Raw genomic sequence first — 57,671 nt, forward strand, 5'->3', positions numbered from 1 at the left:
CGCGATCACGAAGCCGAGGCTGAAGAACAAGGCGTTTTCTCCGAGTGGCAGTTCGGCACCGTGCGCGTAACCGTGGAAGATCGCGAAGATCCCGACCAGGATCGCCGCCGCGAACAGCGGCGGCCGGGTTTCGGTCAGGACGGCCGCCCCAAGCAGGACGCCCGAAAGGGCGATGCCAATTTCGACGCCCGGCATAGACACGCCCAGAAGGCCCAGGAAGCCGCCGAATGCCATGACGAGGGGAAACGTGATCGGCAGCATCCAGATGGCGGGCTTTCCCAGTTGTGCGCCCCATAACCCCACCGCGATCATCGCCACCACGTGATCAAGTCCGGTTATCGGATGGATGAACCCGGTCGCGAAACCCGACGCGCCGCCCGTCCCGACATGGGCTTCGGCGACGCCCGCAGAGAGCAGGAATGCAGTAGCGAACAGGCCCATGCCGCGAAGTGCTGAGCGTCTCATGCGGCTCCCCCCAACATTGCTGCGATGCGATCAATCGTCCAATACGCGCCCAATATCCCGACCACGTAGGCGGGCATCAGTTCCAGGCCGCGCGGCAACCTGATCTCGATCGATTTCAAGGCTGCGATGAGCAGGACAATGAGCCCGACGAAGACCAATTGACCCGCCTCGACGCCCAGATTGAACATCAGCAGCGCAAACGGAATGTCTCCCTGCGGCAGGCCGAGGGCCGTCAGTCCGCTTGCGAATCCGAAGCCGTGCAGCAGCCCGAAGGCGAAGGACACGATCCATGGGTGGCGAATCGTAAAGCTTGTCTGCCCGCGCCATACCCGGACGATCTCCGGACCTAGAAACAGGGTGGACAGGGCGATCATCGCATTGAGCGGCAACGCCGGAATTTCGACCTTGCCCAGCGTTGCGGCGGCGAGTGTGATCGAATGGGCGACCGTGAAGGCGGTGATCGTCTTCACCAGCATCCACCGCGAGCGGACGATGAAGAGCAGGCCGAAGACGAACAGCAGATGATCGATACCGAGAAGGATGTGCTGGAAGCCGCTCACGAAGTAGACTCTTGCCGCGGCCAGTGGACTGCGCGTGGCGGCGAAGTCGATCCATGGCTGGGAGGGGTGGATCATCGTCATCTCGACGGTGCCGTCCAGCAAGTGAACGCGGACCAGCACATCGGTGATCGTCGCCTGCAGACCGACGAATTCGACACGCTTACCTGCAAGACCAGCGCCATCTGTCTCGATCACCCGCGTCTGGACAAGTGAATCCGGAAGGTCGCGCTCGGCCGGCTCCGTCACATTGCGCACGCTCTCGGGAAAGCGCAGAACGATCGGGAGCCGCATGCCTGACAGCATGGGCGTGCGCCAAACGACCTTGTAGCGGTTAGCCGCCATCTCATCGATCTGCAGATAGGCGGGCCGTATCTCGTGGGCGACGGCGCCCGAGACAAACGCGACGGCTGCCACGACGGCACCAAGCAGCAAACGGCAAAGCGACATGGGTAACGTCAACTGGGCGCTCATTGTGCTGACAACTCAATCTGGGCACCAGCACCCGTGGGAGCTTCCAAGGCCCGAAGGTCATCCGCGGTTATTGTCGGCAGGCTCACGACATAGCGTGAACGCATCTCTCTGAGAGCGTTGCTCTTCACCTCAGCGTAGCGCTCATCGAGCCATGCCGATTTGACGGCGGGTGCCACTTCCTCGAAAGCAGGAACTCGTCCGGGTTCGATGGAATCGACCCATATGAGATGCCAGCCGTAGCCTGACTGTACGGGTCCTTGCCAGGATCCCGGTTTCAGGGTGAAGAGCGCCTTGGCAAAGTCCGGTCCGAACTCCTTGGCCATCTGATCGGGCGTGGCGTCGCCGTAGTAGTTCCGGAACATGAACGGGTCGGCGACCGAAGCGACCTCCGGCGAGTCCGCAGGTTTGCCGGAGACGGAAGGGATGGCGGCTTCGGCAGCCTCGCGAGCGGCCTCGCCATGCTTGTCAAATGAGAAGTAGAGATGACGAAAGCTCAGGTGTGGCGAAAGCGCGAAGCGGTCCGAGCGTTTCGCATACCACTCCTCGATTTGCGCATTGCTTGGCTCGTCCAGCGTCGCCAGGTCGGCGGCGAGGAAGTCCATTTTCTGGGCCAGCCTGCGCTTGATGATCTCGTCGTCGCGATCAAGACCGAGGGAGACGGCCTCGCGAAACAAAATCTCTTCGGTGACCTTCTGGTCCATGAGGCTTTGCATCTCGTCCGGCGTCGGTGCGGGCCGGCCCTGCGCCAGCCAGGTCACCGCAAGCTGACGAACGTCATCCTTCGTAAGAATGATTTTCTGCTGATCGACGACTTCCTCGGGCATGGGGGTGAACAGGCGGTAGCCACCGAACACAACCACGCCGACAACGACGAAGTGAAGGAGCGGTTCGCTCAGAAGCCGCTGCCACTTCTTTTTCGGGGCGTCGGACAGAACCTTCATAAGCACACCTATTGTCGTTGATCAGCAGAAGGACCCGAAGCTGCTTGAGCAGTGGTCAGCGGACTGCGTTTGAGATAGCTGAGGATCGCGAACTGCTCTGCGGGATCGCGGACCGCCTTCGACCTGATGATGGCGACATAGTCCGCGGTCGCATCCCAGGCCTCCCAATCCGCCAGTTCCATGGCGACGAATCCTGCCATCGGCTTGCGGGCCTTGATGAAGTAGCGATAGGCCTCGATCACCCGCCGGCGGGTAATGCTACCGTCGGCTCCGCCATGGACGCTCAGCGCGAGAAGAGCCGCCTGGATTTCCGGCAGGGTCCGCTGGCGATCGGCAAAGAAGGTTGTTTCCAGCCAGTCGACGCGGCCCGCACCACGCAATTCCAGGTCGGCCGCCAGCAAAGCCGAAAGGTTGGTCGCGTCCCGTGTCTTCAACGCCGTGTCGATTTGCTGTTCAAGTGCGACGGCTGTACCGGCACCGCCTGCGATCCCCAGCAGCAACGTGTAGGCGGCACGTCGGGAAGCCAATGTCGGATCGTTGGTCCAGGTCACGAGTTTGGCAGCCTCGAGCTGCGGCTTGAGCAGCCGGGTCACGCCATAGGGCGCGCGCGACAGCTCGCCATAAGCGATCTCGGCCACCAAAGGCTCGGGGCTTTCAAGTTGCCGCGCGACGACCACAATCCGTTCGCGCCATTCGGCGTCGGTCAGATACGAGGATGTGAGGGTCAGTTGCGGCCAAATTCTTGTCGGCGTCTCTGCGCTTTGCTTCGTCTGCGCGAGTTGTCGTAGCCACTCGGCAAAGTCGGTCGGCATTGCACCCAAACTCGTCCATTTCTCCGAAACCGTGTCGTGGAGGAGAAGCAAGGGCTTCTCGTTGAGTTTCGCCGCCTCTGCGTCCCCGACAGTCAGACCGTCGACGGACATCACAGCCTCGGCGACTGGGGTCGACAGTCCGGGCTGCACGACGACATCGCCGACCGTGCCGTCTCCCTTGACGATTTCCATGACGCGGAACCTGCCTTGCCCATCCACCGGAGCGGCGATCACGGCCTGATCCGCGGCGTCGAGCTTCTGGCCGGGAGTGACCACCAGCCCCGAGAAGCAAATGGCGCAGGCCTGGGCATTCCCGGCGAACCCCAGGATCACGCAGCCGAGGCTCACAAGCAGCCGGACGGATGCTTTCGCTATCATGGAACTCTCCATTACCAGCCAGTCTCCAATCGCGGCCGACTTAGGTCGGCTCGCGGTCAACGAAGCTGCCGGTTCAGAACGGGGCTTTCTGCTGCGTCACGGGATCGAGCATCTGTGGTGTCGGCACCACTTCGTAGTTTGCGAAGCCGAACTCGTTGCTGCGCGCCGCGTAGTATTTGTCGCCGAGCTTGTAGACGGTTGCCTCGTACGGGGCATTGTTGAGGGTGGTGACAATCGCCCCGTCCTTGATGGCGTAGGCGGTGCCCTGCCCCGTCAGGCCTCCATGCAACACGTCCCCGATCTCGCTGGGCTTCGGGATCGCGCCGTTGACGTTGTTGACGAGCCGCTGGCCGGACGTGGTCCAGGCGATGTTGAAGACTTCACCTGTGACGTTGTTGCGGACCCAGCTCGACTTGCCGACGACGAGGTCGGTGAGTGCTTTAGAATCAAGCGCCGTAGCACCTTGCTGCTTCAGATCGGCAACGGTCGTGCCTTTATCGGCGGCAGCACGCAGTTGCTGGGTCGGCGTATACCAGATTGGCGAGCTCCATGCGCGTTCCTGAACGGTCGCCGCGACATTGTCGGGCGGCGCAATGCCCAGTTCCTTTGCCTGGATGGTAGTCCAGCGTGGCGTCGGAATCTCGAGGGTGCGCAGATAGTAGAAGGCATCGAGGCTAGGATCGAATTCGGGGTCCGTCCACGAGCCCTTCAGTTCGACCGCACCGATGGAATTGGTGTAGCTGGCGTCGGAGATGTTCACAGTGCTGCCGATCGGGGGAACGATGCCTGTGAATTCGTCGGGCGTGCGGTTCCCGGCCCAGGCGACGTCGTAGACCTTCTCGAAGCTTTGGCCATGCTTCGACCAACCCTTGACGATCTGGATGCGGTCGAGATTGCCGGAGGTCGGGTCCTTCACCGCCCAGACCGCGAACGAAGGCGCCTTTGCCTCTCCGAGAGGCGGCAGGTCGCCGCCCATCGGCACGCCGCTGGCATAGGCCGTCTTGATCCAGTCCGCTTTGGCCATGTCCTGCGCGGCAGGGCTGGCGAAGAACCTTACCTTGATGTGAGGTCCGCTGGTGGCAAAGGTTTCCTTACGCTGCATGGCGTCGAAGAGCGACGCGCGGGTGTTTTCTTCCGCCCAGACACCCGTGAGACCCGCGGGATTCTCGAGCCTGACGTCGAGCCCCGCGAAGACGTAACCCGACATTCGCTGCTTGATGTCGCCGTCGTTGCGTGCGTGGCCGCCGAAGAAATTGTCCTGGCGATAGGGTACGCCCGTATTGTGCGAATCCGATCCGCCGACGAAGCCGGTCTTATAGGGATTGAATCCCTTAGCCTCGACCATCGCGAGGCCATCCTTGAGCGCTTGGCGTATATAGCTGCCGGAGACGGTCGGGAAGCGCCCTGCCGGATCTCCGAGCAGATACGTCAGGATTTCAAAGTTGGCGAACTCGTCGTTGGGAGATAAAGTCGGGTGTGTCTCGGACGCTCCCTTGATTTGCTTGATCTCGCTCAGCCGCTCGTTGCGGTCACGCGATGCCGCCCAGGCAGCATCAATGGGACGTCCCTTTTCGTCAACGTCGGTCGGAAACATATGGCCGTCTGAGAGATTGGCATTGTGGGAGATTGCCAGAAGGTCGTTGCCCGCCTTGCGCTGGCCATCCATCCAGCTCCATAGGTCCGACGGGTCGCTTGAGTCGATCGAACTGTAGGGCATCTCCGGGACTTTGGCGCAGTCGCGGAAGAACACGTTGCGGTGCATGTTGCGGTTGTCTGGGGTCGACGTCCACTCATAAGAGCAGAAGGCTGTGAACTTGCCAGGCTCGTTCGCCTGATTGGCCATGTCGTTGTTCTGCTTCCAGACGGAGCCGGCGACCTGCGGGGATATTAGTTCCTCGATCGGCTTCTTGTCGACAATCGTGCCTCCGAGCCAGAGATATATGCGCGTAATATCCGCCGGGTCGCGCACGATGAGCTTCTGTGCGATCGGAAGCTTGCTGATCGTCGAACCGGGAGTGTTCGCAAGCGCGACCGTCCCGACATATTCGGAGTGGTCGGTCACACCCATCCAGTCGAGCGGCGTGTCGATCTTGATGTCGTATCCGAGCGGATGTTTTATCGGCTCTCCCTTGGCATATCGGTATGCATCTGCTGGCGTGGTCTTCGTGTTGCCGAAGATGTAGGCGTCGAACGACCAGCCCGTGTGGACGTGCGTTTCGCCAAAGTATGCTTGCCTTTCCTGTGCCGATGCCGAGGCGGCGAAGGCGAGGATGGTGGAACTGAAGAGGATTGCTCTCATAGGTGTCCTGAGCATCGACCTTATATCCCTGTGGCTCGTTGAACATCAGCAGCAAACAGAGGCTTCGCCCTCGGCCGCGATCGTCTTCGAAAGATCAGGAAGCGCAAGTATGTTACAGTATCTTACGGTCGGGCCTTCCCCGATGACATAGTATCGCGACGCAAGAGAAGTCCGCCTGCCACAAGACCATTCTCTTATGGACGACGGTCAGGTTCTGCGCTAGGTTGTATTCGCAAACGGTGATATGCGTTGCATCAGCGACGACCCTCAAGAGCGGGTGAGGTGCAGGCCGTGCAGAACAAGTTGCCATCGGGGGGCGAGGATGCGCCGTCTCTGTCACGGCCTGAGCCGGCTCCGGATGGTATTCGAACTCAACTCGACCGCATCATCGCCAGTCCCGAATTCCCGTGTGTCGGTCGCAGTGCCGCATTCCTGACCTACGTGACGGAAGAAGCGCTTGCTGGCCGTGCAGAGCGCATCAAAGGCTACACGATCGCCGTCGAGGTCTTCAAGCGCAGCGAAGGTTTCAAACAGGACGATCCGGTCGTTCGGATCGAGGCCGGGCGTCTCAGGCGTCTGCTGGAACGCTATTATCTGGTAGCGGGCCAGCTTGATCCCATAAGGATCGACATCCCGAAAGGTGGATACGCGCCTTCCTTCGTCTGGAATGACAAGGTGGATGACGCCGCTGTGCACGATGTCCGTATACCAGCACCTCGACGGTCGATCTTCAGGCTGCAGCACCTGATGCCGTTCGGTTTCGGAATTGGCGTAATGCTCGGCGTCGGTGCTGTCGCGATCGGCCTCTTCGCTCACCTGCTTCCAGGCCGATCGAAACCACTGGCATTTCAGGGAGGCCCGACGCTCGTCGTCGCTCCGTTCGCCGATCTTGGTGACGGGGCCCAATCGGAACTCTACTCGGTTGGCCTCACCGAAGAATTGCTGACAGCGCTTCCTCGCTTCAAGGAAGTGCACGTGTTCGGACGGGAGACATCCAGATCGCTGCCGCCGGGCGTTCCTGCCTCGCAGGTGCGAGGGGAACTTGGTGCCCGGTTTCTGCTCGCGGGCGGCGTGCGTGTTTCAGGCAATCGCGTGCGGGTGACAGCACGCCTGGTCGAGACCGAGACCGACAAGATCCTCTGGTCCGCTACCTACGACGATGACACTCACATCCGCGACTTGTTCAGCATTCAGTCCGACGTGGCGAACAAGGTTGCGACTGCAGTCGCGCAGCCCTATGGAATCATGGCCCAGGCGGATGCCGTCAATCCGCCTCCTGACGATGTTGGAGTGTACACCTGCACGCTGGGCTTCTACGCCTATCGTGCGCGGTTGACGGTAGACCAGCATGCGAACGTACGGAACTGTCTCGAGCACGCTGTGGAGCGATATCCGTCCTTCTCAACTGCATGGGCAATGCTCTCGATCATCTATCTCGACGAGGAACGGTTTCGGTTCAATACAAGGTCCGGCACGCCGGCGGCGGTCGAGCGCAGCCTAAGCGCCGCTCGGCGCGCAGTTCAACTGGACGCGGGCAACACGCGTGCGCTACAGGCTCTGATGACCGCGCTGTTCTTCAACCAGCAGGTCGCCGAGGCGTTGAAGGTCGGCGAACAGGCGTTGGAAACCAATCCAAACGATACTGAACTTCTGGGCGAGTTCGGCACGCGTGTAGCCCAGAGCGGGCAGTGGGAGCGAGGGGCAGCTCTACTGGATCGCGCGATCGAGCTCAATCCGGCTGCCGGGGGCTACTATCACGGAATGCGCGGCTTTGCAGCGTACATGCTTCATGACAAAAGGACGGCGCTCATCGAGATCAGTCGGGCGGACCTGCAGAAGTTCCCGCTGTATCACGCGGTTGCGGCGGTCATCTACGTGGACGCGGACATGATGGACGACGCGAGGCGCGAGGCTAGACGGTTCAACGAAATGCGTCCTGATTTCATTCCGAACATCGTCGCCGAGCTGAAATCGCGCAACTTCCAGCCCGCGGACCGGGCGAGATTGATCGCAGACATCAGGAAGGCCGGACTGCCTGCGGTGGATGAAGTTGAGGCGTCGATGGTGCTTCCGACGAAGGGGCGCCCGGTTTCTCTGCCCTAGCCGCAGATCCCAGGATGGCCGTCGCAGCACAGAACATACCAGAAGTTACGGGCGCTCCGTGACTTTGGGAGATAGGTTTTCTTGCCGGAGTGGGTTGTCGGCTTCGGATGTGTCGGGTTTCAATTGAGGGTGATCGGTGGGCAGCATTGGTGGTGGGGTGGCGTCAGTTCCAAGGAGCTGGTTTCGGTGGTTCGCTGTAGGTGTCGTGGTCGTGCTGCTTCAAGGATGTGGCGGCCATCCGAAGAATGTACTCACTCCGGTTGCCGACACGTCTCCGCAGTCGCCGAAAGTGGACATGCTGATCGCTACGACCCGCACCCGTTCGACTGTGCCAGGTGAAATGTTCAATGGCGAACGCGCGCGAACCCCCGCCTTCGCCGACATGACGATATCCATTCCACCGAGCAAGGCGCGCAAGGAAGGACAGGTCGCCTGGCCGAAGAGATTGCCGTCCAACCCGGCTATCGACTTCGCCACCGTCAAGGCCGACGACCTCGATGTCGGCGAAGCTAAGAAATGGCTGAGCGCGAGCGTCAGGAAGACTCCGGACGGCAGTGTACTCGTCTTCGTTCATGGCTTCAACAATCGGTTCGAGGATGCGGTCTACCGCTTCGCGCAAATCGTCCACGATTCCGGCGTCCATAGCGCGCCCGTCCTGGTGACGTGGCCCTCGCGCGGCAGCCTGCTCGCCTACGGCTACGACCGTGAGAGCACAAACTACACTCGCAACGCGCTGGAGACGCTCTTCCAATATCTCGCAAAAGATCCCGAGGTGAAGGAAGTCTCGATCCTTGCCCATTCGATGGGTAACTGGTTGGCACTTGAATCCTTGCGCCAAATGGCGATCCGCAACGGGCGCCTGCCCGAGAAGTTCAAGAACGTGATGCTCGCGGCACCCGACGTCGACGTCGATGTCTTCAGCCAGCAGATCGTCGACATGGGCAAGCAGCACCCGCAGTTCACACTCTTCGTATCGCGTGACGACAAAGCGCTGGCATTTTCGCGCCGGGTCTGGGGCGACGTCTCCAGGCTTGGCGCCATCGACCCGGAGCAGGCGCCCTATAAGAAGGAGCTGGAAGACAACAAGATCATGGTGATCGATCTGACCAAGATCAAATCCGGCGACAGCATGAACCACGGCAAGTTTGCGGAGTCGCCGCAGATCGTCCAGCTCATCGGCCAGCGCATCTCCGAGGGGCAGACGCTGACCGACAGCCACGTCGGACTTGGCGATCAGATCCTGGTGGCGACCACGGGGGCTGCGACCGCGGCGGGCAACGTGGCGGGGCTTGTGCTGGCTGCGCCAGTTGCCGTGGTTGATCAGGACACGCGCGACAACTACGCGACCCATGTCGGAAGCCTGGCGGGTGCAAACACGACACGGTCGGTCGCCTCCGGGAGTTGCGATCGAACCCGACCGACGCCGAACTGCAAACAATGACAACCCGGTTAGAGGATACGGTAACATACATGGTCATCGCGAGCATTTTACAGCATGATTGCGATTGGGATGAAGACGGCGATTCGGGGCAATTCCGTCTCAGGAAAATGAGGGGATACATGCGAGTTCTATGGTTGCAGGCCGCTGCCTTGTGCGTCGGGCTAGGTGTCGCGTCTTCGGCATATGCAGCCGACATCGCGCCGGGGATTCCGGAAGCGAAGGTGGTCGAGAGCGAAAGCGGCTGGACGTATACGGCCGCTCCATACTTCTGGGCTGCGGGGCTCTCCGGAGACATGGCGCAATTCGGTTTGCCGGAAGTTCACATCGACTCCGACTTCGGTGACATATTGGAGAACCTCGACTTCGCCTTCATGGCTGCCGGCGAAGCCCGGTACGAGCGTTTCAGCATCTTTGCCGACATCATGTACACCAAGCTCGGAGCAGATGCGAACACGAGAAACGGAATCCTGGCCGACAGTGTCGACGTAACCTCGAAGACCTTCGCTGGATTGCTCGGGGCCGGATATTCCGTGCTCGAGAACCAGTCAGGACATCTCGACATCGTCGGCGGCGTCCGCGTGTGGTCGGTCGACACGACCATTAGCTTCAACGGGGGGCTGCTCGGTGGCCGTGAAACGGACGACGGTGCGACCTGGGTCGACGCCCTCGCCGGCGTCCGGGGCAATTACTTTTTCACGCCTGAAGTCTACGTGACCGGCTGGGGCCTTGTCGGCGGCGGGGGCGCAGATGTCGACTGGGATGTCTCCCTGGCGCTTGGCTACAAGTTCACCGACACGATCTCGGCAGTCGCCGGCTACCGCGCAGTCGGTGTGAACTACGATAATGACGGGTTCGTCTTCGACGTCGTCGAGCAGGGACCGATCATCGGCGTGGCGTTTCACTTCTAAAGCGCATCGCGATCTTTCAGATTCGCTCCTTACGCTTTAGGCCTTTGTTTTTACGCATGTCGTTGCTGCAAAACCGCTGCACACTTCTGCGCGACATGCTCTAGTGTCCAGACTCAATCAAGTCCACCAAATGATGATGGCGGCGATGTAGCAAGTTGCGGCGAAGTTGAGCATGAGCTTGTCATATCGTGTTGCGACACGCCTCCAGTCCTTGAGGCGGCAGAAAGCACGTTCGATGATATTTCTGCGGCGGTAAGCGACGGGGTCGAACGGTTTGATCTGCTTTCGGGTTGGATTGTTGGGAATGACAGGCTCGGTGCCGCGTGCAGTGAGGAAATCGCGCAACGCGTTGCTGTCGTAAGCGGTATCGGCAGCGCAGATGCGGCTTGGCGGCAAGGGGTCGATCAGTGGAATGGCAACGGGGGCGTCGCCGCGCTGTCCAGGCGTTATTCGCAGCGCGATTGGACGGCCGCAACCATCGACAACAGCATGGATTTTTGTCGATCTGCCGCCTCGCGAGCGACCGATTGCTTCGGCATCCGCCCCCCTTTTCCGCCGGCTGCTGATCGGTGCGCTTTTGCGGTGGTGCTGTCGATCATGTGAATGTCCTGATCGGTCGTTTGCACCAGGGCTTCAAACAGCCGCCGCCATATTCCTTTGGCAGACCAGCGATGGAAGCGATTGTAGATGGTTGTCGAAGGCCCGTAGCAAGCTGGACAATCCTGCCACCGGCAGCCGGATCGCAGCACGTGGATGATCCCGCTGATCACCCGGCGGTCATCAGTTCGATGAGCGCCGGGTTGGTTCGTCGGAAGCAGAGGAGCGATCACCGCCCACTGTCGGTCATCAAGCCAGAATTCTCCTGCCATGATCCAAACTCCTGTTATTACCGAAGTGAATCATACACAGATCATTTTATCAATAGTTTGATTGGGTTTCGACCCTAGCGGGCACATGGTCGGATCATTTCAGGATATGGATATGACCGAAGCAAAAAAACTTAGCAGCCTCAAGCTTCTTGCTAAACGATACGCGCGGGCCAACAGGATCACGCTACACCAAGCTCTTGACTTGGTTGCGGGGAAACTGGGATTCGCCAACTGGACCAAACTCGCTTCCGCCAGCAAGAATGATTGGATACCCAGTTCCGAACAGATGGCAAGCATTGAAGCCTTTGTGGCACATGCTCTTCCGGCGGCAGATTTTCAGGCCGGGCATCCCGAAGCAATGACCCGGCGGTTCGCATACCTCGAGCAGGCCGAACATGGCATGATCGGAGGTCATGCATACCGCCTTCAAGTGGCCTTGCACGACGTCATCATGGCGGGAGATGGGTGGAGCATCACGATGCCTGAGAACCCTGGCGCGGCACCGATCGTCGAGACATCTACCGAAAATGACGGGAGATGCCCGGTGTTTGACCCGGAATTCCTCCGGGAAGCACTCAGTCTGGTGATAGAACGGGCTGTCCAAGTTCGTGGAGAAATCTCCACCGATTGGCCGCGACGCTCCACAAAGCCTGACCTCGACGGGGTGGTTCGCCACCCACTGTGGGGCGGCGAGTCAGACGTGTGGTTCTGCTTGCATTGCGATGGAAAAATCACCGGCGCTCAGATCGCTCAAAATCTCTGGCATTGCCCGGGGTGCGGGGCATCTCCTCTCGACATCTTTGACACAGCGTTCTGGTGTGATGATGGTGGTGAGTCTCTTCCCTCGGTAAGAACTGACGGAGCCGTGGACGGCGACAAGCCTGATTTCCGGGTTGTCGATGACAGACCCAAACTCGACCTGAATGAAGAGAAGATCACTCTTCTCATCCGATGCGCCTTGCTTGATGACGCCACCAACATCAGCGAAAAGCTGGGCGCGCTTCAGGCTCAGATCAGTGTCGATGACGAAAAGGGCGTCTGGATCTCACTTGAGGAAGATTTGTGGCCGCAGGACAAGGAGCCCGTTCAGGCCTTCGTTGTAGCGGCACAACTGGGAATCGAGGTTGAACTCGAATCGATGTGGTCCACGATACCCTTCGCTTGGCCGGGACTGGGCGAGCTGACCTCAAGCACGAGCGAATATACGCAAATGATGCTGGATGCGTACGCTCAGTATGAGCCCTCGCCAGATAAGAAAACGTAGTCCGTTTGCGACCAACCTTCATGCCCAGAAAGGCAGTCTAATGGGAAGGCTGGTTGGTCGCTTTCGCTTTCGACCGGTGATCAAAGCTCGACGCTGAGTTGCCGTGATCATTGCGGCGATCGTGATCCGCATGAGGTGTGTTTCAGAGTGGAAGGAGAGTCGATGCGAAGGGTCGCCTTGAAAGGAATCGAACCCTTCACCCATTATTCCTGTGCAAACATCATTGATAATTCAGCGTTTTCCTGCCAACGGCACATTTCCGTTGCGACGCCCTATGCTACCGAACCTGTGCCGTGGAAATTATACTTCCAACTGTTTTTCTGCGACTTAGGTGAAGAAATCAGCCGCGACACCGGGAATGTGACCTCCCCAGCGGTGTGATAGATGGCGCTCGTGGGCGCACCTCGATAATTCACACAATATCGAATCCGGCAGCTCTCGCCTTCTGGAGGAGGTCCGTCGAGAATAACCGCATCGTCCATCGGCCTACCCGCATTCGGAAATACGATCTTGTGCGAGTTGCGCCACGTCCCGGGATTGGCAACTGATTGCGCATAGGCTTCTACGCCGTCGACACTTGGAGTCACGATCTTGCCGAACGAGATTTGAAGATGGAGTTCGGTCTCCTTTGCAGGTGTCTTTCCTACATTGATTGCTTCCACGCTGAACTGAATTGCGAAGGTGCCCCGATGTTCTGCGAGCTGTATCACTGGGCGCTCCAGCTTGATCCATGGCCGTTGATCAAGGTCGAAGTTCTCTCGCGCTAGCATGTTGGCATCGAGAGCAGCTTTCGCTGCTGCTGCTGCGGCTTTTGTCGAGGCCCAGGTCAACAAGAGGGTAACGATTAGCCCCAAGGCACCAATTACCGAGACGAACAGTTGAAGCCAACCGATCCACAACTGAGTTTCGCTCGCGATTGCGGCCCTCTCTGCAGCAACCGCCGAACGCTGTTGGGCTTCGAGATCTAATGCATCGTGCCGTTCAGCAGCCGAGCGCTGTCGCAAGTCCTCTTGTACCGACAGCTTGTCCGGAACTATGCGAACGGGAACTGAAAATTCCGTCTCTTGCGATGTTTGAGCACTGACGTCGGACGCGCTCGCGAGCGCTATAAAAACGGTCGCTAATACGATATCGATTGCGAGAAACCGAGGAAATGTTTCGCGACCATTCATCGTCTTATTCGCGGTGGTTGTCCGAAATAGATCGAAGGCGCTGCAAGTCTGCGTCATCTGCCGCACGCGAGGGCGTCGGGCGAACATTGCCGAAATACTTCCGCTCCAACCCACCATAGGTGATGCTCTCAGACAATTGGGTCAGCCGCATCTGAAACATCTTCGCTCCAACGACCAGCTCAATCGGATTGTTGCCGTGGTTGAAGAGTTCGATGGAAAAACAGCCCCGAAACCCCGGCTGGACCATGGTATTTACCGCTATGCCAAGCCTGGTGTAGCTGCTTCTCGTCAGGACGTCCGCATAGCAGTCACCTGGGAGCGCGATGTATTCAAGCGTCGTCGCAAGTACGACCTGATCCGGATAGAGAATGAAGCGCTCGCCGAGTTCACGGCGGGTTGGCTGGAAATAGGACGAGATAGCGCGAAACCGTTCGTCGTCTCGCGCGATGCCTATATAGGGCCGCCGGGTCACGATGGAGACGAGAAAGTCGTATCCCAGCCGGAGATCAACGGTCAAATCGCCGATCTGACTGTCATCGAGAAGAGGATCAATCCACAGTCCGGTGGAATCATTTTTGCCGAGACGGGCGAGAACATCTTTTTTGATCATGCGGCTCCTCCTTTCCATAGTTCTCGAATGGAGGCATTTCTGATCGACTTTTCGACGAGGTCGTTCACAATACGGGTTGCATCGAGGTGGCCTCCGCCGGTCGCCCAATTCGGTCCTCCGCCCGACTTGATCTTTCCAAGATAGGACCAGCCGGCGGGGAACATGCCGTGAAGTTCCTCGTCATTCGAGATCGCGTATGGCCGGATGTCGTCAAACGCCGCTTCTAACGGAGGCACAGTATAACGGGATTGGAGCGTCGGCAGACCGAGGCTCTTCAAGGCGGCCTGATACATCTCCATTTCCTCGAATTCGTCGCCGTCCAGGAAAGACTGGATCGTACCAAGCCGTTTCTCCGTTGAAGGGTGGGTCAGGCTGATTTCGGCATTCGGGTTGATCGCGTAGAGCGTATCAATAATCACCGGCCCGACATAACAGGCTGCAAAAAGGTCCGCGAAATGTTCGCGCCGATGGACGAGCAAAAGCTCGAGCACTTCCGGCGTGGCCTTCGGCTGCGGGTGTGTCAGGAGAGTTGAGCCAGAAACGTTGCGCGCAAGATCGACGAAGTGCCCGAGCTCATGGTAAAGCGCCGCACAAAAGAGCGGCATGTGCTTGTAGATTCGGGGAACGCCGATGAAGATGAGTTTTTCCTGAGGCAATTTCCCCGTGTAGCGATCCATTGCAGTCGCCACGAACTCCCAAGGGTCCCCCGGTTTAAGATGAAAGTCCTTTTCGTCAGTTAGCGCCGTCGTGATGATGCACTTGCCCGGCAACCACTCATTGATCGCATGGCGCATGCAATATTCAATCTCGTAGGGTGCCTCTTTCGTCGTCGAACCCTGGAGATAGCGATGACAGGTCCAGACCTTCTCCGTGAAGGACCGGAGGATTTCCTCATCATAGGCCGGCGACGCCTCCAGCGCGTGCTTGATGACGTCAATCAGCGCGCTCGCATGCTTCTCGATCGCGCGATTGAAATAAGGTGTCTTGGAGAGCTGCGTCAGGCTTTCGGCCAGTAAGGCAAGATCAGTCCGCGGATGCAATTCTCGGCTCCAGATTTCGGAGCACCTTATGAGCAACGGCTTGGCTGACGTCGTCCAGCGAATTGACACCGTCTAGAGCGTCGCGCAGACCCTTGTATGCCAAGAGATCGTTTGCAAGCTGCACCGCTTGCGGCGTGACATCTGGAGAGATCGCATGCGGATTGTCAGAAAGTAGTCTCGCTTGGTGCAATACACAGTCGAAGTGGAGCGATAAGGGCTGGGGAATTCGGTCATTCCCACGATCGATTAAAACCAATGCCAGTCGAAATAGCTCAAGTCGCCTGCTGTTTTCCGATGGCATGGCTGCAAGCATATCGTCCCCCAACTCGCGCCGAATCGTAGCGAGAATAACTCGGCAGAGTTGAGAGTGGAATAAGACTTACTAATTTTCTGGTAATATGCGCCCACTATCTTTGCACCATTCGATTCGGCCACGGCGCATCCAAAAATGGCAGCGGCAGCCGTCAGTTCGGCGCACCGACGGCTCGAGACTTGGCCGACCCAGCCAATCCGAACTGACAGTCCAGCGTGGCCGTCGATCAGGATTAAGTGAAAGAAGGATCGGCGTTCCGCACCCGGACGGACACGGGAAAATCACCCATTTCGGTCGTTCGACCGGGCCGACTACAACTGCCTGGCCCGAAACAAGTTCATCGGGAGCCGGCATGTCGAGCGCCGTTGAGATAAGAAACTCTGGGCGTTCGATTATTCCAAGCCGAGCGAGCGCCTTGGCGATTGAACTGCGCATCGTCATCCTGCCCTCCCCAGAAACGGCTCAACATCACCGAGACCGTGAATGCGATCGGTACCACAGATACGGCACGGCTCCTTCTTTGCCCCCGGTCGGAAATCTTCGACGAGATTGAACTTGCGAACCCTGTTGGCAATGGAGCCATCTTCACCGCGGAACTGGTTCATGCGCTGGATCATCTCCTCGATGGCCATGGTGGCGACGGACGTCGTGAAGGAAATGACGGCTGGCGACGGATTGCCCTCGCCGCGCACATACGCCTCTATCTTGCGGCGTTCGTATTCCTCCGGATCGCTGCGGCGGAGCGCCTCTTCGGCTGCGGCACCAGCATCGACAATGCGCCGGCAGACCAGACAGCTGCTGCCAGGTTCCAGCACGGTTGCGCGACCATCAGCTTCAAGGCAAGAGATCCCGAAGCGCTCGGTAACGCGAAGTGCAAGACCGATGTCGATCACAGGGATAAGGTAATAATAGGCAAGCCGATTAAGCAGCAGGCGCCCGTCATGGTCATCGGTGCAGCCGAAGATCAGATCCATCGACTTCAGAGCGTCGCGGCATTCGGCCGAACCGATCCAGCTGTCGTAGGTCTTCACCTGCGTTCCGAGGCCCATCCTCTCGATCTCGCGTTTCGCTACATCGACCTTCTTGACCTTGCGGTCGGCGTCATCCCAGGTTGCGCCATAGACGCGGTTCAGATTGGAATGCTCGACGTGATCGGGATCGAAGATGCCGATATGACCTGCGCCCATGCGCGGCAGTTGCTGCAGGAGTGGGCTTCCGGTTCCGCCGGCACCTACCACGCCGATGCGCATGTGATTCATCAGCCGGTTGAAGCCGGCTCCCAAAGCCAACTCCTGGCGCGCAAGCGCGGGGGAGCTAAGGGTACGGTCCGCGGCGAAAAGGACCGTATGCCAGTTGCCGCCGATCGTGCGCGCATATTCAAGATCGACGACGCAATCCGGCGACGTCCACACGCGGCCAGCGACCAGCTCTCTGTTCGCAAAAAGCAGGCTCGGCAGAATCGCCGTCTCGCCATTTCGATTTTGAGCGAGGCGGGCAAGCTCCGCCTCGTTCCGATCATCCTGTGAGGAGAAATGATTGGGCCCCCGCGGATGGGAGTGGGCGATGCCGACCTGAAGTCCCTCTCTTTCGGCGCGGGCCAGAAGGTCCACGAACCGCCTCGTGCTCCAGGAGATATGCTGATGGTCCGCGGACTTGATCTCTTCGTCCGTGACCGGAAGCACGTCCCTGATCAGGAGACGCATCCGAGCTTGGCGGTCGAACGGATCTTGCTGGATCCGTGAAAGTCCGAACAGGACATAGGCCGCATGCTCCTTGTTGTCGGAAGCGCAGAGCTCGGCACGCAACATACCGAGATGCAGTCCGTTGAGTGTGAGATCGGCTCTCATGCCGCGAGCTCCAATGCCCGCTCGATACGGCGCACCATCGTCCAGATACCGTCGACACCCGGACGCCACGCATCGTTGTGACGAGACCAGCGCTGCCAGGTTTTGCCAGCGAAGGCGTGCGGCTGGTCGGCGGCCTTGGGATAACGCTGGTTGGCGGCGAGGCGAACCCAGGGCATCAGATAGAACATGTCAGGAGCGCAATCAGGATAGGCCGGCGGCAACAGAATGAGAATGTCTGCCGCACTGGCATCAAACCGCGCCGGCGGCAGGCTCCAGCCTTTCAGCACGACAGCCTTGGTCGCACCTTGGGCCACCTCCTCATATTCGATACTCTGTTCGCGAAGATAATCGCGGTCCTCGGGCGGGAGCACTGCTGCTCCCGCGCCTTCGGTGGTGGTGTCGATGCCGGTGAAGAAACGTTCCGTCCCGTCACCCTGAAGGTCGACCTTCTCCTTGTTGCCAATCAGCTTGTCGTCACCGACGCGCTGGGAGAGCCAAACGCCGTAGGACTTCGGATCGACGCCGGCAAGCCGCTTCAGCTGCAGACCGGTAATGAAGGGAAGGCCCCATTCAAACTTGCGGCCGTCAAGCACGAAACGGAAGGAACGATCGCTCTTGAAGGTGATGAACTGCTCGCGGCCTTCGCGACGCAGGTCGACGCCTTCGTCCGGACGGATTTCTTCGAGCTGACCGTCCTCGAGTTCCTGGAACAGGAGGTATTCGTCAGTCGGGAAGAGCTTTGCCTTCTGAAGGATCTGGACACCGACGACGATCGGATCGTCAAAGGCGAAGGGGTTGCTGTCGATCTTCACGTCGAAGGTGCGACGGCGCTCTGCGATGTTGTCACTCATGTTTGGATTTCTCCGCTTGCCGACAGAGCGCCTTTCGCTCTATCTGCATCTATAATTAATAGCTATTTTTTAGCTATGCAATAGCCAACATTTAAATTTTTTTTGTTGACTAAATCAGTAAAATATCTATTCTCAGTGAGTCCATTTACTCAGGAGGCCGCCCCATGAAGAAAACGATGACACTCAATCTGACCGACGCCGAGATGCAGGCTCTGCAGGATCTCTGCGACAAAAAGGATCTCTCAAAAACAGCCGTGCTCCGTCAGGCACTCAGGCTCTATCAGCTTGTTGACGGGCGCATTGAACAAGGTGGAAAGCTCTTCTTCGAGGATGAAGCCAAGAAGGAGAAAGCGGAACTGATGGTGCTTTAAATCGTGATCTCCTATCCTGCGTTTCTGATTGATAAGCGTTCTGGCCAGACGGTGGACGCGGAACTCGTCGAAGGCATCAGCGAATCTGACTTGCGATCGGTCGAAACCGATTGGAGGCCTGTTGTTGAGGCACGACTTCGAGAGCTCATGGCGCAAGGCGCCGATCGATCGGCATGGCCAGAAAGCAGTCATTGGGACTGGCGCAGGAAAGTTGACAGGGTTCGAGGATATCTTGCGTTCAGGACGATGGCACTGGTTTGCGAAGGCCAGTTGCAAGGTCTGATGATGCTCGCGATGGCAGGTCATACCTGCCGGATCGCAGAGCAGGCCAGGAAGGACCTGGTTTATGTTGATTACCTCGAATCAGCTCCTTGGAATTTGAAATCCATCGTCGCGCAACCACGCTTTGGCGGCGTTGGCACCATGATGATCCGAGCTGCCATCCAGGTGAGCAGGGAGCAAGATCTGCAGGGCCGCATCGGCCTGCATTCGCTCCCTGCTGCCGAAAGCTTTTACAGCAACGCTTGCGGCATGACCGATCTCGGCCATGACGGAACCTATCAAGGATTAAAATATTTCGAGATGACGGCGGCTCAGGCTGACGCATTCTCGATATCGCCAGGAACATAGCCATGAAACTCGAAATCACGAGGGAATGGTTCGAACGTAGAGCCAAGCTGGAAGGAGACCTGGAAGTCTCCGCCGGCGGGCTTGCCAGGGACCCGACCCCAGACCAAAACGAAGATGTAGATCCGGCTGCCGAAGTGGCCGGATCAATCCGTATGGCGTTTGGTTCATTCGTAGAGACCATGCGTCGGCGGAAAGGACTGTCGATCGAAAAGCTTGCCGAGCGCGTCGATCTCGACGCGAGCGACATCATGCGGATCGAGCGTGACGCACATTTCACGCCCGAACCACGTGTTGTCTTTCGATTAGCGGAGACCTTCGACCTTCCCGGCAAGGCGTTGCAGCAACTCTCCGGAAACAGCGTCGCTCGCCCGGGCCTGCAGGAGCAAGCGCTTCGATTTGCAGCTCGGTCGGGAGATTCTCCGCAGAAGCTGTCCCGCGACGAGCAGCGGGCACTCGAAGAATTCATCGCGTATTTGGAAAAGCAACAAGGCTGACGAAGTGCGTAACATCATCCTCAGCCGCGGGACGGCATCCGACATTGAACGCCAAGTCAATAAGGTCCTTAGGGGCCTGGGAAATCCGGAGCCACCATTACGACTTGATGATGTACGCGAGCTTTTGAGTCTCGATCGCCGCTACTATTCCACGACAGATGATAGCCCTCTTCGAGAGACGATCAGCAAACTGACAGTTGCCGGGGCGCAAATCATGAAGCGCCCCGGCCTCATCCTGGATGCGGTGCGCAAGCTCGACCTCCGCGCATTGTATCTCCCGGATCGGAAGAGAATTCTTCTCGACAGCGCACAGCCTGACGCAAAACAGCGGTGGAATGAGGCCCATGAGATCGGCCACAGCATTTTGCCTTGGCACGAAGACCTGATGCTCGGTGATCACGAACAGACCCTGACACCCGGATGTCACCAACAGATCGAAGCTGAGGCTAACTATGCGGCTGGCCAATTGCTCTTTCTGCAATCGCGGTTCGGCACAGCCGCCAACGACTCTGCGCCGGGACTCGATGCCGTTCGCGCTCTTAAGTCGGCCTTCGGCAACACGTACACGACCACTTTTTGGAGGTTCATCGAGGATTCCCACCGGGATGTGCCAATGATCGGCTTGATCGGACAGCACCCGCGTTTTCCAATTGCGAACCAGCCGGAGTTTCGCCACATCATCGAGTCGCCTGCGTACAAAGCGCTGTTCGAAAGTCTGCCTACCGATCGTTTAGCGCAGGCGATCCGGACTTACTGTGAATACCGCAAACGTGGGCCGCTCGGCGCGGGCGAGGTTAACTTGACCGACAGGCGGGGCGAGGCCCACGTCTTCTTATTCGAAACATTCAGCAATACCTACGATTGCTTGACCATGGGCACCTATCAACGGCCCTATGCGAGGGTTGTCGGCCTCTGACCACAACAGGACCTTTTATCAGATCAAGCAGCCGTCGAGCCCGCCGGAGGATCGAGGATCAATGTCGCCCCCAATTTCCTTTCCTCTCCGGGAGCAAGCACGGAGGCACCTCGAGAACGCCGCACAGCTTCTCAAGGGAGAAAGCCAGCAGCTCATCTACGCCTGCCTTGAGCTGCGTCTCTCCATAGAAGCGCTCATTTACGAAACACTGCAGACTTACGCCAAGACGCTGAGTCCGGCCGTTGCCACCGCCTATCAACACTGGCAGCCTGGCAAAGTCCTTGGGCTCCTCCGCGAACACGACCCACTCGCTGACCGATCCCTTCGAGTTCAAGCGCGACGCGTCGCGGATGATGGCGGTCCGGAACAAGGTCCCCCATTCTTCGAGGGCACTGATAGCCGGTTGACAGTCGAGTGGGTGGAGAAGGCGCATCGGTCGATGAGTAGCTTCCTCCACCAGCGCACTATTTCTCAGCTCGAAAAGGGAAAGCCGATCGATGAAGCGGTCCTGAGAACGGAAGCGGCCCGCATCAGTGCGCGCCTTGCGGAGGTTCTTAAATCCGAAGTTTACAACATACGCATTACGGGCGGATTCGAGTTTTCTTGCCCTAGATGCACGGCTGCTCTAACCGTAGATATGTCGCCGTTAATTCTAAACGGCTTCGCCGATACTTCGTGTATATCCTGCTCTACTGCGTGGAAAGTTGAACTCGACAAAGCAGGCGAACCTCGCATAGTGCCAGCCGATCTAGCATAGTATATCGACGTCGACGACGAAATGCGCGCCGATACGATAGGTGGCATGCGAAATGAGGTCTATATACGCAAAGTTGAGCTTTTATTCAAAAGATCGCCGCATACAATCGATTCTCTGACCGCGCTTGAGTCGTTCTGATTCTGTCGCCTGAGGGTTACTTGGAGCACCGATGTATATCTCGCGATTGCAGCTCGTTAACTACCGAAATTTCGCCCGTGCCGATGTGATTTTCAAACAGGGCGTCAACACGATCATCGGTGAAAACGGATCCGGCAAAACCAATCTCTTGCGTGCCATGCGCTTGCTGCTCGACGAAGGCATGGTTCGCATGGTCTATCGGCTCGACGAACAGGACTTCCATCGCGGATTGAAAGATTGGCGGGGGCATTGGCTGATCATCAGCCTGGAGTTCAGTGACGTTTCAGAGCATGAGTCTGTCCAGTCGCTGTTTCTTCACAATGCTGGCAATATCGAGGATGGGGCCAGAACAAGAGCAGTCCGAAATCGTACGCTAAGGGCGAACGGAACGAGAACTTATGCGACCCGCCCTAACTCGGCTGGCAGACGGAGCGATCGAAATCCGTTGGGCATCTGATGTTCGGCATCCCAGGTGTAGATGCCGGTAAGGTTGATATGCTCCCAACTGAGTGGCGAGATGTGCTTCAACAGAGTATCAGGAACATCTCGACCCGCTCGCTTCATCTGTGTGATTGCACGGTCGAGATAGACCGTATTCCAGTGGACGATCGCACTGACGACGAGGTTGAGACCAGAGGCGCGGAACGCTTGGCTCTCGAACGACCGGTCGCGGATCTCGCCCCGCTCGTGGAAGAACACAGCGCGCTTCAGCTTATGGGCGGCCTCACCCTTGTTGAGGCCGGCCTGACAGCGCCGCCGTAGTGCCGGACTTGAGTACCATTCGATCATGAACAGCGACCTTTCGATACGACCGAGTTCGCGGAGCGCCCTCGCGAGATGGCTTTGCTTCGGAGATGCGGATAGTTTCTTGAGGATCGTAGACGGCACCACGGACCGCGTCGTGATCGACGCGGCGAGATGGAGCAGATCGTCCCAATGATCGAGGATTAGACTGGCATTGATCGGCGCCCCGATATGGTTCGACAGCGCCGGATATGCATCGCTCTTCTCAAATGTGTGGAGCTTCCGGTCTTTGAGATTGCGCAGTCGCGGTGAGAACCGCTTTCCGATCAAGGCGAACAGCCCGAAGATATGATCACTGGCACCCCCCGTGTCGGTAAAGTGTTCGTGGATGTCGAGGACCGTGTCCTGATCGAAGAGCCCATCAAGCACATAGGCCGCCTCGCTCTCGGTCGGACTGATGGGCAAAATGCTGAAGTAGCCGTATTGATCTGACAGATGACTATAAAATTTCGATCCGGGCTCGCTGCCGTAATGCAAGTTGATTTCGCCGCGCTTTGCAGCTCGGTCGCTCGCTCGGAAGAATTGGCCATCGGAGGATGACGTTGTGCCATTGCCCCAAAGGCGGGAATACGGATGCCGGGTGTGGCCATCGGTGATGCACGCTTGCGCCGCGCGGTAGGTCTCCGATCGAGCATGGAATGTGCGCATCCACCCAATCTGGTGAGCGCTGATCCCCTTGGATGCGCCCGCCATTCGCTTCGGCCCAAGATTGGTCGCATCCGACAGTACGCCTGCGAGCACGGCAGAGACATTTTTCGGGATGTCGCCAGTGCGAACATGCGTGAAGAGATCCGCAAAGCCGGTCCATTCCTGCACTTCCCTTAACAAGTCGGGAACCTCCACCAACGGGTACATGTCGCTGATCTCGGCATTCAGCTCCTCGGCTGCCACGGGGACTCCGCCGACGGTTGGTGTGACTATCAAGTTTCCGGCCTCAACACGAACTCCTTCGAGCTTTCAGGTCCGCGCTCTGTGCGCCAGACGCTTCAGGTTGAAGTCGAGCATCTGACGCGCTTCGGCAAGCCACTGCGCGCCGTCAACTTGGACCCCCAATCCGAGACGATCTTCTTCTTTCATCGTGATGAATGTTGTTCGCGGCATCAGATGCTCATCAATGGGCCGGAAAGATCGGCTGCCGTCGACCCAGATCTCCGCAGATCTAAGCCGGTCTCGCAAAGCCGCGAGCGTGGCGATCTCGTAGAGACGGCGATCAGGTTTCCCCTGTTCGAAGATGAGCCGCCGATCAGCTCGGCTGAGGTGGGTGAGCGGCACGCGATCCGGGAGTGTCCGCCGCTTCTCGGCATAAAGCCGTTGCAGCAGCGCAATTGCCGCGAGAAGCGGGTCGTGGCGATGCGCCGAGCGGAACGTGAAGGCCTGAAGGAACGCACCAATGTATTTGTGGACAGTTGCATATTGCTCGGCTGCCACGGTCAACGGCGGTGCCTCGTTATCGTCTACCATCGACTCAAGCTCAGGCTTCATCCGAAGTAGCCGGTCCCAGCCGACTCTTTGATCGAGAACATCCAATGCATTCCGACCATAGTCGTTGGCGGATTGCAGTGCAGTGATCGTATCTAGAAACATGCGCAGCGCTTTGGCGGTATTCGCTCTGCAGTCCATCTGTCTCTGCTTCTTTCGATTGTTGGCTTGCGAGAACAACTTGCCCATCAGCTTGATGAACATCGTTACCGCGTCGTCCGTGAGCTTCTGACCAAGCTTGATGACCTGAGCCACGATCAGAGCGTGGCGACGGCTGGCATTGAAGTCGTTGGCAAGCCAGGCCGGCGTTGCATTGCCCTCCCGGAACATCTGCTCCCACCGTCCGGATGATACGCGCGCCTGCAGTTCCGGATCGATCTCCAGCCGCTGCAGAAACGCTATCCGCTCAGTCAGCCCGACGAGGTTCGACGCAGCCGGCGCTTCTGGCGCCGAACGCAGCCAATGAAAGCGCGTCTGGCCGATCGACGGGTCAACCTCTAACAGCCTATCCAGTGCTTGAAGCCTATCGAGTGGAATGTCTTCAATCAGAGTTCTTTCTGCCCGGCGCCGGGCTATCGCACGGCCGGCCAGGCCGATCCGTTCGATCGTGTCGATCGCCGGTAGAAGAGCTCCGCGTTCGCGAAACGTAGCGACAAGCGAACGGGCTATCGCAGCACCGTCGTCGGACGTCGTCGCCCCCTGAATTGCAGACAATAGCGCGGCGCGGCGATCTTGCACTGTCGCGCTTCTCTTATCCATGTACATCATTAGCCGCGCCATGTGATCCCGACGGGTTTCTTCACGGCGTGCATAGAGGGCAAATTCTTCTGGGGTGGCTCCGATCTGGTCTGCAACATACTTCAGCATGGCTCGAGGCGGAGTTTCTTCTGCTCCAAGCACTCGACCCGGGTACCGCATCAGACATAGCTGGATGGCGAAACCTAGCCGATTGTGGCTACGTCTCCGCAGCTCGATCTCCAGGCGATCGGCCGGTGACAACGAATAGTGTCGGATTAAGCTGTCCTCGTCGACTGGGATATCGACAAGCTTCTGGCGATCTTGATCTTTGAGAAGCTTGCGCTTTGCCATCGCCCGACTCCATTCATGACCAATCTGCGCGAAGCGTTGTCGAGTCGGGCCGGACAGAGAAATCAAAACTGGCGCATGTCGACAGCAATCCACAGAGTTCCGATCTCGCATATCCCAACTACGGCTTTGTTCACGCTCCGTTCGGCCTTAGCGTACGATTTCGGACTGCTCTTGTTCTGGCCCCGAGTTGCATGCCTGGCATCAATACTACAGGCTCCATGGTGACTGCACGGTCGACCGCCTGCTGCAAAATGGCGTTTTCCATAACAGCACCTCATTGCACGTGGGGATCGCGGTCGCGTCGCATGCGAGAGGCAGCAATCGCTGGGGTTTCGGGAGCCAGCAGATCATGCTTCGCCGCAAATGCTGCGAAGAGGCCGCGCGCCGTTTCGGCTTCGATTTCCCCGCGAAGTGCGGCCTGACACGCTTTCATAGCAACAGAGTGCGCCGTGTCCCTGAACGATGTCGGCCATTCGGCAAGGTGTCGATAAGCGTCCATCACGCTGCGAACTTCTGCAGGGAAGCCCAAGCCGACAAGAATGGTGACGGGTTTTGTGAACATATCGGGTTTCATCGTTCTCTCCTTCCCAACCCGGAATGTTGTCGGGCGCCACCGCAGTGGCGCCCTCGCCTGACGATTACGTTTGGAATTCAAGCAGCCTGTGCGTCGATCTGAGTCGGGCGGGAAGACGTCAACGCCGGTGAGCTCTGGATCGAAATCTTTCGCGGCTTCAATGCTTCCGGGATCTCACGGACGAGATCGATCGACAGCAGGCCGTTCTTGAGGTCCGCGCCATCCACCCGCACATGGTCGGCAAGCTCGAACCGGTGCTCGAACGGACGGCCCGCGATGCCGCGATGCAGGTAGCCTTCGGTTGTCGCTTCCTGCTTCTTGCCGGTCACGATGAGCAGATTGGACTGGAAGGTGATGTCGAGATCGCTCTGCTCGAAACCTGCTACAGCTACCGAGATCCGATAGCTGTCATCGCCGGTCTTGACGATGTCATAGGGCGGCCAGTCGCTGATCGAGCGGGCACGTTGGGCGTTTTCGAGGAGATTGAAGATCCGGTCGAAGCCGACGCTCGAGCGGAAGAGAGGTGCATAGTCGTAAGATGTTGCCATAGCCATATCCTCCTTGAAGCAACATGGGTACGGAAGCGCCGAAAGGCCGCGCTCCCAGCAAGGCCAGCCCTTGTTTCAGCGGCTGGTGAAAATCGATTTGGTTCAGCCGATTTCGGGATTCAAGATCTGTTACAAAAAAATTCGCACCGAATAAGAGCGTCTAAATCCGACGTGCTTGGCTCTAATCCTCACCACGAAATCCCGTCCCTAGGATAGGTCGCAGATCAAGTGTACCTTGAAGCCCTTTTAGTGGACGGATCGACTGACGACCCGATAAGGATACGCGGACTTGAACTGCGCCATCATCGCGCTTGCCTGCTGGAGCACACGTTCGGCCTTTTCAGGATCTTCGCGAGCAAGTTCGTCGGCATTGACGCGCATTGCCTCCGCCATGCTGGCGGACAGCATCGCAAAGCGCCCTTCGCCGTAAACCAGCGCCTCCTGCGAAGCTGTTTCCCATCGGGCGAAATCGACGATAATTTCTTCTCGTTCTGCGATGTTGGCACGTTTAATGGTATTGATGCTCTCTTCCATGCCGCTTCCACTCTCACACACTCTGCGCTGGCTGCGAATTCGCCAGGACGGGCAATGAGCTAGGAAGACGAAAAATCAAATTTAAGAGTTCATTGAAAGTTGAATTCGCCCTCGACGCGACGCCATTCGTTCGGTCCGATCAGGCGCTGGTGTGTATAGCGGACAGAGTGCAGCGGCCCGTCAAGGCTGTCGCGCCAGAAGTCGAGAAACTTGTGCATTTCGGGAAAATCGGGTGCCAGATCGTAGTCCTGCCAGACATAGGTTTGCAGGACCGATTCGAAGTCTGGAATGCGATAGAGGATATGCGCGGTGGTCAACCCATAGCCATTGAGCTGACGCTCCAGATCCGATGAGAAATGCATGCTTCATCTCCGTTTTATGACACTGCAAAGGTGGCGCAAAATCGTGCAGCCATCAATGGCTTCCTCAACGCTTTGACGCTGTTTCTTGTTCCTTTCCAGCATGTTAGCAGCCACCGCCGTCGAGTGCTAATTTTTCTTGTCGACCCTCTTGAAATCGAAAAATCGCGAAAATAAATTTTTGCCCGCAAACCCTCGAGTGAGGTTTGCACCCGCCCGGACTGGTCATCCGGTCCGGCCAGGGTTTTCAACGTCATCATTTTTGCTCAACGGAGGAAAACATGTCGTTCCGACCGCTCCATGACCGCATTCTCGTCCGCCGGGTCGAATCCGAAGAAAAGACCAAAGGCGGCATCATCATCCCTGATACAGCCAAGGAAAAGCCCTCCGAGGGCGAGGTTGTTGCCGTCGGTCCCGGTGCACGCAACGAAGCCGGCCAGGTGCAGGCGCTCGACGTCAAGGCTGGCGATCGCATCCTGTTCGGCAAATGGTCCGGCACCGAAATCAAGATCAACGGCGAGGACCTGCTGATCATGAAGGAAAGCGATGTCATGGGCATCATCGAAGCCGAGGCCGAGCAGAAAAAGGCTGCCTGAGCCTCTGCATCCGGAAAACCATCAGTCAGTAGCTGCCTATTGAGGAGTTAAAGAAATGGCTGCGAAAGAAGTCAAATTCCACAGCGACGCCCGTGAACGCATGCTGCGTGGGGTCGATGTCCTTGCCAACGCCGTAAAGGTCACGCTCGGCCCGAAGGGCCGCAACGTGGTCATCGACAAGTCCTTCGGCGCTCCGCGCATCACCAAGGACGGCGTGTCCGTCGCCAAGGAAATCGAACTCGAAGACAAGTTCGAAAACATGGGCGCCCAGATGCTGCGCGAGGTTGCTTCCAAAACCAATGATCTCGCCGGCGACGGCACCACCACGGCGACCGTTCTGGCCCAGGCCATCGTCAAGGAAGGCGCCAAGGCGGTCGCCTCTGGCATGAACCCGATGGACCTGAAGCGCGGCATCGACCTTGCCGTCGACGCCGTCGTCAAGGAACTGAAGACCAACGCCCGCAAGATCACCAGCAATTCCGAGATCGCCCAGGTCGGCACAGTCTCGGCCAACGGCGACGAGGAGATCGGCAAGTACCTAGCCGAGGCGATGGAGAAGGTCGGCAACGAGGGTGTCATCACCGTCGAGGAAGCCAAGACCGCCGAGACCGAGCTCGAGGTTGTCGAAGGAATGCAGTTCGACCGCGGCTACCTCAGCCCCTACTTCGTCACCAACCAGGATAAGATGCGCGTCGAGTTCGAGGATCCCTATATCCTCATTCACGAAAAGAAGCTGTCGAACCTTCAATCCTTGCTGCCGGTCCTCGAGGCCGTTGTCCAGTCGAGCAAGCCTCTGCTGATCATTGCTGAGGATGTCGAGGGTGAAGCGCTTGCAACGCTCGTCGTCAACAAGCTGCGGGGCGGCCTGAAGATTGCGGCTGTCAAGGCGCCGGGATTCGGTGATCGCCGCAAGGCGATGCTGGAAGATATCGCCATCCTGACCGGCGGCACCGTCATCTCCGAAGATCTCGGCATCAAGCTCGAGAATGTGACGCTCAACATGCTTGGCCGGGCCAAGAAGGTGGCGATCGAGAAAGAGAACACCACCATCATCGACGGCGTCGGCTCCAAGTCCGAGATTGACGGCCGCGTTTCACAGATCCGGGCGCAGATCGAGGAAACCACGTCGGACTATGACCGCGAAAAGCTGCAGGAGCGGCTGGCCAAGCTTGCCGGCGGCGTCGCCGTCATCCGCGTCGGTGGATCCACGGAAGTCGAGGTCAAGGAGAAGAAGGACCGCGTTGACGACGCCCTGCATGCGACCCGTGCAGCAGTCGAGGAAGGCATCCTACCCGGTGGCGGTGTTGCACTCCTGCGGGCGGTGAAGGCTCTCGACAATCTTAGCACGGCCAACCAGGACCAGAAGGTCGGCATTGAGATCGTCCGCAGGGCCATCGAAGCCCCCGTGCGCCAGATTGCCGAGAACGCCGGCGCCGAGGGCTCCGTGATCGTCGGCAAGCTGCGCGAGAAGACCGACTTCTCCTTCGGCTGGAATGCCCAGACCGGCGAATACGGTGATCTCTACGCGCAGGGCGTCATCGATCCCGCCAAGGTGGTTCGCACCGCGCTTCAGGATGCGGCCTCTGTTGCTGGCCTTCTTGTGACCACCGAGGCGATGATCGCCGAAAAGCCCAAGAAGGACGCCGCGCCGGCAATGCCCGCCGGCGCCGGAATGGATTTCTAAAAAGGCGATCGGCAAGGCTCGCCCCAGCCGCCGTGGGGCGAGCCATCAGCGGAGGAAACATGCACTTGCCGTCGAAAGAAGACGCGCGCCTTTGCGCCGGCGTCGTCAGAGAGGTTGCCCGAGCAAAAGGGATAGCCGAGCCATTCTCCATCGGCCGGCTGACCGCCAGAGTCGCCAGATTGTTCAACAGGGGCATGCGAGACCGGGACAGCCTTCTGTCGGAAGCGATGGCAGTCGCCGACATGCCGGTGGCTTATGAGGAGCAGGGCGGCGCGCTTCACGCGTTGCGGAACATCAACCCAGGTACCATCGATTCATCCATGGAGCCAGAAAATGAGAGAGGACATCAACAACAGTAAAACCTGCTATGACGCGGAGGCAGCGATAAGCGCCGCGCATCTGCTTCATCCGGGAAATCATTTCAGTCACCCGCGTGACGTGCTTGCCGCCGATCATATTGGCCATGAGGAAAAGCGCGCCATCCTTGCCTCATGGGCGTCCGACACCTTCGCCGTCGAGTCCATTCCAGCCCTTCGTCTTTATCCTGGTACGAATCAAGCTGTCTCGTACGATGAGATAGTCGAAGCGCTGAAAACGCTCGACGCGCACGGTCAGCAGTTTGAAAGACACTGCTCGTCCAGTTCCTTCGACATTCGCCAGACCCGTCATCGCAGACCGCAAGCCCGCCGTTTCGGCGCATTTGGCCTGTGCAGCTACCGGAAAGGAAGCCATCGCCGACAGCCACTTGAGATTTAGAGCTTCCATCTGACTTGCCGCGTGCCTCGTTGAGGACGCGGCCCTGGTTTTTACCGACGACTCTTTGCTCAATCGAGGAGGTTTTGCCGATGAAGATCGCTCAGATCGCACCACTCGCCGAACGTGTTCCGCCCAAGCTCTATGGCGGCACCGAACGCATCGTTTCTTATCTTACCGAAGAACTCGTAGCCCAAGGCCACGATGTCACCCTCTTTGCCAGCGGCGATTCTGTCACCCGTGCCCGCCTGGTATCTTCCTCCGACGTCGCGTTACGCCTCAATCCGGCCGTGAAAGACCATCTGCCGCATCAGGTCGTGATGCTGGAGGAAATCCGTCGGCGGGCGCATGAATTCGATGTGCTGCACTTCCACATCGATCTGTTGCATTTCCCGATGATCCGGGAGTTTGCCGATCGCACGGTGACAACGCTGCACGGCCGTCTTGACCTGCCGGACCTCAAGCCCTTTTACTCTGCTTTTCCCGATATCCCGCTGGTGTCGATCTCCAATGACCAGCGCCGCCCCATGCCTCCGGTCAACTGGTCGGGAACGGTCTACCATGGCCTGCCGGTCGACCTGTTGCCATTTACAGAGAAACCGAAGGACAACTATCTTGCTTTCCTCGGACGGATATCGCCGGAAAAGCGACCGGATCGCGCCATTGAGATCGCAGCGAAGGTCGGTTTGCCGCTGAAGATCGCCGCCAAGATCGACCATGCCGACAGGGCCTATTGGGAGACGGTGATCGAGCCGATGGTCAGGAGCCATCCGAATGTCGAATTCATCGGCGAGATCAACGAGCATCAGAAGGCCGGCTTCCTCGGCAATGCCGGCGCGTTGCTGTTTCCGATCGACTGGCCAGAGCCGTTTGGGCTGGTCATGATTGAAGCAATGGCCTGCGGCACGCCCGTCATCGCGTTCGGATGCGGCTCCGTGCCGGAGGTCATCGACAACGGTATCTCTGGGATCCTCGTCGATAGCGTGGCCGACGCGGCCGAGAACGTCGAATGGGCGCTCAAGATGGATCGAAAGAAGGTTCGCGCGACATTCGAAGCGCGTTTCAGCGCCGAGCGGATGGCACGGGATTATCTGGACATCTATCGCAATCTTCCTGGCGTGCGCACCAAGGCGGCCCCGCTGCGCCGTGCCAACGGGCAGGACCTTGATCTGCAGGTCGTGGCATAATCCGGAGGCCGTCAGCATGTCGATCGCTTCTGTACACGATGAATCCGCATCGGCAGGTGGCCGGGCGCCGATCGCGCAGTTTTTCATTCCGGCAACCGCCTCGCTGCAGGAGCGGCGGCCTCGCACCCTGAAGCACGGCGACACATTCGCCGTCTTCGACCACAATGGTGACGCGCTTTCCGGGCCCGGCAGCCCGGAAGGCATCTTCCATCGGGACACACGCTGCCTGTCGCATCTGCATCTGACGATCAACGGCAAGCGGCCAATGCTTCTGTCGTCGACGCTGCGCGACGACAATGCGACCTTGACTTGCGATCTCACGAACCCCGATCTCTTTGACGGAAAGGGGAAGCTCACACTTGAGCATGATCTCATTCACCTGCGCAGGACACGCTTTCTGTGGAATGGCGGTTGTTACGAGCGCTTGGGGGTAAGGAACTACGACGAGCGACGACAACAAGTGCGCATCGAAATTTCGTTCGGAGCGGACTTCGCCGATCTGTTCGAGGTACGCGGAACCGTCAGGGCGAAGAAAGGCTGCCAGCTTCCGGCCGTGGTGGAACAGGATCGCGTTCTTCTGTCCTATATCGGCCTCGACGATCGGAAGCGCTCTACGCAGTTGTCCTTCGATCCGCGCCCAGATGAACTTGGTAGCGGCAATGTCACTTATGACCTTGATCTGGCGCCACACGAAACGCGGTCGCTATTCATCCAGATCTGCTGCGACCAGGCCAACGATAAGCCTCTAGGCTACCAGTCGTTTTTCCTTGGCCTACGCGATGCCCGCCGTGCATTGCGCTCCTCTTCTTCGCGCGCGGCATCGATCGTCACGTCAAACGATATTTTTAACGAGGCCGCCCAGCGAAGCGTCTCCGACCTTTACATGTTGATGACCGACAAGCCGGAAGGCCCCTATCCTTATGCCGGAATTCCTTGGTTCAGCACCGTTTTCGGACGCGATGCGCTGATCACGGCGCTGGAAACGCTGTGGCTTGATCCGCGCATTGCCTGTGGCGTACTCGGCCATCTTGCGACGAACCAGGCGACCGAGGTCGATCCGGCAGCAGACGCCGAGCCCGGAAAAATCTTGCATGAAGTGCGCTATGGCGAAATGGCCGAACTGGGCGAAGTGCCCTTCCGCCGCTATTATGGCAGTATCGACTCCACACCTTTGTTCATACTGCTGGCAGGCGAGTACCTGAAACGAACCGGCGATCTTGCCACAATCAATCGCCTTCTGCCGAATATCGAGGCCGCTCTCACCTGGATCGATGAACACGGCGATCGCGACGGTGATGGTTTCGTGGAATACGGGCGGTTGACGGAGGAAGGGCTGATCAATCAGGCCTGGAAAGACAGCCACGATTCTGTTTTCCACGCCGACGGCAGCCTCGCCAAAGGCCCGATCGCCATTGCCGAGGTTCAGGCCTACGTTTATGGCGCCTGGCAGGCAGCCGCCGCGATTTTCCGCCTGCTCGGCAGACCCGAACGCGCGGCAAAATTTTTGGCAAGGGCGGAAGGTCTTCGTCGTGCCTTCGATACGAGTTTTTTCGACGAGGAACTCGGCACCTTCGTTTTGGCGCTCGACGGGAACAAGCAGCCTTGCAGGGTCCGGTCCTCGAATGCGGGCCATGCCCTCTTCACCGGTGTCGCGTATCCGGAGCGGGCCACCCAGGTTGCCAAAACTCTGATGAGCGCGTCGTCCTTTTGCGGCTGGGGTATTCGCACCATCGCCTCCACCGAAGCGCGCTACAATCCGATGAGCTATCACAATGGCTCTGTCTGGCCGCATGACAATGCAATGATCGCCAGCGGTCTCGCCCGCTACGGATACCGCGCTGAGGCAAGTCGGATCCTCGAAGGTTTGTTTGCGGCCTCGACATATCTGGATTTGCGCCGTCTTCCGGAGCTCTTCTGTGGCTTGCCACGCCAGCGGGCTCAGGGGCCGACCTTCTATCCTGTTGCCTGCTCTCCTCAGGCATGGGCGGCCGCGGCGCCCCTCCTTCTGCTGCAATCCTGCCTCGGCCTCGACTTCGAACCGAATGCCCGGATCATCAGCTTCGACGAGCCGCAACTGCCTTCCTTCCTGGATGAGGTGATGCTGCGCCACCTGCGGGTCGGGAACGGCTGGGCCGACGTTGCCATTCGCCGCTCCGGACGTAGCGTGGTGGTTGACACTGTCGGTCGCCAGGGCGAGGTTCGCGTGTTGACCACCGCATAGACGAGGCTGCTTCCACACGGGCGGCTTGCCTACTCCAACTCCTCTTGGTCTGAGACGAGAAGGTCGATCACCAAGGCGGTCCTGCCTGTCGGCAGAGGCCGCCGTTCACTCATCAACGCCTCGTCGCAGTTGACCCATGCGAAGGCTTCCGCCAGTTCAGCCTGGTTGGCACCAGTTGCCACCACATCAGCTATCAAAGTTTCGTCGACAGGTCCGAGGATGGCGATGACGTCTTCGGAGGTCATTGTCATACCCATTACTCCTTTTGTTTCATCACAGGAATCTGGTGGTCCAAACAGAAAAAATCAAATTTTTCTACCGAGCAAATCCAACGTTCTTGAAACTACAAGCTACTGAATTATATCACTATTGTCCGGTCGCCCAAAGGGGATCGGCAAGTCCAGGAGGCGCCATTTGCTCTTGGCGTCTTCTTGTATCCATGTTGCTTGAAAGGAGGATATGGCTATGAGAACAAACCTCGATTTCTCTCCCCTGTTCCGGTCGAGCATTGGCTTCGACCGAATGATGAATGCGCTCGAAGCTGCAAGCCGCGTCGAAACGATCGACAACTGGCCGCCCTACGACATCGTCAAGTCCGGTGAAGGCGCGTATCGCATTGCCATGGCAGTGGCCGGCTTTTCGCAGGACGAACTGACGATCACGCAGGATCAGAGCATGCTCTTCGTATTCGGCCAGAAGGCAAATGCTGACGATGTACAGTATCTGCATCGGGGCATCGCCGGCCGCTCGTTCCAACGACGGTTCGAACTTGCCGACCACGTCAAAGTCGTGGGTGCTGGCCTCGTCAACGGTCTGCTGACCATCGATCTCAAGCGCGAAATCCCCGAGGAGATGAAACCGCGCCAGATCGCGATCAGCACCGGCGAAGCGCTGCCTATGACTGAGACAAAGCAGATCGAAGCCAACAAGCAAGCGGCTTAAGCCATCCTCGGCGCGAATGCGCGCACAAGGCCCTGAGCGACGCCTGGGGCCGGCAGCGAAGCTTTGCCGAATGAACCACAAGATAAGGAGAAGAAACATGAGTGTTCGTGATTTGATTCCCTGGGGCCGAAGCAATGGCAATCAGGTTCCAGGTCTTCCACGCGATGACGACCGTGATCCCTTCCTGTCGCTGCATCGCGAAGTAAACCGCCTGTTCGACGACGTCTTCCGCGGCTTCGGCTCCGGTCTGCCGTCGTTTACCAGCACTTCCGGCCTCGGTTCCGGCTGGCCAAGCGTCGAGATCTCCGACACCGACAAGGAGATCAGGATCACGGCCGAAGTCCCCGGCCTGGAGGAGAAGGACATCGAGGTCCTCCTGAATGACGGCGTGTTGACGCTGAAGGGCGAGAAGCGCTCGGAGACCGAAGACAAGGATCGCCAGTTTACTGAGCGCTACTATGGCCGCTTCGAGCGCCATATTCCGCTCACCGTCGAAGTCAAGGAAGACGAGGTCGAAGCGCGCTTCCGAAACGGCGTGCTGACTGTGACCTTGCCCAAGGACGAGAAGGCGCAGTCGCAGGTCAAACGTATCGCGATCAAACATTAAGGAAAAAGCCGGAGGACGTCCTCCGGCTTTTTTCTGCGTCAGCATGTTCAAAACGAAGGAGGGACCATGTCTGCGTTCGTTAAGCTCATCAGGCCATTGATCATCGTCTTCACCGTCTCCCTGCTCATTGGCGGCTTGCCAGCCCAGGCGCAATTCGTGCCCGGGATCGGCGGCAGCGTGCCGACGCTTGCTCCGATGCTGGAGAAGGTAACGCCGGCAGTCGTCAACATCTCGGTTGTCTCGCAGGCCCCCGAAGAGGATAACCCGCTCTACAGCGACCCCTATTTCCGCCGCTACTTCAACCTTCCGGATCGACCTCAGGCGGAGCCGCGACTGAGCGCCGGATCGGGCGTCATTGTCGATGCAACACGCGGCTACGTCCTGACGAACCATCATGTCGTCGCAAATGCCCGCAAGATCCTCGTGACGCTGAAGGATGGAAGGCGGCTGGATGCAAAGCTTGTCGGCTCCGACAAGGGTACCGACATTGCGGTTCTCCAGATACCGGCCCGCAATCTGACAGCGTTGCCTTTCGGTGACTCGGACGCATTGCGCGTTGGCGATTATGTTGTGGCGATCGGCAATCCCTTCGGGCTGGGTCAGACCGTCACGTCCGGAATTGTCAGCGCGCTTGGCCGAAGCGGTCTCAGCCGAGAAGGTTATGAGGATTTTATCCAGACGGACGCCTCGATCAATCCAGGCAACTCGGGTGGCGCGCTGGTGACTTTCGACGGCCGGCTGGCAGGGATCAACTCCGCAATACTGAGCCCAGCCGGCGGCAACATCGGTATCGGGTTTGCGGTGCCTGGCAAGATCGCAAGATTGGTGATGACTCAGCTGATCCAGCATGGCGAGGTCATTCGCGGCAAGCTCGGCGTGGCGATCCAGGATATCGATTCCGATATCGCAGCGTCGCTCGGGCTGGAAGACGCGGGCGGCGCGCTGATCGCCGCGGTTGAACAGGGATCCCCGGCCGCTGCAGCGGGTTTAAAACCGGGTGACGTGGTGGCAGCTGTCGATGGTCGGCAAGTTCATGGCGCTGCCGATCTGCGCAATCGCATAGGTCTCACGCCAGTGGGCTCGCAGATCGAGCTGACCGTTAGGAGTAGTGGCTCGGAGCGTACGGTTAGGGCACGCGTGAGCGGATCATAGAAGCCGCCTCTCTTCATGTTTCCGTTCGCGGTTCGTCCACGGCCGGGAATGCTCATTAGCGGGGAATTCAATGGTGCCAGCTTTCGTAGGCTGTTGCGAACGCAAAGAAGCACTCGACGAGCCTTAGCGCAAACCCTCGCCTTGATGGGATCAGATCAGTCGACAAGTTAATCCCTGAACAGGCCGGCGGTGTACCTGATACTCTCCTGGAACAAGCCGGAGGTAGGATCGCGCGCTGAAATCGATGTTGCATATGCTGATCCTCCGATGGATCAGCGAAAACCTCGCCCAACCGCAGCAATTGGGAGTCACAGCCAATGTTTGCGACAAGCCCACAGCAGATCCAACCAGAGGTTCCCCAAATGGAGTGGGCAAGCTAATTTCGTAATTGTGTTCTAATTCTGGTGATTCATTTGGATCGACTACAAGCGATGGCGATGCTGGTGTCCTCGGTCGAGGAGGGAAGCCTGTCGGCGGCTGCAAGAAAAATGCGCGTCCCCGTCGCTACCCTCACGCGAAACGTCAACGACCTTGAGACACTGGTTGGTACGAAGCTACTCGTCAGGACGACCCGAAAGCTCGAATTGACCGACGCAGGGACCGCATACGTTGCCTCCGCGAGACATATCCTGGAGCAGGTCGATGAGCAGGAGCGTCGCGCTGCTGGCGAGTTTACCGCCCCACGCGGCGAGCTTGTCGTGACCACACCTGTCCAGGTTGCGCGACTACGCGTTTTGCCAGTTATCACTCAATTTCTCAGTTTATACCCTGAAATACGCATCAAGCTTGTGCAGTCTGACCGCAATGTCGATCTCGTCGATTCACATACGGATGTCGCAATCCGGATTGGACGCCTACGCGATAGCGGGTTGGTTGCAACCAGAGTGGGAACTTTGCGAGTGGTGGTCGCGGCCAGCCCGGCTCTCTTGGAAACTCACGGCGTGCCGAAAACGCCAGAGGAGCTGAGTGATTATCCTTGCGTGGTATTTGACAGCCCATATCTGTCGCCGTGGCGCTTCCGCAACCCTGCTACAGGAGACATCTTTACAGTCGCCGATGTGCCAAGATTGCTTGTGTCGTCGCCGGACGCTGCCGCCGATGCCGCAATTGATGGGGTTGGGGCGACCCTTGTACTTGAGCACGACGTGGCCGACGCCGTGAACGCGGGGAAGCTGCAGTTTATCTTGCAAGCGTTCGAAGTCGAACCGATACCGGTTAATCTGGTCCATCTCTCGCAAAATATAATGCCAGTCAAACTGCGCCGGTTCCTCGATTTCGCTACGCCGAAACTTCGCGCGGCGCTGGCCGATTTCGGGCGCATCCCATCAGTTTAGCGGCGACATCGGTGTGATCAAATCCATGGAGTTGCTGGAGGTAAGCGAGACGTCGAGGATTAGTTTCGCCGCTGCGGCCACACATTCATCAAGCGGCGGCGACCGCTCCTTTTCAGCCGGCCAACGGGTCAGGCCAGGAGCGGATCCAATTTATGGGGCTCGCTGTTTGTAAGCGAACGGCCCGCCATCCGCAGAAATGCCTAGACCGCGGGCCAAGTTGGCGATGACGTGACAAAAGCCCGTTAGAACTGGGTCAACCCACCGTCAATCACCAGTTCTGCGCCGGTTGTGTAAGACGAGTCGTCGGACGCCAAAAATAGAACGGCTTTTGCGAGTTCGGCGGCTCCGCCGAAGCGCTTCAGACCGATCTTCTGCGTGATTCCTGCGGCCACTTCTGAAAGGACGGAATCAGGCAGGCCGATCTTGCCGTAAAACGGCGTAGCGATCGCGCCGGGGCTGACAGCATTCACACGGATACCACGAGGCGCCAGTTCTGCACCCAGGGTGCGGACCAGTGAGCGCGTTGCAGCCTTGGTGGCAGCGAGGATCGAGAGGCCGGGATAACCAATCGTGTTCAGGAACGAGGTGGTGACGATGATGCTACCGCTGTCAGCGATGATCGGAGCCGTCTTCTGGATCGTGAAGAACGTGCCGGTGAAGTTGAGCGCAACGTTTTCAGCAACATATTCTTCGGTTGCAGCTTCGAGAGGTGCGGCAGTGGTGGCACCGGCATTGGCGAACACGACATCGATGCGACCAAACTTCGTGCGGGTTTCTTCGACCGCACGTTCGATATCGGCGACCTTGCGGATATCGGCTCGAACGAGAAGAGCCTCGCCGTCAAGTTCTTTGCCAGCTGCAGCCAGACGCTCCTCGTTGGAGCTGACCAGAACGACATTCGCACCTTCTGCCTGGAACAACTTTGCAGTCTCCAGACCGATACCCGACGAGCCGCCAGTGATGAAAGCGACCTTGTTTACTAGCTTCATTTTAGCCTCCTTGGCTTTTAAAGTTAAATTGTGAAAACAACCACAAGTCCCGCTCGCTTAATCGTTCTGGCTGGCAAACGGTTTGCTTGGAGGCGACAATGCATTTAGTTGTAAATCTGTGGAATTAGCGAAATTTGGGAAACAACCTCAGGCTGGCGGAAAAGCCATAGTCAGCCTGCTTCTGATATAAGAGGCCGTTCGCTCGCGCCTTTATCCTATTGTTTTCATTGATGTCGTGTTTGATGGAAGTCGCTATTCTGACAAAACCATGATAAAAATGTAATCAGCCGCGCTCCCCTAGAACGCTAAGTTTTTTACGAGGTTGCGGGCAACGGATCAGTGCCTTCACTGAGGATCGCCAGGTACCGCCTATAGCTGAAGACACGTCCTCGCTTCCGGCCGGTCACCTCCTCGAGCACTCCAAAACGTTCCAGGTCTGTCAGTGCTGCGTTGACTGTTGGAGCCGATAGGCCCGTCAGTTCAGCGAGTTGCCCGGGCGTCAGGAAAGGGTTTTGCTGGAAAAGATCATGGATGCGAAGCGCCGAGCCGGCTCGGTCGCTTTTGGTCGTGATTGTTTCGCGGTCTTCCTTAAACACGTCTACGATGCGAGTGGCGGCCTCAAACGCCTGGTTGGCAGTGTCGGCTACGCCAGTGAGGAAGAATTCAAGCCACCCCTCCCAATTGCCCTGCTCACGAACTTCTTGAAGCAGACGATAGTATTCTGCGCGATGGGTTTTTAGATAAAGGCTCAGATAAAGCAGAGGCTTACGCAATACACCGTTCATGCAAAGGTATAGCGTCACCAGTAGACGGCCAATCCGCCCATTGCCGTCCAAAAACGGATGGATTGTTTCAAATTGAACGTGCAGAAGACCGGCCTTTATGAGCGCAGGCAGACGGGAGCGGTCCTCATGCATGAAATGCTCGAGCGCATTTAGACAGCCATCCATCTCACTGACCGGTGGCGGTACAAAGAGTGCGTTGCCCGGTCGCGTGCCTCCAATCCAGTTCTGTGATCGCCGAAATTCTCCCGGGTTTTTTGTGCCTCCGCGTCCACTCTGCAGCAATCGCGCATGCATTTCACGTATTAGGCGTAGCGACATCGGAAGGTCTTGTAACCGCTCCAGACCATACATCATTGCATCGACGTAATTTGAGACTTCGCGAATATCATCGATTGGTTGCCCGGCCTGCGCTTCCATCTCAAAACGTAGCAGATCGGAAAGCGTCGACTGCGTCCCTTCGATCTGTGAGGATAAGACAGCCTCTTTTCTAACGTACATATAAAGAAAGAGCTCCTGACGCGGGAGCAGCATTGTGATGCCATCCAACCGTCCAAGCGCTCGCTCTGCTAAGCTAAGTCGCTCCAAGAGTGAAAGCACATCGATGGAAGGTACCGGTGGCAAAGGCGGAGGCACGAATGCCCGCACAGACTCGCCGGCCACAGAGGTTTCGACAAAGCGGCCATACCGCTGATTAGGCTCGGAATCAGACATGGCGTGAGTATGATTTTCAACCGCTATTTAAGCAAGGCGCCGTTTTTTTTAATAAGGAAGAAGCTAAGTTAAGCCCCCTTAAATAAGCGTCGCTCAGTTCCACCGCCTTGATGGGATCTGAACCGGCGATCCCGCTTCTAACCACGCGATAACAATGACCTATGGACCTAGCGCTCAGGCAATCTCGCCTTCGCCGAAAGATCATTCATTCAGACGGCCGGCCAAACGCTGCATGAGATCCATTCGTTCATGAAAAATCGCCACAATCAGGGCGGGTGCATCCTCGCGACGCAGACAAAAGACGTAGTGATGTTCGCACCGCGCCATTCGTAACGCCGGATGAAGCGCGCTCATATCCTTGAAAGGACCTTTGCCCTCAGCCAGGTTTGCGATACCTCGCTCCAAAGCTGAGACGTAGCGGCGTACTTGGGCAGCACCCCATTGCGCACGTGTGTAGCGGATTACCGAACGTAGATCCGATTCCGCCTCTGCGGTAAGAATGTAGGCCCTCAAGCACGATCCTCGGCAATCTCCTCGTCGAGGATCTCACCTACGGTTTTGGCCGACAATTTTCCGGCGAGCCCGTCATTGATGCGCGTCTTCATCAACGTCTTCAGCTCCTCCCAGGCTCGTTCTCCATCTGTGTCACCGGGAAAGAGGCGCTCGAGCGCGTACTGCTTGATTGTCTTGCCCTGCAAAGCGGCGAGCGCCTTCAGGCTTTGATGTTGCTGGTCCGTTATGTCGATCGTCAATCGGCTCATCTGACGTGCTCCTGAACTTAGAAAAACCACATTAACACATATGTGGGAATGTGGCCACCGCCGCGATGCTCCTGATCTTCCCGATGTCGCCTAACACTGCTGATTTTTGCGTGTCTTGAGCGAAGTGAGATTTTCGCTCCCACCGGACGGATCTACTCTCCCATCTCAACAAATCCCGATCGGCCTATGCCAGCTCTTGAAGGGAACCGAACCGACAGTACGCTCTTTCGGAGGTGATATTGCCAGGTATTTGGCCACGGTCTTTTAAGGCCGTCATACTGTCCCGATGAAAAAACTACGGTCCAGGACGTCAGCGACGACCAGGTTTGGCAGTTCTTTCAAACGACCAGCGCCGAAGCCTGTGGAAGGACAATACGAAATGTCGCACCCCTGTCCTCGTTGTTGAACGCCTCGACTTTACCGCCATGAGCTTCCGCGATCGTTCGACAGATGGACAGCCCTATGCCCATGCCATGAAGCTTTGTGGTGAAGAAGGCGTCGAACAGCCGGCCCGCGACCCCCTCCGGAATCCCAAGCCCCGCATCCTGGACTTCAACGGCAACACTGTCCTCACAATTTCGCGAACGGATTGATATCTGACGCTCGCTCTCCGGAGTCGTTGCCATGGCATCGAAACCGTTCATCAAGAAATTCACGAGGATCTGCTGTAGTTGTACCTTGTCGGCTTTCACCAGCTTCAGATTCGACTCCAGATCAATCGTGCACCGGATGTTTCTGTCCTGGGCTTCCCGCTGCAGGATTTGTACGACGTCGGCCACGACATGGTTTAGATCAAGGGGCCTCGTTTGGACCTCTGCCTTTTTGGTCATATTCCGGAGATTGGAGATCAAAGCTCCAGCGCGCGCTGCATTGTCGATGATGCGGGACAGACTCAGACGGACGTTGTCCAATTGAGGCGGTTCTCGGTCGAGCCACCTTACGCCGGTCTCTGCATTCAACTTAATCGCGGCGAGCGGTTGATTTATTTCGTGGCTAATGGAGGCAACCAGCTCTCCCATCGCAGTCAACCTGGTGACATGGGCAAGCTCGGCTTGAGACTTCTGTAGCGACCCACTTATGCGTTTGGCCTCGGTTACATCCATAACCGCCGCCGAAACCCGGATCTTTCCGCCCTGTTCGAGTTCGGCCTTACCAAGTACAGCAAGCTGCTTAACGGTACCATCTGGCATCACGATCCGATGTTCGAAATCGATGCGTTTCGCAGGCTCAGTCAGTTGGAAGAACCGGCTCTGTGCCAAAGCGATATCGCCGGGATGTACACGTGCAATCATGCGCTGCACGCTTGGTGAGGTGTCGCTGCTGTATCCTAGCACTCGGTATGCCTGCGCGGACCAGAAGACTTCGCCATCAGGCACAATGAAGCTCACGCTTCCGGTCTGGCTCAGGGCCTGGGCATCTGTCAAATATGCTTCGCTTGCTCTCAGCTTTTCCTGGACGCGTCGTTGCGCCGAGCCAAGCAGCCAGAGTAGCAGGATAGCCTCGCTAAAAAGGAGAAATATATGCAGTTCCTCGTCGGGCAGAGCGAAGGGATCGATTGAATAAAGGGGCTCCAGCAGAAAGAACCTAGTGCTGAAAATCGTGAACACCGAAGCCACTAAGCCGGGCCCTATACCAAATCTCCACACAGAAAACATGACGGCGAGCAACATGGTCGCAAAGGCCGTGGGAACATGGAAGCTATTGAGAGTTAGCGCTATCGGTAGCGTGACAGCAATTACAAGAACCATAAGTCCGTAGCGGATGGCGTGATTTTTCGGCATCGCCACTGCCTCAGATACTTTTAATACCATGAAATTCTCCGGGAATAAGAACGGTCTGGCTCAGCAGGGCAAGCGCCTGTGAATTGCCAAGCCTCGGATTCTGCGGTGATGGCTTGTTGCGGGCGTGAAATCTCACTGAACTGCGCGCGAAAGCGCAGTTAGAAGTGAGTTGCTGAAAGCAAACCCAAATGTTTCGCTGGAGACCTCGCGAACGGTCATGTGGCCTCTCAAAGTCGCAACGCCGGAAGCGATCTCTGAGGACGGCCGGAAAGCGGAGAAATGGCACTATCGAATTCGTGCCTCGATAAAGAAAGAACTCGTTCCACTCACTCAAGGTGATTGGCATGGCAGTCGTCTCCTGTAGCAGGCAAGCGTGCAACTGCTGTCGGTAGGCAAGCCAAGGGTGGCAAGCCTGAAATCGGATCAAAGGCATCGCAGTAATATCCGCGATGGCACCGAAACCTCACTTCGCGCCTTGGGTGAACAATCGGGATGAGTAGCTGCAACTACCCGTTATTCTCCGGTCAAAATATTCCCCTGTGGGGGATGAAAAGTTTCTGGATGCGTGTCCAGCTAAATGCACTTCAGCTGTGACGAAGACCCGACTTCCGCACTGTGTCGTTCAGCGATCATCGCCGCGCGAACAAATCGAAGCGCGCGGTGTGGCGTTCAATTCTAAAGAGACGGAATCGATCCTGCAGCATCACCGCGCTATGCCCTGATGGGGCATATCAATTCCGCTATCAGATTTCGCGGAACATCGGTGATTCACAGAGGTGTCGAATTTCCCGGCGAGTTCCGCGGCCGCTGCAGCGCCATCGCCAAGTCTTCCCACGAATTCACACCGACTACCCGGTAAATAACGGAAAGATGCTTCTTGAGCGCCTCCTTACTAATCCCCGTCGAACTCAGGCAGTCTGCACGCGAGCCGTCCTCTGCAGCGACCTGTGCGATCAAGCGTTGAAGCGGCGACAGCGGCATATCCAGGATCGCATGTATAATCCGAAGGCGTTTGGGCACCTCCATATCGAGCGAGATGAGCACCCGTTTCGTACCCTCTGTTGAGAATTCATGCATCTGGGTTGCTGTAGCGCGAAGCCGACCCCACGGAATGTCCAGGATATCGCTTGTCACACCCGCCGTCTCCAGCCGACGACAAAGGTCCTCGGCAAATCGCGGTGGCAGCGTCGCGGAAGCTGTAACGCGGATGTCCTGCCCGACGATCGCGCACGCGTGAAGAAGGCGGGATGCTTCATCGCTCACCGCCAGCAACTTTGTGCCAGACCAATCGACAAGCATATGGCCGGGCGCATAGCGTCGCTCCCACGGCCCCTCCGGGGAGTGCCGTTCGATAGCGTGTCGCAGGTAGGGGAGCGCCTGTCTGAAATACGATGCGTCGTGTTCCTCAAACGGCTTTTGCCCGGTGCGAAACAGCATTACAACCGCTCGTGTCTGACTTTCAATGTCGACCTTCAAATCAACGGAATGGAGGTTTGCACTGGCCTTGACCATAAGGTTGAAGGTTTTGGAACAAAAATAATCCCGCCTCGGATTCATCAGGATTCCGACAGGATCTTCATTCTCCGTAGGCAAGTTCGGGGAATTGAGCTCCGATGGATCCGAAAAGAACCGATGGTAATCATCACCGAACACCTCAATCGCACAATCTGCGGTGCTTTCGTAGAAAAGGCCCGCGGGCAGACCGTTCTGATCGAGCCAGAACAGCAAGACGGAGTCGGCCCCCACAAGTTCCCGGACTATACGGCAGGCGGCAGGCGCGATAGGTCCGATCCCCGCTCCCGCTCGGCACAAGAGATCAAGTTCGTGCCATTTGCGTTTCTTGCGGTATCGTTGGACATTCATCTGCATTGACTCGACATTTGCATATTGCCGACGTTTGTTAGCGGCAACGTATTCGACTCTGCCCCCGTCAGAGCTTTCATAAGGGACGGCTTATTCACGTTCAAATCACGACAACAAACGGTTGCGGCACGGCACTCTCCGGATGCAGTGCACGGACTTAATCGTAGACATCTCGCCCAAGGCCATCCCTGTCCCGGAAGCACGACGGGCGCTCCTCTATGTCGTCGGAGTACTCGGCGGAGTGACACCTTCATCCGGCAAGTAGGCGAATGACGGAGGAACAAGCGGGAGAATTGGTCTTTCCCGAATCAGGAAATATTCCAAGCGCGGCAACCCGGGTCGGTTACAATGGACTGCGGGACATCCGGCTTTTTTTGTGCAACGCTGCCCTTGTTTTCTCCGGATCTGCTCGCACAAATGATTACTTCTAAAATGCGATCTGCGCCCGCAACTGGAAGATATCCGCCTGCCCATCGCTGCCGCCGATGCTGCGGGCGGTCGGATCGGCCCATGCGTGGATGTAGTTCGCCATCAAGCGGGCATAGGGTTCAGGATACCAGTTCAGGCCAAGCGTCACGTCTTGCTGAACACCGCCCCGAATGTCGTGGCTCGCAAGGTCGATAACGGAGTAACGAGCGACGGCTTCGAACACGCCAGCCCCGCCATGCGTCACCCGTTGGTCCGGTCTCGGCTGGACCCGCTTGAATATGCCAACCTCGGTTGCCGTATCGGCCTCGACCACATAGGGCGCCGCATCGCCGTTGAGGACCCAGCCCCCTTGCAGGTATCCTCCCTGGAAGAACGCGTCCGGTTTCGTGTCGCAATCGACCTGAGTTGCGATGTATTCGGCCTGCATGCGCAAAGGACCACTGGCCCAGGCAAATTCCAGGCCCAGGCGGCCGATTGCACTCGCGTCTTCGATCTTGCCCGTCTTGACGAGATCGGGATTGAACAGGAAGCTCTCCGGCGTGGTGGAGAACGAGGCGCCGACATTGTTCGCGAGCGAGTGGTAGTTCGCTGAAATGCCGAAATGGAGAACCTCGTGTGAGTTCATGATCGGCGCATAGGTCGCGCGAATCGTTCCTTCAAGACCTACCCCGTCGACGCTGTGATTGATGTTGCCCCCGAAGACGCCCACGGAAATTGTCCAGTTCTCCCCGTGTGTGCCGACGGCCGCACCCGTGTTGCGCCCGGCAGGCCCGGAGGCAAACGCGGACGCAAGCGAACGCTCCATGAACATGATATCATTGTTGGATGTGAGCTCGTCGAGGCTGAAGGGCTCCTTGAAATTGCCGACAGTTATCGTGAACGGGGAAAAGCCCTTGTAGCTTGCGAGCAGATTGTTGATTGGGGTCGTGTCACTGCTGAAGTCGTACTGAAGATTCAAAATCAAGTCGTCGTAGATCGTGATCTTCGGCTCGAACCAAAAACGCCGAATATCGGCATGCTTGGGAAACTCGTCGGTAACAGCCGAACTGCCACCGGTTCCAAAATCAGCGTGCAGACGACCGCCGAGGTGGAATTTTATGCCTCCGTCAGCGGATTGGAGCGTTAGGCCGTGCTCGTCAACCACCAAGAGGCGGTCGCCCTTCACTGTAGCGGCTTGGTCCTGCGCCAACACATGGCTTTCCGAAAACAAGACCAGAGCTCCGGCACGCAGAACCAGAGACCCGAAATGAGAGATAGTTGAAGTGAATACCATGAAATTCTCCGGAAATAAGAACGGTCTGGCTCAGCGGGGCAAGCGCCTGTGAAATTGTCAAGCCTCGGATCGGCGATTCTGCGATGATGGCTTCTTGTGGGCGTGAATCTCACTGAACTGCGCGCGAAAGGCAGTTAGAAATGAGTTGCTGAAAGCAAACCCAAATGTTTCGCTGGAGGCCTCGCGAACGGTCCTGTGGCCTCCCAAAGTCGCAACGCCGGAAGCGATCTCTGAGGACGGCCGGAAAACGGAGAAATGGCACTATCGAATTCGTGCCTTGATAAAGAAAGAACTCGTTCCGCTCACTCAAGGTGATTGGCATGGCATCGTCTCCTTTAGCAGGCAAGCGTGCAACTGCTGTCGGTAGGCAAGCCAAGGGTGGCAGGCCTGAAATCGGATCAAAGGCATCGCAGTAATATCCGCGATGGCACCGAAACCTCACTTCGCGCCTTGGGTGAGCAATCGGGATGAGTAGCTGCAACTACCCGTTATTCTCCGGTCAGAATATTCCCCTGTGGGGGATGAAAGTTTCTGGGCAGGGAGGACCTGATTGTCGATAGCCCGACTACACGCCGGAAGCTAAGCGAAGTGCACACCAATTTTCGCGTCGTCCCATAAGGGCGATCGCAATCGACAGTGCGCCTTCCTCGCTCCCGATAGCGTGGGTAGATGGCGCAGGATAGCCGCCGTTGCCCCACCGCGCTGGGCCAGTTGCACGCAGACATATGAGGGCCGGATTGCCCCTGAGATTTGGAAAGTTTGGTTGTGGGGGCAGGATTTGAACCTGCGGCCTTCAGGTTATGAGCCTGACTACACATGTCCGGGCCTGCCCGGAGGCAGCCTAGACGTAGGTATGATTCAGCAATGCGGCTTGAGCGACTAACGTCTCGAGCGTCCGGGACGAAGCCCGGTTCGATCATCAAAGAGACGAGGTACTGTCATGTATCAGGATTCGATTGATCACTTTGCTCAGTCCGGCGAGGAGAAAGCCGAAGAGGTCCGTAGCCACTTTCCTGCCTTCCTGATCGGGGCGGCCATGGCCGGCGCCTATATCGGTTTCGGCGATATCATCATGTTTACCGCCGGCGCTCATGCCGATCCGGCCTGGGCGCATCTCGTCATGGGGGTGGTCTTCTCCTCGGCTCTGACAATCGTCGTCTTTGCCGGCAGCGAGCTCTTCACAGGAACCGCGATGTATATGCCGCTTGCCGTGCTGACGCGGCGCAGCCGTGTTGGCGATATGCTCCTTGTCTGGATCGCGGCCTGGATCGGCAACCTGATCGGCGCCGTGGCACTCGCCGGTCTCTTCCATCTGGCCGGCGGCGGTGTGCTTCTGGGCGACGGAAGCCAAGCGTTCTTTTCGATTGTCTCGGCCAAGATGTCGGCGGGATCGCTCGAGCTTCTTGCCCGCGGCATTCTCTGCAACTGGCTTGTTTGCCTTGCCATCTGGATGGCTGGACGCACGGAAAATGCTGCTGCCAAGATCATGCTGATCTTCTGGCCGATCACCATCTTCGTGGCCGCCGGCTATGAACACAGCGTCGCCAACATGTTCACCTTCTCGATGGCGCTCATGGGCGACCATCCCGCAAACATCACACTTGCTGCCGCCGCCCACAATCTCGTCTGGGTCACGCTCGGCAACCTTATCGGTGGCGGGGTTTTCATGGCCCTTGGCTACTGGCTGCAGGTCCATGGCACGGGTCACGTCTCTTTCATTCCGGCCCCGGTTCGCGTTCGAGCAAGGACTTCCGCTGACCGCAACAAGAAGTGAAGCCTGCCATGGCCAAGCAGATCACGATAACCAGCCTTAGCCCGTCCGAGCCCGCCCCCTCGCCTCCACCGCCTGAAGCTCCCGCTCCGCCGGCTGCCCCCTCCCAGGCAGCCGCGGGGTCATTAAGACGGCTTGCCATCCCCCTTCTCGCCATCGCGCTCGTGTGTGGCGGAGTAGCCATCGTGACCGTTGACTGGAACAGCTGGGTGGCAGGCGCATCGCACCAATCGACCGACGATGCCGTGGTCAGCGCCGATGTCTCGACGCTGAGCGCCCAGATCAGCGGCATTGTCCAGGGCACCCCGGTCACAGATTATCAGACGGTGACGAAGGGCCAGCTGCTCGCCGAAATCGACCCGCGGGAATATGACGCTGCGGTCGCCGTCTCGAAAGCCAATCTTGCGGCTGCCAATGCATCGCTTGCCAATCTCGCAAACCAGATCGAACTCCAAAGGGCTGTCGTGCAGGTAGCTGAAGCGCAGAACGCATCGGCCCTGGCACAGCAGACCCAGACAGAACAGGAGTTCCACCGTCAGACCAGCCTTGGCGGCGCGACCTCGCAACAGCTGCTGCAGCAGGCACAAGCCGCCTATCTACAGGCTCAGGCCTCGGTCAGATCGACGGCGGCTTCGATCGAGCAGCAAAAAGCGCAGTTGAACGTCCTGAACGGGCAATCCCCGCTGCTGCAGGCACAGGTGAATGCCGCCCAGGCGTCGCTCGATACCGCCCTGATCCACCAGGGCTATGCCCGCATCTACGCGCCTTTCGATGGCGTCATCGGCCGCAGGCTCGCCCACGAAGGCGATTTCGTCGCAGCCGGCACCAGCCTCGTGTCGGAAGTTCCGCTTCCGAGCGTCTATATCACCGCGAATTTCAAGGAGACACAGCTCTCACGGATCACGCCGGGCCGATCTGCAGACGTTACCATCGACACTTTCCCTGGCCAGTTGCTGCATGGGAAGGTCGTCGGCCTGTCTCCCGCAAGTGGCTCGATCTTCGCACTGCTGCCGCCCGACAATGCGACCGGAAACTACACCAAGGTCGTCCAGCGTGTCCCGGTCAAGATCGTCTTCGATCCCGGCCAGCCGCTGGTCGATCGGCTGAAGCCCGGAATGTCTGCCGTCGTGACCGTCGATACCAAGCCGGACCTGGACCAATGAGTGCGGCTCCGCGCGCCTTTGGTCCACTGACCAGCGGCACGACGACCAGCCATCCGCTTCTCATCGTCACGGCCCTGTTGCTCGCCTCTTTCGTCGTCGGCTTCGATACGCGCGTCTTTGCCGTCGGCCTGCCCGATATCCGCGGCGCCTACTCGCTTGGCTTCGACGAAGCCTCCTGGCTCAGCACCGTCGCCAACGCGCCACAGATCCTCATTTCATCGGCCGTCGCCTGGCTCGCCACCGTTTTCGGCGTGCGCCGGGTGATGATCCCGACGACATTGGTCTATGCCTGCGTTTCGCTCATCATTCCCATGGTCCATGACGGCGGCGCATTCTTTGCGTTGCATGCGGTGCGAGCCCTTCTACTCGGCGTCTTCATCCCGGCCACCATCATGGTGATCTTCCGCAATCTCGACATGAAATACTGGCTGATCGGCCTTTCGATCTACGCGCTTCGCGTTCCGCTATCGCAGAATCTCGGCTTCGTGCTCGTCGGCATCTATGATGATTATCTCGGCTGGCAGTGGGTCTATTGGCAGGATGTGATCGTCACGCCGATCATCGCCCTTCTCCTCATCATCGGTGCTCCCAAAGAAGAGATCAATTCAAGCCTGCTCAAGGATGCCGACTGGGGCGGAATGATGCTGCTCGGATGCTCGATGACCATGATTTATGTCGGTCTCGATCAGGGCAACAGGCTGGACTGGTTCAATTCCGGCATCGTCACGTCGCTGCTGGCAGGCGGCATGATTCTCTTCATCGGGTTCCTCATCAATGAGAGCGTCGTTGCTAATCCCTGGGCGCATGCGAGCGTGATCCTGTCGCGCAATATCGGCATTGGCTATGCGATCATCATCGCCTTTACCTTTGCCAGTTCCGGCGCGTCGATTTCCATTCCGGGCTTCCTGCAGACGGTCGTCGGATTGCGGCCGATCGCCATCTCGGAACTCTACATTTTCGGCGCGGTCATCCCGGTCTTTCTGTTCATCGCATTTGCGATCTTCCTGCTGCGCCGGATCGATGCGCGCCTTTGCATCATGATGGGGTTATCGGCGATGGCACTCGGCTCTCTCTGGGGATCAAACCTCTCCACTACATGGGCGCCGTTGAACTTCCTGCCGGTGGTGCTCCTCCATACAGCCGGGCAATCCTTCGCCTTCTTCGCGACGGTCGTCCACCTGATTGCCAATTCCGACCCGAAACGCTCGACGGCGGCATCCGCTTATATCCAGGTGATCCGGCTCGGTAGCGTCGAGCTGGCGCTAAGCCTTTTGAACACCTGGCTTCGACAACGCGAGCAGTATCATTCCAATATCCTGACCGGCCCGATCTCGGGATCGTCGAGCAATCTTCACGGCGTGCTGGCAAAGTTGGAGACGCTGTTCGGGACAAGCCATCGCGGTAGTCTCGAAGCCCTCTCCGCAGTTGCGGCTGATATCCATGCCCAGGCAAACGTGCTTGCCTATGCCGATATCTTCGTCCTGTCTTTCTGGTCCGCGATCGCCGGCCTTGCGCTTGTGGCCTGCATGGGCGCCATGCCCTTCGGACCGCTGCATCCCGATTTCCGCAAGAACCCGCCGGCCGCCGACGCGCATCCGGCCTCAGCCGGCTGACCGGGCGACGCTCGATATTCCTTCGAATAAGCCTTGGTGCCGATCGCGGCATGGACGGATTCCATTTTCCTCGTCCATGCGGAATCCACGATGAAGCTACCCGAATCTCATCCAGCATTGACTTTAACTTATCGCGTTTTTGATCGCTCATGACGGACAAAAATGGCACTGTTTAAAGTACCGGGCAAAAAGACATTATAAAGATGGAGAAATGTCCGTTTCAAACGGACTTTCGCGGCCGATTGTACGGATGAAGAAAACCCGCCCGCGATGTTATAACGTAACTGACGTGCTGTGAGGCTCTTCTTGTGTCCGTCGCTAACCGTTGCCGTTAAGTTTGCGATGCCGCGCAAGGGCTATCGCGAGACCGACGTCAACGCAGACGATTGACCTCGGTCGCCGACTTGCGCCTGGCGATAAACTCGCGCAGCAGGGGCAGGAAGAAAGCCTTGCTGAACTGGCCGATCGACGGGTCCGGCTCGAGATAGAACGAACGGCCTATGGCATCGGTGTTGAACTCGTCGAGAATGATCCACAGGCGCAGGTCAGCATCGAGGCCGGCCCGGCGCTTCTCCATAGCCGGGATCTCGGCGGCGAAGCGCACCGCCTCGGGCTCCTTGGTGGTGATCGGAAAGAAGAGCACAAGATCGCCGTCCGGCCGCCCCATGCGAACGCCGACCGCGACCGGCCTGGACTTGCGTCCCTCGGTTTCACCGTGACGGTCTTCACGCGCCCAGAGATAGGGATAACGGATGACGCACGCGGTCTGGATGAGGTCGTAGCTCATGGCCGGCGGGGCTCATCCTCGCCGGCATAGGCGTCGACGGCAGCCTCGAACTCTGCCAAAAGGCTGTCGGACATCGTTTCGATCGTCCCAGCCGTTCGGGGATCCGACTGCTTCATCAACCGCTGGTAGTCCTCGATGCTGAGTAGCACCAGGCGCGGCTTGTTGCGTTGGGTGATGGTGACGGGATGACGAAGAGCCTCGGCGATGATATCGCCGGACTTCCTCGACAAGTCGCTGGTCGAGTAGGAATTGCCTCCGGGCATCGTGCACTCCGTTTGCTGTGTTTGTTGCAAATTACAGCATTTACAGCATTTCGACAATTGGTATTCGCGCCAGCGGGAGTATGTAGACGGCATCGTCTTCAATGTGTCGTATAGGTGCAGTGAGCCGGTGCGAGTGCTTTTCGCGCCGGTCCTTCCGCGTGCCGCCAGTTACCCATATGCGGGAGCGTATACCTATGGGGAACGGCAACTAGACCTGCGTATAGATGCGCCAGTGCCTGCCCGGACGTAGCCTTCTCGCATTGAATTGATCCAGCAGGACACAGAAGCGCCGGTCAGGCTGCAGATAATCGGCAGCCTGATCCCTGACCTGGGCACCAGCCCTTCAATTCAGGAAACAGAATAAGGCCGCCCACGCCGGTGGCCGTTGCAGCGTCGTTCGACCTTTAGCCCATGGAGCCGGCAGTGACATCCATCCGCATCGTGACTGAACCCCGTCGTCGCCGGAAACCGGCGATCCTGGCTGCCATCGCCATACTCGCCGTTGCGGGCGGATCGGCCGCAGCCTTCTGGTTTGCAGGGACGGAGCCGACCATTGCCGCCCCGGAGCCTAGCTCGGCGGCCGTGCCGGTCGAGGTCGCCACGCCCGCCGTTACCGACGTGCCTGTCTATCTCGATGGTCTCGGCACGGTGCAGGCGAACTATACGGTCAATATCACGACGCGTGTCGACGGAGAGCTCCAGAGCGTGATGTTTGTCGAGGGGCAGGCTGTCAAGAAGGGCGACGTGCTCGCCATCATCGACCCCCGCCCTTTCCAGGCGGCCGACGATCAGGCTGCCGCAAAGATCAAGCAGGACCAGGCCGATCTCGCCAACGCCCAATATCTGCTCGGCAAGGACCAGAAACTGGGCCAGCAGCAGATCGTCACGCAGGAAACCGTCGAGCAGCAACAAAGCATGGTGGCAAGTGCACAGGCACAGCTTGCGCAGGATCAGGCCGCCAAGGAGGCTGCTGACGTGTCGCTCTCTTATACCGAGATCCGCTCACCGATCGACGGCCGCACGGGTATACGTCGGGTCGATCCCGGCAACGAAGTCCAGACGACCGATACGACGCCGATCGTCACCATCACCCAGACACAGCCGATCACGGTCGTCTCAACCCTGCGTGAGGACGATCTCGACGCGGTGCGTGACGCACTGAAGGCCGGTCCGGTCGAAGTGACAGCGGTGTCTATGGATCAGTCGCAGCAGCTTGCGTCCGGCACGCTCTCGCTCATCGACAACGTCATCGATCAGGCAAGCGGCACGATCCGCATCAAATCGATCTTCGAAAACAAGGACGATGCCCTGTGGCCGGGCCAGTTCGTGATGCTGCGGATTAAGCAGCGGACGCTTCAAAAGGCCGTGACCGTTCCCTCCGCAGCACTTGAGCGCGGAGAAGACGGTTTCTACGTCTATGTCATCGATGCGGCCGGCACGGCTACCGTGCGTAAGGTCACCCCCGGCCCGATCGAGAGCGGCCGCGCCGTCATCGAAAAGGGCCTTGCCGGCAACGAGCAGGTCGTCACGTCAGGCCAGTATCGCCTGGATGTCGGTACTCGGGTTTCCATTCAGCAAGCGACCGCTTCTGCTGCCGCCAAGGAGTAGGCCATGTCGATTTCCTCCTGGTTCATCGAACGGCCGATTGCCGCCTCGCTGCTGATGGCCGGCCTCTTTGGCATCGGTATCGTCGCCTACCCTCTCCTGCCGGTGGCACCCCTGCCGCAAGTCGATTTTCCGACGATCCAGGTCTCGACACAGCTTCCCGGCGCCGATCCGAAGACGATGGCATCGGCGGTAACCCAGCCGCTGGAGCGGCAGTTCGGCCAGATCCCCGGCGTCACCCAGATGACCTCGACGAGCACGCTCGGCTCGAGCGCGATCACTCTGCAATTCGATCTGTCGCGCGACGTCGATAGCGCCGCCCAGGACGTGCAGACCGCAATCAACGCGGCCGGAGGGCAATTGCCGACGGACCTGCCTTCGCCGCCAACCTATCGCAAGGTCAATCCCGCCGATCCGCCGGTCATGGTTCTTGCGCTCACTTCGGATACCCTGCCGCTGACGCAAGTCGACGATTTTGCCGAAAGCGTGCTCGCGCAGCATGTCAGCCAGATCGACGGCGTTTCGCAGGTTCTGATCTTCGGACAGCAGAAGCCGGCCGTGCGCCTGCAGATCGATCCCGGCAAGATCGCCGAGATGGGACTTTCCCTTGAGGATATCCGCAGCGCCGTGACCGGCATCACCAGCAACTCACCGAAAGGCAGTGTGCAGGGTGGAGAACACACCTACACGATCTATGACAATGACCAGCTCCTGAAGGCCGCCCCCTGGAACGATTCGATCGTCGCTTATCGCGACGGCGCTCCGGTCCGCATCAGCGATATCGGCCAGGCGATCGACGGACCGGAGAACGATCAGCTGGCGGCCTGGGCCGATGGCAAGAGGGCGATCCTCCTGCCGATCTTCAAGCTCCCGGGCGCCAACATCATCGATACGGTCGGCGCGATCCGCGCTGCCCTGCCGCAGCTGCAAGCGATCGCACCGGCCGCCATCCACCTCTCCATCCTCAGCGACCGGACGACCACGATCCGCGCCTCGGTGGCGGATGTCGAAACGACGCTTGTCATTACCATCGCCCTTGTGGTCATGGTGATCTTCATCTTCCTGCGCAATGTCTGGGTGACGGTGATCCCGAGCGTCACCGTGCCGCTGGCGCTCCTGGCAACATTGGCGCTGATGTATGTCGCTGGCTTCAGCCTCGATAATCTCTCGCTGATGGGCTTGAGTATCGCCGTCGGTTTCGTCGTCGATGATGCGATCGTGATGGTCGAGAACATTCATCGCCATATGGAGATGGACAAAACGCCGAAACAAGCGGCAATCGACGGCGCGCGCGAAATCGGCTTCACCATCATTTCGATCAGTATCTCGCTCGTCGCCGTTTTCATTCCGCTGCTCCTGATGGGCGGCATTGTCGGCCGGCTATTCCGGGAGTTCGCAATCACCGTGACGATGACGATCGTCGTCTCGGCAATCGTCTCGCTGACCATCACACCGATGATGAGTTCACGCTTCCTGAAGCCGGAAAAAGACGCCAACCATGGCAGGCTTTATGCAATGAGCGAGAAGGCGTTCGACGGGCTTCTTGCCGCCTACCGCTACACGCTCGATATAGCGCTGCGCCATCACCGGCTGACCATGACAGTCTTCATCGCTTCGCTTGCGGCAACCGGCTTCCTGTTCGTCAATATTCCCAAGGGCTTCTTCCCGATCCAGGACACCGGCCTGATCACCGGTACACTCGAAGCCGCGCAGGATATTTCCTTCGCTGAAATGTCGCGCCACCAGCTTGAGGCAGGCAAAATCGTTGCCAGCGATCCCGGGGTTGCGACCGTCGGCATGGCCGTCGGCAGCGGAGCGGGCCAGACCATCAATAACGGCCGCATGTTCATCACGCTAAAGCCTGAAGACCAGCGCGATGCCTCGGCAAGCGAAATCATCAACCGGCTTCGTCCGAAACTCGCGCAGATGCAGGGTGCAGAACTCTTCCTGCAGCCGGCGCAGGATATCAACGTCGGCGGACGCGCCTCGGCCACGCAGTTCCAATATACGCTGCAGGACGGCAATGCCGACGAGCTCGACGACTGGGCAGCTAAGCTGCTTGCCACATTCAAGACGCTGCCGGAGCTGACCGATGTCGCCACCGACCAGCAGAATAGCGGCGCTACCGTCACGCTTACGATCGACCGTGACCAGGCATCGCGCTTCGGCATTGCGCCGCAAATGATCGACGATACGCTTAACGATGCTTTCGGCCAGCGCCAGGTCACCCAATATTTCACCGACCTGAACAGCTACCATGTGGTTCTCGAGCTTGCACCGCAATTCCAGAAATCGCCGCTGGCGATCAACGGTCTCTATATCAAATCGCCGCTGACCGGCGAGCAGGTTCCCTTGAACCAGCTCGTCAAGCAGACGACGGAGCCGACGGCCGTGCTTGCCGTCAACCACCAGAGCCAGTTTCCGGCCGTCACACTCTCCTTCAACCTCGCAAAGGGCACCGCACTCAGCCAGGCGGTTGCCGCGATCAGCAAGGCTGAGGCCGATCTCGGCAAGCCGGCAACCGTCATCGGCACGTTCCAGGGCAACGCTCAGGCCTATCAGAGCTCGCTCTCAAGCGAACCGCTGCTGATACTTGCAGCGATTGCCGTGATCTATCTGATCCTCGGCGTACTCTATGAGAGCTATTTCCACCCGCTGACGATCCTGTCGACGCTTCCCTCCGCGGGCCTCGGTGCTCTCGTCATGCTCTGGGCCTTCGGCTTCGACTTTACCGTGATCGCGCTGATCGGCGTGATTCTGCTGATCGGCATCGTCAAGAAGAACGGCATCATGATCATCGACTTCGCCATCGCCGCCCAGCGCGAGCAGGGACTGTCGCCGGAAGACGCGATCCGTCAGGCCTGTCTCCTGCGCTTCCGCCCGATCATCATGACGACAGCGGCGGCACTTCTTGCCGGTCTGCCACTGATGCTCGGCCACGGCACCGGCTCGGAACTGCGCCAGCCGCTCGGCTATTCCGTGGTCGGCGGCCTGCTCATCAGCCAGGTGATGACGCTCTACACCACCCCGGTCGTCTACCTCTACCTGGAAAAACTGAGCGAATTCGTCAGCCGCAGACGGCACGCCACCACCGGCGCCCCAACCCAAGCCCCGGCAGAATAACCCTCCCAATCGACACGAAAGGATTAAAACCATGGAACCTCTTTCTAGACGCACGGTTCTAGCGCTTGGAGCGATGGGCGGAACGGCACTTGCGGCGGGTGCAGCGCACGCAGCAAGCTTCGGCAATCCCGATCAGCCGGCAGAAGGCGCGATCAACGCCAATCCTGCCGGGCTCTCCGATCCCGGCCCGAAGAACCCTGCCATCAACGATCAGTTTCCCTCGTTCGGCAATCCGCCGGCAACCGATGTCGGCGATATGCAGCTCTTCTGGGGATCGTTCAACAATGCCCCCAAGCGCATCCAGAACGGCGGCTGGGCACGGCAAGTGACGCAGGCCGATTTTGCAATTTCCGAAGCGGTCTCCGGCGTCAACATGCGCCTTGGCCCCGGCGGCATCCGCGAGATGCACTGGCACCGGGCTTCCGAATGGGCGATCATGACCAATGGCCGCTGCCGGGTGACCGTGCTTGATCCGCAGGGCCGCGCCTATGTGCAGGATGTCGAGGCTGGCGATCTCTGGTATTTTCCAGCAGGTTACCCGCACTCGCTCCAAGGCCTCGGGCCTGAGGGTGCCGAATTCGTCCTCGTCTTCGATGAGGGCGACCAGTCCGAATATGGCACGCTGCTCCTGACCGACTGGCTGGCGCATACCTCGCCGGAACTGCTCGCCAAGAATTTCGGCGTGCCGCAGGACACGTTCAAGAACATCCCGTTGCAGGATCTCTGGATCTTCCAGGGCAAGGAGCCAGGTCCGCTTTCGGCCGACCAGGAGGCCGTGGCTTCCGGCGGCCTGCCGCCCTACCCCTTCACCTACAGACTGACGGCATCGGCACCCCTGAAGCAGAATGCATCGGGCACGATCCAGCTTGCCGACAGCAGCATCTTCAAGGTTTCCAAGACGATTGCCGCTGCGATCGAGACGATCAAGCCGGGCGGCGTGCGCGAAATGCACTGGCATCCGAATGCCGACGAATGGCAGTACTGGATGAAGGGCGAGGGCCGCATGACGGTGTTCGATGCCGGCCCGCGCAGCCAGACCGCCGATTTCCGGCCCGGCGATATCGGCTATGTCAAAAGGAGCCAGGGCCACATTATCGAGAATACCGGCAAGACGGACCTTCAATTCGTCGCCGTCTTCAAGGTGGCTGACTATCAGGAGGTCGGCCTCTCCTCGTGGCTGACCCATACGCCTGCCGCCCTCGTTGCCCAGCATCTCAATATCAGCGTCCAAGATATTGCGA

The 57,671-nt window shown here is 58.4% G+C and carries 50 protein-coding genes and 3 pseudogenes (2 of these 53 only partly in view); 25 read left to right on the forward strand and 28 right to left on the reverse strand.

Features of this window, described 5'->3' with window-relative positions:
* From H4W29_RS27425 to H4W29_RS27445, 5 genes are all read right to left on the reverse strand, one after another.
* On the reverse strand, positions 1–465 hold the 5' portion of the coding sequence (locus H4W29_RS27425; protein WP_192731957.1) for a HupE/UreJ family protein. The gene continues 135 nt to the left of window position 1, outside the view; the window shows 465 of its 600 coding nt (coding positions 1–465); its start codon is at positions 463–465; its stop codon lies off the left edge, out of view.
* Complete coding sequence (locus tag H4W29_RS27430; protein WP_192731958.1) at positions 462–1,496, reverse strand: HupE/UreJ family protein; 1,035 nt, start codon at positions 1,494–1,496, stop codon at positions 462–464. The genes H4W29_RS27425 and H4W29_RS27430 overlap by 4 nt, the downstream gene beginning before the upstream one ends.
* Positions 1,493–2,437, reverse strand: a complete 945-nt coding sequence (locus H4W29_RS27435) for a peptidylprolyl isomerase (RefSeq protein WP_192731959.1) — start codon at positions 2,435–2,437, stop codon at positions 1,493–1,495. The genes H4W29_RS27430 and H4W29_RS27435 overlap by 4 nt, the downstream gene beginning before the upstream one ends.
* Positions 2,438–2,445: 8 nt before the next feature.
* A complete protein-coding gene (locus H4W29_RS27440) occupies positions 2,446–3,627 on the reverse strand; it encodes a hypothetical protein (RefSeq protein ID WP_246517480.1) in 1,182 nt (393 codons plus the stop codon).
* Between the two features lie 73 nt (positions 3,628–3,700).
* Positions 3,701–5,941 (reverse strand): DUF3604 domain-containing protein, encoded by a 2,241-nt coding sequence (locus H4W29_RS27445; protein WP_246517482.1) that lies wholly within the window; start codon positions 5,939–5,941, stop codon positions 3,701–3,703.
* Between the two features lie 276 nt (positions 5,942–6,217).
* Between H4W29_RS27445 and H4W29_RS27450 the strand changes: the two genes are divergently transcribed.
* The 3 genes from H4W29_RS27450 to H4W29_RS27460 all read left to right on the forward strand — a co-directional run bounded on the left by H4W29_RS27450 (position 6,218) and on the right by H4W29_RS27460 (position 10,378).
* The gene (locus H4W29_RS27450; protein ID WP_192731961.1) at positions 6,218–8,029 is read left to right on the forward strand and encodes an adenylate cyclase; all 1,812 of its coding nucleotides are present in this window, start codon (positions 6,218–6,220) and stop codon (positions 8,027–8,029) included.
* A 211-nt stretch (positions 8,030–8,240) separates the two neighbouring features.
* The gene (locus H4W29_RS27455; RefSeq protein ID WP_192731962.1) at positions 8,241–9,470 is read left to right on the forward strand and encodes an alpha/beta hydrolase; all 1,230 of its coding nucleotides are present in this window, start codon (positions 8,241–8,243) and stop codon (positions 9,468–9,470) included.
* 119 nt (positions 9,471–9,589) lie between these two features.
* Positions 9,590–10,378, forward strand: a complete 789-nt coding sequence (locus H4W29_RS27460) for a hypothetical protein (RefSeq protein ID WP_192731963.1) — start codon at positions 9,590–9,592, stop codon at positions 10,376–10,378.
* Positions 10,379–10,495: 117 nt separating this feature from the next.
* Here H4W29_RS27460 and H4W29_RS34850 read toward each other — a convergent pair.
* A pseudogene (locus tag H4W29_RS34850) lies at positions 10,496–11,247 on the reverse strand (IS5 family transposase).
* 112 nt (positions 11,248–11,359) lie between these two features.
* On the opposite strand from H4W29_RS34850, the gene H4W29_RS27470 reads away from it, so the two are divergent.
* Complete coding sequence (locus H4W29_RS27470) at positions 11,360–12,511, forward strand: hypothetical protein (RefSeq protein ID WP_192731965.1); 1,152 nt, start codon at positions 11,360–11,362, stop codon at positions 12,509–12,511.
* A 272-nt stretch (positions 12,512–12,783) separates the two neighbouring features.
* On the opposite strand, the gene H4W29_RS27475 is transcribed toward H4W29_RS27470, so the two are convergent.
* From H4W29_RS27475 to H4W29_RS27500, 7 genes are all read right to left on the reverse strand, one after another.
* Positions 12,784–13,683: a hypothetical protein gene (locus H4W29_RS27475; protein WP_192731966.1), complete on the reverse strand. Its 900-nt coding sequence runs from the start codon at positions 13,681–13,683 to the stop codon at positions 12,784–12,786.
* Between the two features lie 4 nt (positions 13,684–13,687).
* A complete protein-coding gene (gene dcd, locus H4W29_RS27480; protein WP_192731967.1) occupies positions 13,688–14,293 on the reverse strand; it encodes a dCTP deaminase in 606 nt (201 codons plus the stop codon).
* Entirely contained in the window at positions 14,290–15,087 is a 798-nt protein-coding gene (locus tag H4W29_RS27485; RefSeq protein WP_192731968.1) for a M48 family metalloprotease, read from the reverse strand. Before H4W29_RS27485 ends, dcd begins: the two co-directional genes overlap by 4 nt.
* Before the next feature lie 229 nt (positions 15,088–15,316).
* The gene (locus tag H4W29_RS27490; RefSeq protein WP_192731969.1) at positions 15,317–15,646 is read right to left on the reverse strand and encodes a hypothetical protein; all 330 of its coding nucleotides are present in this window, start codon (positions 15,644–15,646) and stop codon (positions 15,317–15,319) included.
* Positions 15,647–15,715: 69 nt separating this feature from the next.
* Positions 15,716–16,087 (reverse strand): ubiquitination-like system serine protease family protein, encoded by a 372-nt coding sequence (locus tag H4W29_RS34550; RefSeq protein WP_312872418.1) that lies wholly within the window; start codon positions 16,085–16,087, stop codon positions 15,716–15,718.
* Positions 16,084–17,493, reverse strand: coding sequence for a ThiF family adenylyltransferase (locus H4W29_RS27495; RefSeq protein WP_192731970.1), 1,410 nt, complete (start codon positions 17,491–17,493; stop codon positions 16,084–16,086). The genes H4W29_RS34550 and H4W29_RS27495 overlap by 4 nt, the downstream gene beginning before the upstream one ends.
* Positions 17,490–18,344 (reverse strand): multiubiquitin domain-containing protein, encoded by an 855-nt coding sequence (locus H4W29_RS27500; RefSeq protein WP_192731971.1) that lies wholly within the window; start codon positions 18,342–18,344, stop codon positions 17,490–17,492. The genes H4W29_RS27495 and H4W29_RS27500 overlap by 4 nt, the downstream gene beginning before the upstream one ends.
* A gap of 164 nt (positions 18,345–18,508) precedes the next feature.
* On the opposite strand from H4W29_RS27500, the gene H4W29_RS27505 reads away from it, so the two are divergent.
* The 5 genes from H4W29_RS27505 to H4W29_RS27525 all read left to right on the forward strand — a co-directional run bounded on the left by H4W29_RS27505 (position 18,509) and on the right by H4W29_RS27525 (position 22,107).
* Entirely contained in the window at positions 18,509–18,715 is a 207-nt protein-coding gene (locus H4W29_RS27505) for a transcriptional regulator (protein ID WP_112440876.1), read from the forward strand.
* A 3-nt stretch (positions 18,716–18,718) separates the two neighbouring features.
* A complete protein-coding gene (locus tag H4W29_RS27510) occupies positions 18,719–19,345 on the forward strand; it encodes a GNAT family N-acetyltransferase (RefSeq protein WP_192731972.1) in 627 nt (208 codons plus the stop codon).
* 2 nt (positions 19,346–19,347) lie between these two features.
* Entirely contained in the window at positions 19,348–19,839 is a 492-nt protein-coding gene (locus H4W29_RS27515; RefSeq protein WP_192731973.1) for a helix-turn-helix domain-containing protein, read from the forward strand.
* Positions 19,840–19,843: 4 nt separating this feature from the next.
* Positions 19,844–20,755: an ImmA/IrrE family metallo-endopeptidase gene (locus H4W29_RS27520; protein WP_192731974.1), complete on the forward strand. Its 912-nt coding sequence runs from the start codon at positions 19,844–19,846 to the stop codon at positions 20,753–20,755.
* 926 nt (positions 20,756–21,681) lie between these two features.
* Entirely contained in the window at positions 21,682–22,107 is a 426-nt protein-coding gene (locus tag H4W29_RS27525) for an ATP-dependent nuclease (protein ID WP_192731975.1), read from the forward strand.
* Here H4W29_RS27525 and H4W29_RS27530 read toward each other — a convergent pair.
* From H4W29_RS27530 to H4W29_RS27550, 5 genes and pseudogenes are all read right to left on the reverse strand, one after another.
* Positions 22,047–25,022: pseudogene (locus tag H4W29_RS27530) on the reverse strand (Tn3 family transposase). The gene H4W29_RS27525 and the pseudogene H4W29_RS27530 overlap by 61 nt on opposite strands.
* Before the next feature lie 274 nt (positions 25,023–25,296).
* A complete protein-coding gene (locus H4W29_RS27535; RefSeq protein WP_192731976.1) occupies positions 25,297–25,596 on the reverse strand; it encodes a DUF982 domain-containing protein in 300 nt (99 codons plus the stop codon).
* 77 nt (positions 25,597–25,673) lie between these two features.
* On the reverse strand, positions 25,674–26,144 hold the full coding sequence (locus H4W29_RS27540; RefSeq protein ID WP_008532971.1) for an Hsp20 family protein: 471 nt from the start codon (positions 26,142–26,144) through the stop codon (positions 25,674–25,676).
* A gap of 246 nt (positions 26,145–26,390) precedes the next feature.
* Positions 26,391–26,678 (reverse strand): hypothetical protein, encoded by a 288-nt coding sequence (locus H4W29_RS27545; protein ID WP_192731977.1) that lies wholly within the window; start codon positions 26,676–26,678, stop codon positions 26,391–26,393.
* A gap of 89 nt (positions 26,679–26,767) precedes the next feature.
* On the reverse strand, positions 26,768–27,040 hold the full coding sequence (locus H4W29_RS27550; protein ID WP_192731978.1) for an usg protein: 273 nt from the start codon (positions 27,038–27,040) through the stop codon (positions 26,768–26,770).
* Positions 27,041–27,318: 278 nt separating this feature from the next.
* On the opposite strand from H4W29_RS27550, the gene groES reads away from it, so the two are divergent.
* From groES to H4W29_RS27580, 6 genes are all read left to right on the forward strand, one after another.
* On the forward strand, positions 27,319–27,633 hold the full coding sequence (groES, locus tag H4W29_RS27555) for a co-chaperone GroES (protein WP_192731979.1): 315 nt from the start codon (positions 27,319–27,321) through the stop codon (positions 27,631–27,633).
* Positions 27,634–27,688: 55 nt separating this feature from the next.
* Entirely contained in the window at positions 27,689–29,317 is a 1,629-nt protein-coding gene (gene groL, locus H4W29_RS27560) for a chaperonin GroEL (protein WP_192731980.1), read from the forward strand.
* Positions 29,318–29,376: 59 nt separating this feature from the next.
* Positions 29,377–29,676 carry a hypothetical protein gene (locus H4W29_RS27565; protein WP_192731981.1) on the forward strand — a complete coding sequence of 100 codons (300 nt, stop codon included), beginning with the start codon at positions 29,377–29,379 and terminating at the stop codon, positions 29,674–29,676.
* Entirely contained in the window at positions 29,651–30,073 is a 423-nt protein-coding gene (locus H4W29_RS27570) for a hypothetical protein (protein WP_192731982.1), read from the forward strand. The genes H4W29_RS27565 and H4W29_RS27570 overlap by 26 nt, the downstream gene beginning before the upstream one ends.
* 89 nt (positions 30,074–30,162) lie before the next feature.
* Positions 30,163–31,257 (forward strand): glycosyltransferase family 4 protein, encoded by a 1,095-nt coding sequence (locus H4W29_RS27575; protein ID WP_192731983.1) that lies wholly within the window; start codon positions 30,163–30,165, stop codon positions 31,255–31,257.
* A gap of 16 nt (positions 31,258–31,273) precedes the next feature.
* A complete protein-coding gene (locus tag H4W29_RS27580) occupies positions 31,274–33,478 on the forward strand; it encodes an amylo-alpha-1,6-glucosidase (RefSeq protein ID WP_192731984.1) in 2,205 nt (734 codons plus the stop codon).
* 29 nt (positions 33,479–33,507) lie between these two features.
* Here the strand turns inward: H4W29_RS27580 and H4W29_RS27585 are convergent, their stop codons facing one another.
* Complete coding sequence (locus H4W29_RS27585; RefSeq protein WP_008532960.1) at positions 33,508–33,729, reverse strand: hypothetical protein; 222 nt, start codon at positions 33,727–33,729, stop codon at positions 33,508–33,510.
* Between the two features lie 214 nt (positions 33,730–33,943).
* Here H4W29_RS27585 and H4W29_RS27590 point away from each other — a divergent pair, with 214 nt between their 5' ends.
* From H4W29_RS27590 to H4W29_RS27605, 4 genes and pseudogenes are all read left to right on the forward strand, one after another.
* Entirely contained in the window at positions 33,944–34,420 is a 477-nt protein-coding gene (locus tag H4W29_RS27590; RefSeq protein ID WP_008532959.1) for an Hsp20 family protein, read from the forward strand.
* A 97-nt stretch (positions 34,421–34,517) separates the two neighbouring features.
* Positions 34,518–35,027 carry an Hsp20/alpha crystallin family protein gene (locus tag H4W29_RS27595; RefSeq protein WP_192731985.1) on the forward strand — a complete coding sequence of 170 codons (510 nt, stop codon included), beginning with the start codon at positions 34,518–34,520 and terminating at the stop codon, positions 35,025–35,027.
* A gap of 66 nt (positions 35,028–35,093) precedes the next feature.
* Positions 35,094–36,170 (forward strand): annotated as a pseudogene (locus H4W29_RS27600) (Do family serine endopeptidase); the annotation flags it as partial.
* A gap of 440 nt (positions 36,171–36,610) precedes the next feature.
* Positions 36,611–37,513, forward strand: coding sequence for a LysR family transcriptional regulator (locus H4W29_RS27605; RefSeq protein WP_192731987.1), 903 nt, complete (start codon positions 36,611–36,613; stop codon positions 37,511–37,513).
* Positions 37,514–37,755: 242 nt separating this feature from the next.
* On the opposite strand, the gene H4W29_RS27610 is transcribed toward H4W29_RS27605, so the two are convergent.
* From H4W29_RS27610 to H4W29_RS27640, 7 genes are all read right to left on the reverse strand, one after another.
* The gene (locus tag H4W29_RS27610) at positions 37,756–38,502 is read right to left on the reverse strand and encodes an SDR family oxidoreductase (protein WP_192731988.1); all 747 of its coding nucleotides are present in this window, start codon (positions 38,500–38,502) and stop codon (positions 37,756–37,758) included.
* A gap of 314 nt (positions 38,503–38,816) precedes the next feature.
* Complete coding sequence (locus H4W29_RS27615; RefSeq protein WP_192731989.1) at positions 38,817–39,998, reverse strand: Fic family protein; 1,182 nt, start codon at positions 39,996–39,998, stop codon at positions 38,817–38,819.
* Between the two features lie 201 nt (positions 39,999–40,199).
* Positions 40,200–40,511, reverse strand: coding sequence for a type II toxin-antitoxin system RelE/ParE family toxin (locus tag H4W29_RS27620; RefSeq protein ID WP_192731990.1), 312 nt, complete (start codon positions 40,509–40,511; stop codon positions 40,200–40,202).
* Positions 40,508–40,759: a type II TA system antitoxin, ParD family gene (locus H4W29_RS27625; RefSeq protein ID WP_192731991.1), complete on the reverse strand. Its 252-nt coding sequence runs from the start codon at positions 40,757–40,759 to the stop codon at positions 40,508–40,510. The genes H4W29_RS27620 and H4W29_RS27625 overlap by 4 nt, the downstream gene beginning before the upstream one ends.
* Before the next feature lie 338 nt (positions 40,760–41,097).
* On the reverse strand, positions 41,098–42,570 hold the full coding sequence (locus tag H4W29_RS27630; RefSeq protein WP_192731992.1) for an ATP-binding protein: 1,473 nt from the start codon (positions 42,568–42,570) through the stop codon (positions 41,098–41,100).
* Between the two features lie 738 nt (positions 42,571–43,308).
* Complete coding sequence (locus tag H4W29_RS27635) at positions 43,309–44,268, reverse strand: hypothetical protein (protein ID WP_192731993.1); 960 nt, start codon at positions 44,266–44,268, stop codon at positions 43,309–43,311.
* Positions 44,269–44,830: 562 nt separating this feature from the next.
* Complete coding sequence (locus H4W29_RS27640) at positions 44,831–46,105, reverse strand: OprO/OprP family phosphate-selective porin (protein WP_192731994.1); 1,275 nt, start codon at positions 46,103–46,105, stop codon at positions 44,831–44,833.
* 940 nt (positions 46,106–47,045) lie between these two features.
* On the opposite strand from H4W29_RS27640, the gene H4W29_RS27645 reads away from it, so the two are divergent.
* From H4W29_RS27645 to H4W29_RS27655, 3 genes are read left to right on the forward strand one after another with little or no spacing between them, the layout of a single operon-like run.
* Complete coding sequence (locus H4W29_RS27645; RefSeq protein ID WP_192731995.1) at positions 47,046–47,879, forward strand: formate/nitrite transporter family protein; 834 nt, start codon at positions 47,046–47,048, stop codon at positions 47,877–47,879.
* Positions 47,880–47,887: 8 nt separating this feature from the next.
* Complete coding sequence (locus H4W29_RS27650; protein WP_192731996.1) at positions 47,888–49,039, forward strand: HlyD family secretion protein; 1,152 nt, start codon at positions 47,888–47,890, stop codon at positions 49,037–49,039.
* A complete protein-coding gene (locus H4W29_RS27655) occupies positions 49,036–50,652 on the forward strand; it encodes an MFS transporter (protein WP_192731997.1) in 1,617 nt (538 codons plus the stop codon). The genes H4W29_RS27650 and H4W29_RS27655 overlap by 4 nt, the downstream gene beginning before the upstream one ends.
* A gap of 373 nt (positions 50,653–51,025) precedes the next feature.
* Here the strand turns inward: H4W29_RS27655 and H4W29_RS27660 are convergent, their stop codons facing one another.
* Together H4W29_RS27660 and H4W29_RS27665 are read right to left on the reverse strand one after the other, a co-directional pair.
* Complete coding sequence (locus H4W29_RS27660; protein WP_192731998.1) at positions 51,026–51,439, reverse strand: hypothetical protein; 414 nt, start codon at positions 51,437–51,439, stop codon at positions 51,026–51,028.
* Positions 51,436–51,702, reverse strand: a complete 267-nt coding sequence (locus H4W29_RS27665; RefSeq protein ID WP_192731999.1) for a type II toxin-antitoxin system prevent-host-death family antitoxin — start codon at positions 51,700–51,702, stop codon at positions 51,436–51,438. The genes H4W29_RS27660 and H4W29_RS27665 overlap by 4 nt, the downstream gene beginning before the upstream one ends.
* A gap of 423 nt (positions 51,703–52,125) precedes the next feature.
* Here H4W29_RS27665 and H4W29_RS27670 point away from each other — a divergent pair, with 423 nt between their 5' ends.
* The 3 genes in view from H4W29_RS27670 to H4W29_RS27680 are tightly spaced (at most 31 nt apart) and all read left to right on the forward strand, a layout consistent with a single transcriptional unit that may run on beyond the window.
* On the forward strand, positions 52,126–53,310 hold the full coding sequence (locus tag H4W29_RS27670) for an efflux RND transporter periplasmic adaptor subunit (protein WP_192732000.1): 1,185 nt from the start codon (positions 52,126–52,128) through the stop codon (positions 53,308–53,310).
* 3 nt (positions 53,311–53,313) lie between these two features.
* Positions 53,314–56,430, forward strand: coding sequence for an efflux RND transporter permease subunit (locus H4W29_RS27675; protein WP_192732001.1), 3,117 nt, complete (start codon positions 53,314–53,316; stop codon positions 56,428–56,430).
* A gap of 31 nt (positions 56,431–56,461) precedes the next feature.
* Positions 56,462–57,671, forward strand: partial view of an oxalate decarboxylase family bicupin gene (locus H4W29_RS27680; RefSeq protein ID WP_192732002.1) — the 5' portion only. Its footprint extends 41 nt past the window's final position; only the first 1,210 of its 1,251 coding nucleotides appear in the window; the start codon lies at positions 56,462–56,464; its stop codon lies off the right edge, out of view.

It is taken from the genome of Rhizobium viscosum, assembly GCF_014873945.1.
GTDB classification, from domain to species: domain Bacteria; phylum Pseudomonadota; class Alphaproteobacteria; order Rhizobiales; family Rhizobiaceae; genus Rhizobium; species Rhizobium viscosum.

Coding starts and splice junctions, on each gene's coding strand:
- H4W29_RS27525 (WP_192731975.1), top strand. CDS start 21,682: ATGTATATCTCGCGATTGCAGCTCGTTAACTACCGAAATTTCGCCCGT.
- H4W29_RS27665 (WP_192731999.1), bottom strand. CDS start 51,702: ATGCCCGGAGGCAATTCCTACTCGACCAGCGACTTGTCGAGGAAGTCC.
- H4W29_RS27575 (WP_192731983.1), top strand. CDS start 30,163: ATGAAGATCGCTCAGATCGCACCACTCGCCGAACGTGTTCCGCCCAAG.
- H4W29_RS27460 (WP_192731963.1), top strand. CDS start 9,590: ATGCGAGTTCTATGGTTGCAGGCCGCTGCCTTGTGCGTCGGGCTAGGT.
- H4W29_RS27615 (WP_192731989.1), bottom strand. CDS start 39,998: ATGTCTGATTCCGAGCCTAATCAGCGGTATGGCCGCTTTGTCGAAACC.
- H4W29_RS27500 (WP_192731971.1), bottom strand. CDS start 18,344: ATGAGTGACAACATCGCAGAGCGCCGTCGCACCTTCGACGTGAAGATC.
- H4W29_RS27570 (WP_192731982.1), top strand. CDS start 29,651: ATGAGAGAGGACATCAACAACAGTAAAACCTGCTATGACGCGGAGGCA.
- H4W29_RS27435 (WP_192731959.1), bottom strand. CDS start 2,437: ATGAAGGTTCTGTCCGACGCCCCGAAAAAGAAGTGGCAGCGGCTTCTG.
- H4W29_RS27540 (WP_008532971.1), bottom strand. CDS start 26,144: ATGGCAACATCTTACGACTATGCACCTCTCTTCCGCTCGAGCGTCGGC.
- H4W29_RS27475 (WP_192731966.1), bottom strand. CDS start 13,683: ATGAATGGTCGCGAAACATTTCCTCGGTTTCTCGCAATCGATATCGTA.
- H4W29_RS27495 (WP_192731970.1), bottom strand. CDS start 17,493: ATGAGAGCCGATCTCACACTCAACGGACTGCATCTCGGTATGTTGCGT.
- H4W29_RS27580 (WP_192731984.1), top strand. CDS start 31,274: ATGTCGATCGCTTCTGTACACGATGAATCCGCATCGGCAGGTGGCCGG.
- H4W29_RS27650 (WP_192731996.1), top strand. CDS start 47,888: ATGGCCAAGCAGATCACGATAACCAGCCTTAGCCCGTCCGAGCCCGCC.
- H4W29_RS27630 (WP_192731992.1), bottom strand. CDS start 42,570: ATGGTATTAAAAGTATCTGAGGCAGTGGCGATGCCGAAAAATCACGCC.
- H4W29_RS27485 (WP_192731968.1), bottom strand. CDS start 15,087: ATGCGCCATGCGATCAATGAGTGGTTGCCGGGCAAGTGCATCATCACG.
- H4W29_RS27505 (WP_112440876.1), top strand. CDS start 18,509: ATGAAGAAAACGATGACACTCAATCTGACCGACGCCGAGATGCAGGCT.
- H4W29_RS27545 (WP_192731977.1), bottom strand. CDS start 26,678: ATGGAAGAGAGCATCAATACCATTAAACGTGCCAACATCGCAGAACGA.
- H4W29_RS27515 (WP_192731973.1), top strand. CDS start 19,348: ATGAAACTCGAAATCACGAGGGAATGGTTCGAACGTAGAGCCAAGCTG.
- H4W29_RS27655 (WP_192731997.1), top strand. CDS start 49,036: ATGAGTGCGGCTCCGCGCGCCTTTGGTCCACTGACCAGCGGCACGACG.
- H4W29_RS27445 (WP_246517482.1), bottom strand. CDS start 5,941: ATGCTCAGGACACCTATGAGAGCAATCCTCTTCAGTTCCACCATCCTC.
- H4W29_RS27550 (WP_192731978.1), bottom strand. CDS start 27,040: ATGCATTTCTCATCGGATCTGGAGCGTCAGCTCAATGGCTATGGGTTG.
- H4W29_RS27610 (WP_192731988.1), bottom strand. CDS start 38,502: ATGAAGCTAGTAAACAAGGTCGCTTTCATCACTGGCGGCTCGTCGGGT.
- H4W29_RS27430 (WP_192731958.1), bottom strand. CDS start 1,496: ATGAGCGCCCAGTTGACGTTACCCATGTCGCTTTGCCGTTTGCTGCTT.
- groES (WP_192731979.1), top strand. CDS start 27,319: ATGTCGTTCCGACCGCTCCATGACCGCATTCTCGTCCGCCGGGTCGAA.
- H4W29_RS27585 (WP_008532960.1), bottom strand. CDS start 33,729: ATGACAATGACCTCCGAAGACGTCATCGCCATCCTCGGACCTGTCGAC.
- H4W29_RS27490 (WP_192731969.1), bottom strand. CDS start 15,646: ATGCTTGCAGCCATGCCATCGGAAAACAGCAGGCGACTTGAGCTATTT.
- H4W29_RS27535 (WP_192731976.1), bottom strand. CDS start 25,596: ATGAAACCCGATATGTTCACAAAACCCGTCACCATTCTTGTCGGCTTG.
- H4W29_RS27565 (WP_192731981.1), top strand. CDS start 29,377: ATGCACTTGCCGTCGAAAGAAGACGCGCGCCTTTGCGCCGGCGTCGTC.
- H4W29_RS27640 (WP_192731994.1), bottom strand. CDS start 46,105: ATGGTATTCACTTCAACTATCTCTCATTTCGGGTCTCTGGTTCTGCGT.
- H4W29_RS27595 (WP_192731985.1), top strand. CDS start 34,518: ATGAGTGTTCGTGATTTGATTCCCTGGGGCCGAAGCAATGGCAATCAG.
- H4W29_RS27675 (WP_192732001.1), top strand. CDS start 53,314: ATGTCGATTTCCTCCTGGTTCATCGAACGGCCGATTGCCGCCTCGCTG.
- H4W29_RS27660 (WP_192731998.1), bottom strand. CDS start 51,439: ATGAGCTACGACCTCATCCAGACCGCGTGCGTCATCCGTTATCCCTAT.
- H4W29_RS27590 (WP_008532959.1), top strand. CDS start 33,944: ATGAGAACAAACCTCGATTTCTCTCCCCTGTTCCGGTCGAGCATTGGC.
- H4W29_RS27605 (WP_192731987.1), top strand. CDS start 36,611: ATGGCGATGCTGGTGTCCTCGGTCGAGGAGGGAAGCCTGTCGGCGGCT.
- H4W29_RS27625 (WP_192731991.1), bottom strand. CDS start 40,759: ATGAGCCGATTGACGATCGACATAACGGACCAGCAACATCAAAGCCTG.
- H4W29_RS34550 (WP_312872418.1), bottom strand. CDS start 16,087: ATGACGATGCGCAGTTCAATCGCCAAGGCGCTCGCTCGGCTTGGAATA.
- H4W29_RS27470 (WP_192731965.1), top strand. CDS start 11,360: ATGACCGAAGCAAAAAAACTTAGCAGCCTCAAGCTTCTTGCTAAACGA.
- dcd (WP_192731967.1), bottom strand. CDS start 14,293: ATGATCAAAAAAGATGTTCTCGCCCGTCTCGGCAAAAATGATTCCACC.
- groL (WP_192731980.1), top strand. CDS start 27,689: ATGGCTGCGAAAGAAGTCAAATTCCACAGCGACGCCCGTGAACGCATG.
- H4W29_RS27645 (WP_192731995.1), top strand. CDS start 47,046: ATGTATCAGGATTCGATTGATCACTTTGCTCAGTCCGGCGAGGAGAAA.
- H4W29_RS27440 (WP_246517480.1), bottom strand. CDS start 3,627: ATGATAGCGAAAGCATCCGTCCGGCTGCTTGTGAGCCTCGGCTGCGTG.